49 protein-coding genes (2 of these 49 cut by a window edge) are annotated in these 57,671 nt (G+C 61.0%); 19 read left to right on the forward strand and 30 right to left on the reverse strand.

The window, feature by feature from the left end:
- From ACA060_RS01875 to ACA060_RS01885, 3 genes are all read right to left on the reverse strand, one after another.
- Positions 1–344, reverse strand: the beginning of a protein-coding gene (locus ACA060_RS01875; RefSeq protein ID WP_109627561.1) for an SPOR domain-containing protein. It extends 361 nt beyond the left edge of the window; only the first 344 of its 705 coding nucleotides appear in the window; the start codon lies at positions 342–344; its stop codon lies off the left edge, out of view.
- A gap of 1 nt (position 345) precedes the next feature.
- Entirely contained in the window at positions 346–2,082 is a 1,737-nt protein-coding gene (gene argS / locus ACA060_RS01880; protein WP_497315061.1) for an arginine--tRNA ligase, read from the reverse strand.
- Between the two features lie 237 nt (positions 2,083–2,319).
- Positions 2,320–4,539 carry a primosomal protein N' gene (locus tag ACA060_RS01885; RefSeq protein WP_497315063.1) on the reverse strand — a complete coding sequence of 740 codons (2,220 nt, stop codon included), beginning with the start codon at positions 4,537–4,539 and terminating at the stop codon, positions 2,320–2,322.
- Between the two features lie 360 nt (positions 4,540–4,899).
- Here ACA060_RS01885 and rpmE point away from each other — a divergent pair, with 360 nt between their 5' ends.
- The 3 genes from rpmE (at position 4,900) to ACA060_RS01900 (ending at position 7,396) form a co-directional block, all read left to right on the forward strand.
- Positions 4,900–5,130: a 50S ribosomal protein L31 gene (gene rpmE, locus ACA060_RS01890; RefSeq protein ID WP_077747612.1), complete on the forward strand. Its 231-nt coding sequence runs from the start codon at positions 4,900–4,902 to the stop codon at positions 5,128–5,130.
- A gap of 14 nt (positions 5,131–5,144) precedes the next feature.
- On the forward strand, positions 5,145–5,945 hold the full coding sequence (locus ACA060_RS01895) for a thermonuclease family protein (RefSeq protein ID WP_497315065.1): 801 nt from the start codon (positions 5,145–5,147) through the stop codon (positions 5,943–5,945).
- A 182-nt stretch (positions 5,946–6,127) separates the two neighbouring features.
- Positions 6,128–7,396 (forward strand): malic enzyme-like NAD(P)-binding protein, encoded by a 1,269-nt coding sequence (locus ACA060_RS01900; protein WP_010464435.1) that lies wholly within the window; start codon positions 6,128–6,130, stop codon positions 7,394–7,396.
- A gap of 268 nt (positions 7,397–7,664) precedes the next feature.
- Here the strand turns inward: ACA060_RS01900 and ACA060_RS01905 are convergent, their stop codons facing one another.
- The gene (locus ACA060_RS01905; protein WP_497318161.1) at positions 7,665–10,109 is read right to left on the reverse strand and encodes a penicillin-binding protein 1A; all 2,445 of its coding nucleotides are present in this window, start codon (positions 10,107–10,109) and stop codon (positions 7,665–7,667) included.
- Positions 10,110–10,326: 217 nt separating this feature from the next.
- On the opposite strand from ACA060_RS01905, the gene ACA060_RS01910 reads away from it, so the two are divergent.
- The 11 genes from ACA060_RS01910 to hemE all read left to right on the forward strand — a co-directional run bounded on the left by ACA060_RS01910 (position 10,327) and on the right by hemE (position 26,143).
- A complete protein-coding gene (locus ACA060_RS01910; protein WP_109627569.1) occupies positions 10,327–11,391 on the forward strand; it encodes a pilus assembly protein PilM in 1,065 nt (354 codons plus the stop codon).
- The gene (locus ACA060_RS01915) at positions 11,391–11,957 is read left to right on the forward strand and encodes a PilN domain-containing protein (RefSeq protein ID WP_109627570.1); all 567 of its coding nucleotides are present in this window, start codon (positions 11,391–11,393) and stop codon (positions 11,955–11,957) included. Before ACA060_RS01910 ends, ACA060_RS01915 begins: the two co-directional genes overlap by 1 nt.
- Complete coding sequence (gene pilO / locus ACA060_RS01920) at positions 11,954–12,577, forward strand: type 4a pilus biogenesis protein PilO (protein WP_497315067.1); 624 nt, start codon at positions 11,954–11,956, stop codon at positions 12,575–12,577. Before ACA060_RS01915 ends, pilO begins: the two co-directional genes overlap by 4 nt.
- Positions 12,574–13,101 carry a pilus assembly protein PilP gene (locus tag ACA060_RS01925; protein WP_497315069.1) on the forward strand — a complete coding sequence of 176 codons (528 nt, stop codon included), beginning with the start codon at positions 12,574–12,576 and terminating at the stop codon, positions 13,099–13,101. The genes pilO and ACA060_RS01925 overlap by 4 nt, the downstream gene beginning before the upstream one ends.
- 13 nt (positions 13,102–13,114) lie before the next feature.
- Entirely contained in the window at positions 13,115–15,190 is a 2,076-nt protein-coding gene (locus tag ACA060_RS01930; RefSeq protein ID WP_497315071.1) for a type IV pilus secretin PilQ, read from the forward strand.
- A gap of 4 nt (positions 15,191–15,194) precedes the next feature.
- Positions 15,195–15,713, forward strand: a complete 519-nt coding sequence (aroK, locus tag ACA060_RS01935; protein ID WP_010464421.1) for a shikimate kinase AroK — start codon at positions 15,195–15,197, stop codon at positions 15,711–15,713.
- A gap of 151 nt (positions 15,714–15,864) precedes the next feature.
- Positions 15,865–16,965, forward strand: a complete 1,101-nt coding sequence (gene aroB / locus ACA060_RS01940) for a 3-dehydroquinate synthase (protein ID WP_102593630.1) — start codon at positions 15,865–15,867, stop codon at positions 16,963–16,965.
- A 10-nt stretch (positions 16,966–16,975) separates the two neighbouring features.
- Positions 16,976–18,574 carry an AAA family ATPase gene (locus ACA060_RS01945; RefSeq protein ID WP_109627578.1) on the forward strand — a complete coding sequence of 533 codons (1,599 nt, stop codon included), beginning with the start codon at positions 16,976–16,978 and terminating at the stop codon, positions 18,572–18,574.
- 350 nt (positions 18,575–18,924) lie between these two features.
- Positions 18,925–23,370 (forward strand): glutamate synthase large subunit, encoded by a 4,446-nt coding sequence (gene gltB / locus ACA060_RS01950; RefSeq protein ID WP_497315073.1) that lies wholly within the window; start codon positions 18,925–18,927, stop codon positions 23,368–23,370.
- Between the two features lie 33 nt (positions 23,371–23,403).
- Positions 23,404–24,822 carry an FAD-dependent oxidoreductase gene (locus ACA060_RS01955; RefSeq protein ID WP_497315075.1) on the forward strand — a complete coding sequence of 473 codons (1,419 nt, stop codon included), beginning with the start codon at positions 23,404–23,406 and terminating at the stop codon, positions 24,820–24,822.
- Between the two features lie 253 nt (positions 24,823–25,075).
- Positions 25,076–26,143, forward strand: coding sequence for a uroporphyrinogen decarboxylase (hemE, locus tag ACA060_RS01960; protein WP_109627584.1), 1,068 nt, complete (start codon positions 25,076–25,078; stop codon positions 26,141–26,143).
- A 172-nt stretch (positions 26,144–26,315) separates the two neighbouring features.
- Here hemE and ACA060_RS01965 read toward each other — a convergent pair whose 3' ends face one another.
- Positions 26,316–27,542 carry an MFS transporter gene (locus tag ACA060_RS01965; protein WP_497318163.1) on the reverse strand — a complete coding sequence of 409 codons (1,227 nt, stop codon included), beginning with the start codon at positions 27,540–27,542 and terminating at the stop codon, positions 26,316–26,318.
- A gap of 166 nt (positions 27,543–27,708) precedes the next feature.
- Here ACA060_RS01965 and ACA060_RS01970 point away from each other — a divergent pair, with 166 nt between their 5' ends.
- Together ACA060_RS01970 and ACA060_RS01975 are read left to right on the forward strand one after the other, a co-directional pair.
- The gene (locus ACA060_RS01970; RefSeq protein ID WP_497315077.1) at positions 27,709–28,605 is read left to right on the forward strand and encodes a LysR family transcriptional regulator; all 897 of its coding nucleotides are present in this window, start codon (positions 27,709–27,711) and stop codon (positions 28,603–28,605) included.
- Positions 28,606–28,691: 86 nt separating this feature from the next.
- Positions 28,692–29,075 carry a type II toxin-antitoxin system PemK/MazF family toxin gene (locus ACA060_RS01975; RefSeq protein WP_497315079.1) on the forward strand — a complete coding sequence of 128 codons (384 nt, stop codon included), beginning with the start codon at positions 28,692–28,694 and terminating at the stop codon, positions 29,073–29,075.
- A 208-nt stretch (positions 29,076–29,283) separates the two neighbouring features.
- Here the strand turns inward: ACA060_RS01975 and ACA060_RS01980 are convergent, their stop codons facing one another.
- From ACA060_RS01980 to ACA060_RS02075, 20 genes are all read right to left on the reverse strand, one after another.
- Positions 29,284–29,730 carry an excinuclease gene (locus ACA060_RS01980; protein ID WP_497315081.1) on the reverse strand — a complete coding sequence of 149 codons (447 nt, stop codon included), beginning with the start codon at positions 29,728–29,730 and terminating at the stop codon, positions 29,284–29,286.
- A gap of 29 nt (positions 29,731–29,759) precedes the next feature.
- Positions 29,760–30,986 (reverse strand): beta-ketoacyl-ACP synthase, encoded by a 1,227-nt coding sequence (locus tag ACA060_RS01985; protein ID WP_109627602.1) that lies wholly within the window; start codon positions 30,984–30,986, stop codon positions 29,760–29,762.
- Positions 30,986–31,714 (reverse strand): 3-oxoacyl-ACP reductase FabG, encoded by a 729-nt coding sequence (gene fabG, locus ACA060_RS01990; protein ID WP_497315082.1) that lies wholly within the window; start codon positions 31,712–31,714, stop codon positions 30,986–30,988. Before fabG ends, ACA060_RS01985 begins: the two co-directional genes overlap by 1 nt.
- Entirely contained in the window at positions 31,714–32,172 is a 459-nt protein-coding gene (locus ACA060_RS01995) for a hotdog family protein (protein WP_109627606.1), read from the reverse strand. Before ACA060_RS01995 ends, fabG begins: the two co-directional genes overlap by 1 nt.
- The gene (locus ACA060_RS02000) at positions 32,169–33,365 is read right to left on the reverse strand and encodes a beta-ketoacyl-[acyl-carrier-protein] synthase family protein (protein WP_497315084.1); all 1,197 of its coding nucleotides are present in this window, start codon (positions 33,363–33,365) and stop codon (positions 32,169–32,171) included. The genes ACA060_RS01995 and ACA060_RS02000 overlap by 4 nt, the downstream gene beginning before the upstream one ends.
- On the reverse strand, positions 33,362–33,844 hold the full coding sequence (locus ACA060_RS02005) for a hypothetical protein (RefSeq protein ID WP_497315086.1): 483 nt from the start codon (positions 33,842–33,844) through the stop codon (positions 33,362–33,364). The genes ACA060_RS02000 and ACA060_RS02005 overlap by 4 nt, the downstream gene beginning before the upstream one ends.
- Positions 33,841–35,088 (reverse strand): NAD(P)/FAD-dependent oxidoreductase, encoded by a 1,248-nt coding sequence (locus ACA060_RS02010; protein WP_497315088.1) that lies wholly within the window; start codon positions 35,086–35,088, stop codon positions 33,841–33,843. The genes ACA060_RS02005 and ACA060_RS02010 overlap by 4 nt, the downstream gene beginning before the upstream one ends.
- Positions 35,075–36,235, reverse strand: coding sequence for a sodium:proton antiporter (locus ACA060_RS02015; RefSeq protein ID WP_497315090.1), 1,161 nt, complete (start codon positions 36,233–36,235; stop codon positions 35,075–35,077). The genes ACA060_RS02010 and ACA060_RS02015 overlap by 14 nt, the downstream gene beginning before the upstream one ends.
- Positions 36,232–38,571, reverse strand: a complete 2,340-nt coding sequence (locus tag ACA060_RS02020; RefSeq protein ID WP_497315092.1) for an MMPL family transporter — start codon at positions 38,569–38,571, stop codon at positions 36,232–36,234. The genes ACA060_RS02015 and ACA060_RS02020 overlap by 4 nt, the downstream gene beginning before the upstream one ends.
- Positions 38,555–39,295, reverse strand: a complete 741-nt coding sequence (locus ACA060_RS02025) for an outer membrane lipoprotein carrier protein LolA (protein ID WP_497315094.1) — start codon at positions 39,293–39,295, stop codon at positions 38,555–38,557. The genes ACA060_RS02020 and ACA060_RS02025 overlap by 17 nt, the downstream gene beginning before the upstream one ends.
- Positions 39,292–39,717 (reverse strand): acyl-CoA thioesterase, encoded by a 426-nt coding sequence (locus ACA060_RS02030; RefSeq protein WP_109627619.1) that lies wholly within the window; start codon positions 39,715–39,717, stop codon positions 39,292–39,294. The genes ACA060_RS02025 and ACA060_RS02030 overlap by 4 nt, the downstream gene beginning before the upstream one ends.
- Complete coding sequence (locus ACA060_RS02035; protein ID WP_109627621.1) at positions 39,710–41,254, reverse strand: HAL/PAL/TAL family ammonia-lyase; 1,545 nt, start codon at positions 41,252–41,254, stop codon at positions 39,710–39,712. The genes ACA060_RS02030 and ACA060_RS02035 overlap by 8 nt, the downstream gene beginning before the upstream one ends.
- Positions 41,235–42,182 (reverse strand): lysophospholipid acyltransferase family protein, encoded by a 948-nt coding sequence (locus ACA060_RS02040; protein ID WP_109627623.1) that lies wholly within the window; start codon positions 42,180–42,182, stop codon positions 41,235–41,237. The genes ACA060_RS02035 and ACA060_RS02040 overlap by 20 nt, the downstream gene beginning before the upstream one ends.
- Positions 42,179–42,913 (reverse strand): glycosyltransferase family 2 protein, encoded by a 735-nt coding sequence (locus tag ACA060_RS02045; protein ID WP_497315096.1) that lies wholly within the window; start codon positions 42,911–42,913, stop codon positions 42,179–42,181. Before ACA060_RS02045 ends, ACA060_RS02040 begins: the two co-directional genes overlap by 4 nt.
- Before the next feature lie 155 nt (positions 42,914–43,068).
- Positions 43,069–44,751, reverse strand: coding sequence for an ApeI family dehydratase (locus tag ACA060_RS02050; RefSeq protein WP_497315098.1), 1,683 nt, complete (start codon positions 44,749–44,751; stop codon positions 43,069–43,071).
- Positions 44,748–45,293: a COG4648 family protein gene (locus ACA060_RS02055; protein ID WP_497315100.1), complete on the reverse strand. Its 546-nt coding sequence runs from the start codon at positions 45,291–45,293 to the stop codon at positions 44,748–44,750. Before ACA060_RS02055 ends, ACA060_RS02050 begins: the two co-directional genes overlap by 4 nt.
- Positions 45,290–45,544 (reverse strand): acyl carrier protein, encoded by a 255-nt coding sequence (locus ACA060_RS02060; RefSeq protein ID WP_007992314.1) that lies wholly within the window; start codon positions 45,542–45,544, stop codon positions 45,290–45,292. Before ACA060_RS02060 ends, ACA060_RS02055 begins: the two co-directional genes overlap by 4 nt.
- A gap of 9 nt (positions 45,545–45,553) precedes the next feature.
- Positions 45,554–45,814, reverse strand: coding sequence for a phosphopantetheine-binding protein (locus ACA060_RS02065; RefSeq protein ID WP_008149626.1), 261 nt, complete (start codon positions 45,812–45,814; stop codon positions 45,554–45,556).
- A complete protein-coding gene (locus ACA060_RS02070) occupies positions 45,795–46,604 on the reverse strand; it encodes a lysophospholipid acyltransferase family protein (protein ID WP_109627629.1) in 810 nt (269 codons plus the stop codon). The genes ACA060_RS02065 and ACA060_RS02070 overlap by 20 nt, the downstream gene beginning before the upstream one ends.
- Entirely contained in the window at positions 46,580–47,299 is a 720-nt protein-coding gene (locus ACA060_RS02075) for a beta-ketoacyl synthase chain length factor (RefSeq protein WP_497315102.1), read from the reverse strand. Before ACA060_RS02075 ends, ACA060_RS02070 begins: the two co-directional genes overlap by 25 nt.
- Before the next feature lie 361 nt (positions 47,300–47,660).
- Here ACA060_RS02075 and ACA060_RS02080 point away from each other — a divergent pair, with 361 nt between their 5' ends.
- The gene (locus ACA060_RS02080; protein WP_403103163.1) at positions 47,661–48,431 is read left to right on the forward strand and encodes a ParA family protein; all 771 of its coding nucleotides are present in this window, start codon (positions 47,661–47,663) and stop codon (positions 48,429–48,431) included.
- Between the two features lie 130 nt (positions 48,432–48,561).
- Here ACA060_RS02080 and trxC read toward each other — a convergent pair whose 3' ends face one another.
- Positions 48,562–48,996: a thioredoxin TrxC gene (trxC, locus tag ACA060_RS02085; protein ID WP_497315104.1), complete on the reverse strand. Its 435-nt coding sequence runs from the start codon at positions 48,994–48,996 to the stop codon at positions 48,562–48,564.
- A 272-nt stretch (positions 48,997–49,268) separates the two neighbouring features.
- Between trxC and mazE the strand changes: the two genes are divergently transcribed.
- Both mazE and mazF read left to right on the forward strand, forming a co-directional pair.
- Positions 49,269–49,538 (forward strand): type II toxin-antitoxin system antitoxin MazE, encoded by a 270-nt coding sequence (mazE, locus tag ACA060_RS02090; RefSeq protein WP_109627633.1) that lies wholly within the window; start codon positions 49,269–49,271, stop codon positions 49,536–49,538.
- Positions 49,538–49,900, forward strand: coding sequence for a type II toxin-antitoxin system toxin MazF (gene mazF / locus ACA060_RS02095; RefSeq protein ID WP_109627634.1), 363 nt, complete (start codon positions 49,538–49,540; stop codon positions 49,898–49,900). The genes mazE and mazF overlap by 1 nt, the downstream gene beginning before the upstream one ends.
- 6 nt (positions 49,901–49,906) lie before the next feature.
- Here the strand turns inward: mazF and selO are convergent, their stop codons facing one another.
- From selO to ACA060_RS02115, 4 genes are all read right to left on the reverse strand, one after another.
- Positions 49,907–51,370: a protein adenylyltransferase SelO gene (selO, locus tag ACA060_RS02100; RefSeq protein ID WP_497315106.1), complete on the reverse strand. Its 1,464-nt coding sequence runs from the start codon at positions 51,368–51,370 to the stop codon at positions 49,907–49,909.
- A 48-nt stretch (positions 51,371–51,418) separates the two neighbouring features.
- The gene (gene mscK, locus ACA060_RS02105; RefSeq protein ID WP_497315108.1) at positions 51,419–54,769 is read right to left on the reverse strand and encodes a mechanosensitive channel MscK; all 3,351 of its coding nucleotides are present in this window, start codon (positions 54,767–54,769) and stop codon (positions 51,419–51,421) included.
- 34 nt (positions 54,770–54,803) lie between these two features.
- Entirely contained in the window at positions 54,804–56,546 is a 1,743-nt protein-coding gene (locus ACA060_RS02110; RefSeq protein WP_109627637.1) for a potassium/proton antiporter, read from the reverse strand.
- Positions 56,547–56,841: 295 nt separating this feature from the next.
- A protein-coding gene (locus tag ACA060_RS02115) for a methyl-accepting chemotaxis protein (RefSeq protein ID WP_497307309.1) crosses the window boundary here: on the reverse strand, positions 56,842–57,671 show its 3' portion. Its footprint extends 796 nt past the window's final position; only the last 830 of its 1,626 coding nucleotides appear in the window; the start codon falls outside the window, past its right edge; the stop codon is at positions 56,842–56,844.

Raw genomic sequence — 57,671 nt, forward strand, 5'->3', positions numbered from 1 at the left:
GCCGGCACTTGTGGCGTCGGCAGGGTTTTCTCCGGTACGGCATCCGGTGGCACGATGACTTCCGATTCCGGCAGCAACGTGTAGAAGTCGTACTTCGGCTTCACCGGTTGCGTCGGGCTCGGCGGGGTCTTGTTGGCCTCGGCGATCTTGGCTTTCTGCTGCTCGATCTTCTCGCGCTTGACGCTCTCGCTGCCCTTGCCCGGTTCCAGTTTCATCAGGAACACAATGAACGCGCCGACCGTCAGGCCGATGGCCATCCACAGCCAGCCCGGGATCGGTTGCTTTGCAGGAGCTTGGTAACGGCTGGCGCCACGCTTGGGTGCAGGTTTTTTCTTGGCAGCCAACTTACATACGCTCCAGAGTTTCCAGACCCAAGAGTTCCAGGCCTTGCTTGAGAGTGCGGCCGGTCAGCGCGGCGAGGCGCAGACGGCTCTGCATTTGCGCCGGGGTGTCGGCGCTGAGGATCGGGCAGTTCTCGTAGAAACTGGAGAACAGGCCGGCGACATCGTACAGGTAGGTGCACAGGATGTGCGGTGTGCCTTTTTCGCACACGTTGTTCAGCACTTCACCGAACTGCGCCAGCTTGGCTGCCAATTCGTGTTCGTGCGCGGCTTCGAGGACGATCTGGCCTTCGACTTCGCTGAAATCCTTGCCTAGTTTGCGGAACACGCCGGCCACGCGGGTGTAGGCGTACAGCAGGTACGGCGCAGTGTTGCCTTCGAAGTTCAGCATCTGGTCGAAGTTGAAGCTGTAGTCGCTGGTGCGGTGCTTGGACAGGTCGGCGTACTTCACCGCGCCAATGCCCACGACTTTGGCGATGTTGCGCAATTCGTCTTCGGCAAGCGTGGGGTTCTTGTCTTTCACCAGGGTGTAGGCGCGTTCCTGGGCTTCGGTCAGCAGGTCGATCAGCTTCACGGTGCCGCCATCACGGGTCTTGAACGGACGGCCATCGGCGCCGTTCATGGTGCCGAAGCCCATGTGTTCCATTTCCATCGGGTGCGTCACGAAGCCAGCCTTGCGGGCGACCGCGAACACTTGCTGGAAGTGCAGCGCCTGACGCTGGTCGACGAAGTACAACGCACGGTCAGCCTTGAGCTTGCCGCTGCGATAACGCACGGCCGCCAGGTCGGTGGTGGCGTAGAGGTAGCCGCCGTCGGCCTTGACGATGATCACCGGCAGCGGGTCGCCGTCGGCGTTCTTGAATTCGTCGAGGAACACGCACTGCGCGCCATTACTCTCGACCAGCATGCCCGCGGCCTTGAGGTCGTTGACCACATTGATCAGGTCGTCGTTGTAGGCACTTTCGCCCATCACGTCGGCCATGGTCAGTTTGACGTTCAGCAGCTCGTAGATTTTCTGGCAGTGCGACAGCGAGATGTCTTTGAACTTGGTCCACAGGGCCAGGCAGTCCGGGTCGCCGGCTTGCAGCTTGACCACAAGGCCTCGGGCGCGATCGGCGAACTCTTCGGATTCGTCGAAGCGTTTTTTCGCCGCGCGGTAGAAATTTTCCAGGTCGGACAGCTCGTCGCTGGTGATCGGGTTTTCTTGCAGATAGGCCATCAGCATGCCGAACTGGGTGCCCCAGTCGCCGACGTGGTTCTGACGGACGACGTCGTCGCCGAGGAACTCCAGAACGCGCGCCACGCCGTCGCCGATGATGGTCGAGCGCAAGTGGCCGACGTGCATCTCTTTGGCCAGGTTCGGCGCCGACAGGTCAACCACGGTGCGCTGTGCCGGGCCAGCCTTGCGCACACCGATATGTTCATCGGCCAGGGCGGCGTCCAGGCGAGTGGCCAGGGCATCAGTGTTCTGGAAGAAATTCAGGAAGCCCGGGCCGGCGATTTCGGTCTTGCTGACGTTTTCGTCAGCCGGCAGCGCGGCGATGATTTTCTCTGCCAGATCACGCGGCTTCATGCCCGCAGGCTTGGCCAGCATCATGGCGATGTTGCTGGCGAAGTCGCCGTTCTTCTTGTCGCGGGAGTTTTCCACCTGGATCGCCGGCGACAGGCCTTCAGGCAACACACCTTCGTTGACGAGTTGGGTGATGGCTTGTTGGATCAGCTGGCGAATGGTGTCTTTCATGGTGTTCTCTTTCGACCGCAAGCGCGGCGGCGCTTCGATGCGCTAGTGGAAAAACTGGGCATTATCCGTGGCCCAGACGTGCTTGCCAACTATAGCGGGCAGGTTATGGATATGTGGTGACTATTAGGGCCTCTTCGCGAGCAAGCCCGCTCCCACAGTGAATCTGCGGTGTTCATACATTATGTGTCTGTCACAACCCCTGTGGGAGCGGGCTTGCTCGCGAAGGCGATTTCTAAATCAATACAAATCCACCGGATCGACATCCAGCGACCAACGCACCGCCCGGCCACTCGGCATCTGTTCCAGCACCAGCAACCAATTGGCGAGCAACCGATGCAACGGCGCCCGGGCCGTGGCCTGCAACAACAACTGCGCACGATACCGCCCCGCGCGACGCTCCATCGGCGCCGGCACCGGGCCGAGAAGCTCAATCCCGGTCAGATTCTGCTCAGCCAGCAAACGTTCGGCCTCGCTGCACGCCTCATCGAGAAAACCTTCGGCCTGCCCAGGCTTGTGCGCTTCGGCCCGTAGCAACGCCAAATGCGCAAACGGCGGCAATCCTGCAGAACGACGCTCACTCAAGGCCTGTTCGGCAAAGGCGAAATAGCCCTGTTCGGTCAGTTGCACCAACAGCGGATGATCGGCCAGGTGCGTCTGGATAATCACTTTGCCCGGCTCTTCGGCGCGCCCCGCACGGCCCGCAACCTGAACGATCAGCTGCGCCATGCGCTCGCTGGCGCGGAAGTCGCCGGAGAACAGCCCGCCGTCGGCATCGAGTATCGACACCAGCGTCACCCGTGGAAAGTGGTGCCCTTTGGCGAGCATTTGCGTGCCGACCAGAATGCATGGATGGCCTTTCTGGATGGTCGCGAACAGCTGATTCATCGCATCCTTGCGCGAGGTGCTGTCGCGGTCGACCCGCAGCACCGGAAAGTCCGGGAACAGGATCGCCAAGCGTTCTTCTGCGCGCTCGGTGCCGGCGCCCACCGGTCGCAAATCGACCTTGCCGCACTTCGGGCAGTGTCGAGGCACGCGCTCGACGTAGCCGCAATGGTGGCAGCGCAGTTCACCGGAGCGCTGGTGCACGGTCATTCGCGCATCGCAGCGCTGACACTCGGACATCCAGCCGCAGTCGTGACACAGCAGCGTCGGCGCAAAGCCGCGACGATTGAGAAACACCAACACCTGCTGGCCGGCCGCCAGCGTCTGACCGATGGCTTGCTGCATCGGCCCGGAAATGCCGCTGTCCAGTGGACGACTTTTGACATCGAGACGCAGGAATCGCGGCTGCTTTGCGCCGCCAGCACGCTCGTTCAGCCGTAGGAGGCCATACCGACCGGTGTAGGCGTTGTGCAGGCTTTCCAGCGAAGGCGTCGCGGAGCCGAGCACGATGGGGATGTTTTCCTGCCGCGCGCGCACCAACGCCAGATCGCGGGCGTGATAGCGCAAGCCTTCCTGCTGTTTATAAGAGCCGTCGTGCTCTTCGTCGATGATGATCAGGCCGGGATTTTTCATTGGCGTGAACAGCGCCGAACGGGTGCCGATGATGATGTCGGCGTCACCGTCCCGGGCGGCGAGCCAGGCTTCGAGGCGCTCGCGGTCGTTGACCGCTGAGTGAATCAGGGCGATGCGCGCATTAAAACGCTGCTCGAAGCGCGCCAGGGTTTGCGGGCCGAGGTTGATCTCCGGGATCAACACCAACGCTTGCTTGCCGGCTTCAAGGGTTTCGCGGATCAGTTGCAAATAGACTTCGGTCTTGCCGCTGCCGGTGACGCCGGCCAGCAGGAACGCGTGATAACTGTCGAACCCGGCGCGAATCGCCTCATAGGCGGCGCGCTGCTCCGGATTGAGCGGCAACTCCGGTTGCGCCAGCCAGTGTTCGTGGCGGGCGCCGGGGGCGTGCTTGCGGATTTCCACCTGCACCAGATCCTTGGCCAGCAACAGATCAAGACTGTCCTTGCTCAGCATCAGTTTGCTCAGCAATTGATGGGCGACGCCGTGAGGGTGTTGGGCGAGGGTCGCCAGGGCTTCACGCTGGCGGGGCGCGCGGGCGATGCGCGGATCGTCAAGGCTGGCGCCCGGCGCGGCGGACCAGAAGCGTTCCTGGCGCGCCTCGGCCAGTTCACCCTGACGCAGCAACACCGGCAGCGCCCAGCTCAAGGTATCGCCGAGGCTGTGCTGGTAATACTGCGAGGTCCACAGGCACAGCTTGAACAGCGCGGGCGGTAACGGCGGCGTGGCGTCGAGCAGGTCCAGGGCCGGCTTGAGCTTTTCCACCGGGACTTCGCTGGTGTCGGTGACCTCCACCAGAATCCCGATCATCTCCCGCCGGCCGAACGGCACCCGCAGGCGCATGCCCGGTTGCAACTGGGCGCGCAGGACGCCGGCCGGGGCACGGTAATCGAACAGACGGCGCAGCGGCGAAGGCAGGGCGAGGCGCAAAATGGCGTCGGGCACGCGGGGGATTCTCGTTGGACGGGGCAGTAAATGAAAGGCTGAACACGTAACCTGTGGTAGCGACCTGTGGCGAGGGGATTTATCCCCGTTCGGCTGCGAAGCAGTCGCAAATTCAATGAATACGGTTTTTCTGAGACACCGTAATCACCGCTTCAGAGCCGCTCCGAGACCCAACGGGGATAAATCCCCTCACCACAGGTCACTCCCGCAGGGACGCTGCTTTGGACCGGGAGCCTAGCAGACGGTCGGTAGAAGCGACAGCTTGCGCGATTGTCAATGTCTGATAGAATCCGCGGCCTAATTACGTGCGGTATTCAACAATAGTGTTGGGTGGCGGCACGCTAGCCCGAGGAAGACACCATGAAAGCTGATATCCATCCAGATTATCCAGTCATTGCTGTTACTTGCAGCTGTGGCAACAAGTTCGAAACCCGTTCGACCTTCGGCAAAGCTCTGCCGATCGACGTTTGCAACGAATGCCACCCGTTCTACACCGGTAAGCAGAAGACTCTGGATACCGGCGGCCGTGTGCAGCGCTTCGCAGACCGTTTCGGTGCTTTCGGCAAGAAAGCCCCTGCTGCTGCAGAGTAAGGTTCGAAAGCCTCATGGGCTTTACCTTGCTAATGAAAAAGGCGTCCCTAGCGGGCGCCTTTTTTGTGTCCGCGATTTGGCTGTCCGGCGCCCAGGCTTTCTGCCCGGTGCCGAGCGGCCTTACACCCGTCGCGGTGCAGCGGGTGGTGGATGGCGACACCTTGCGCCTGAACGATGGCCGCAGTGTGCGCATGATCGGCTTGAACACGCCTGAGCTGGGCAAGCAGGGCCGTTCAGACGAGCCGTTTGCCGTGGTTGCGCGCAAACGCCTGGAAGCGCTGGTTGCAGCCAGCGACGGACGCGTGAGTTTGCTGCCTGGTAAAGAGAGCCAAGATCATTACGGCCGCACGCTGGCCCATGTCTATGGTGCCAATGGCGCCAACCTCGAAGCGCAGATGCTCGCCGAAGGTCTTGGATTTCAAGTGGCGGTCGCGCCGAATGTCGATTTGGTCGGCTGCCAGCAAGCCGCCGAACGCAGTGCCCGTCAGGCCGGTCTTGGGCTGTGGCGGCAATCCCCTGTACTGAAAGCAGAGCAGATCAACGCTTCCGGTTTCGCCGTGCTCAGCGGTCGTGTGAGCAAGGTTCAGCGCAATCGCGGCGGGGTTTGGATTGAGTTGCAGGACGCGGTTGTATTGCGCGTTGCACCCAATTTGCTCGGGCAGTTCGATGTAGCGTCGCTTGAGCGGCTGAAGGGCAAGCAGATCGAGGCGCGTGGCTGGGTAGTGGATCGATCGCGCCGGGGCGGTTTGAAATCTGGGCAGGCGCGCTGGCTTCTGTCGCTCACCGATCCGTCGATGCTGCACGCGGCGCCCTGAGAAAAAGTTGTAGACATTTTTTCTGTTGATTGTGAACAGTCTATCCCTTGTGTTCCGTGGCTCTTGGCCCAAAGTCTTAGGGCAGGGCGCTTGACAGGGGTGACTGGTCAGTCTTGTGGGGACTTTGCGACACGCGTATCCTCGGCGGTCCGTCTGTCCAACAGTAAAAGCGGAATGCCCACATGTCTGATTTGAAAACTGCCGCTCTCGAATATCACGCCCATCCTCGTCCAGGGAAGCTGAGTGTCGAGCTCACCAAGGCCACCGCTACCGCCCGCGACCTGTCGCTGGCCTACAGCCCCGGCGTAGCCGAACCAGTACGCGAAATCGCCCGCGATCCTGAACTGGCCTACAAATACACCGGCAAAGGCAACCTGGTTGCAGTCATTTCCGATGGCACCGCGATTCTCGGCCTGGGTAACCTCGGCCCATTGGCTTCCAAGCCAGTCATGGAAGGTAAAGGCGTGCTGTTCAAGCGTTTCGCCGGCATCGACGTTTTCGACATCGAAGTCGACTCCGAAAGCCCGCAAGCCTTCATCGACACCGTCAAGCGTATCTCCATCACCTTCGGTGGCATCAACCTGGAAGACATCAAGGCACCTGAGTGCTTTGAGATCGAACGCGCTCTGATCGAGCAGTGCGACATTCCGGTATTCCACGATGACCAGCACGGCACCGCGATCGTTACCGCCGCCGGCATGATCAACGCCCTGGAAATCGCTGGCAAAACCCTTGCCGACGCCAAGATCGTCTGCCTGGGCGCCGGTGCGGCCGCCATCTCCTGCATGAAATTGCTGGTGAGCATGGGCGCCAACATCGAAAACATCTTCATGGTTGATCGTACCGGCGTGATCCACTCCGGCCGTGACGACCTGAACCAGTACAAGGCTGTCTTCGCTCACGCGACCGACAAGCGCACCCTGGCTGACGCCCTGACCGGTGCCGACGTGTTCGTTGGCCTGTCCGGCCCGAACCTGTTGAGCGCTGAAGGCCTGAAATCCATGGCGGCCAACCCGATCGTGTTCGCCTGCTCCAACCCGGATCCGGAAATCGCCCCGGAACTGGCGCACGCCACCCGTGACGACGTGATCATGGCGACCGGCCGTTCGGACTACCCGAACCAGGTCAACAACGTGCTGGGCTTCCCGTTCATCTTCCGTGGTGCCCTGGACGTTCGCGCCAAGCGCATCAACGAAGAAATGAAAGTGGCCGCGGCCAACGCCCTGCGCGAACTGGCCAAGCTGCCGGTTCCTCAGGAAGTGTGCGACGCCTACGGTGGCATCAAGCTGGAATTCGGTCGTGAGTACATCATTCCGAAGCCAATGGATGCCCGCCTGATCACCGTGATCTCCGATGCCGTGGCCAAGGCCGCCATCGAGACCGGCGTAGCGACCCTGCCGTATCCGAAGAACTACCCGCTGAAAAGCGTGGATGACGTGTTCAACGGCTAAGTCGTTTAGCGCTTCAACCGAAAGCCCCGATTCGTATGAGTCGGGGCTTTTTTTGTCTGTGTTTTTTGTGGTGTCTGTGAGGGCCTCTTCGCGGGCAAGCCCGCTCCCACAGTGGATTATCGGTGTGCATGCGATCTGGTACGCAACAGAGATCCCTGTGGGAGCGGGCTTGCCCGCGAAGGGGCCTTCCAGGACAACACAAAACCTGCAGGCAATAAAAAGCCCCGCACTTCTCTCGAAGGCGGGGCTTTTGCATTGCGCTACGCGATCAGAACAAATCGATCGGCGCCGCCTCATCTGCCGGCAGCGGGCTACCCGGCGCGTTGCCGTTGCCCAGCTCATTCACCGACGGTGGCGTGTCTTCGGCCTTGAACAGCTCGAAGTACGCGCCTGGCGTGCCCGGGGTGGCCGCACGACCGCTGACCGGGTCAACCCGCAGGCTGAGGAGGCCTTCCGGCTCTGCCTGGGTGTGAGGCGGCTTGTCCTTGAGGGCGGCAGCCATGTAGTTCATCCAGATCGGCAGCGCGACGGTGCCGCCGAACTCACGTTTGCCCAGGCTTTCAGGCTGATCGAAGCCGGTCCAGACGGTGGTCACGTAATCGGCGTTGTAGCCGGAGAACCAGGCGTCCTTGGATTCGTTGGTGGTACCGGTCTTGCCCGCAATGTCACTGCGGCCCAAGGCCAGAGCGCGGCGGCCGGTGCCGAGCTTGATTACGTCCTCGAGCATGCTGTTGAGGATGTAGGTGGTGCGACCATCGACGATGCGTTCAGCCACGGCTGGCGTCTGCGGTGCAGCGCCGGGTGCGGCCGGAGCCTCGCCTGGCGTCGCATTGATCGTGAACGCCTGGGCCTCGCTCGGTGCGGCGATGCCGTTGGTTGCTACATCGCTCTGAGGAACGCTCGGCGGGTTGGCGACGAACAGCGTGTCGCCATTGCGGCTTTCGATCTTGTCGATGATGTACGGGGTGATTTTGTAGCCGCCGTTGGCGAAAGTGCTCCAGCCGGTGGCGATTTCCATTGGCGTCAGGGTCGCGGTGCCCAGGGCCAGGGACAGGTTGCGCGGCAGGTCCTGCTTGTTGAAGCCGAACTTGCTGATGTAGTCGATGGTGCGATCGACGCCCAGCGCCTGCAGCAGTCGGATCGACACCAGGTTGCGCGACTTGTACAACCCTTCACGCAGGCGGATCGGGCCCAGGAAGGTGTTGGTGTCGTTCTTCGGACGCCAGACCTTGTCCAGGTATTCGTCGACAAACACTATCGGTGCATCGTTCACCAGGCTGGCGGCGGTGTAGCCGTTGTCCAGCGCAGCGCTGTACACGAAGGGCTTGAAGCTCGAACCCGGCTGACGCTTGGCCTGCATGGCGCGGTTGTAGTTGCTCTGCTCGAAGGCAAAACCACCGACCAGCGAGCGGATGGCGCCGTTCTGTGGATCAAGGGACACTAGCGCACCTTGCGCTTGCGGGATCTGGCTGAACTTCAGCGAATTGTCCGGTTGGCGTTGCACGCGAATCAGGTCACCGACCTGTGCCACGTCAGATGGCTGCTTCGGATTGGCGCCCATGCTGTTGGTGTTCAGGAATGGACGTGCCCATTTCATGGTGTCCCAGGCGACGTGTTCTTCACCGGTGCGGGTAATCACTTGCAGGCCGTTCTTGTCGACCTGAGTGACGATGGCCGGCTCAAGGCTGCTGATGGTCCGCTGTTTGGTCAGCTCGGTGGCCCAGGCCTCGCGAGTCTTGCCCGGCAGGCGCGATTCAGGGCCGCGATAGCCGTGACGCTGATCGTAGGTCATCAAGCCTTCGTGGACGGCGGTGTTGGCCATTTCCTGAAGATTGCTCGGCACCGTCGTGGTGACGCGGAAACCTTCGGTGTACGCATCGCTGCCATAACGGCCGACCATTTCGGCGCGGGCCATTTCGGCGATGTACGGCGCGTTCACTTCCGGCGTCGGCACGTGGTAGCTGGCGTTCAGCGGCTCGTTGATTGCGGTGGTGTAGTCGGCTTCGGTGATCTTGCCGAGCTTGTACATGCGCCCAAGGATCCAGTCGCGACGTTCCTTGCTGCGGGCCGGGTTGGCCAGTGGGTTGAAGCGCGAAGGAGCTTTTGGCAGGCCGGCGATCATCGCCATCTGCGCCAGGCTGACATCACGAATCGACTTGCCGTAGTAAACCTGCGCGGCGGCTTCGATGCCGTAGGCGCGGTTACCCAGGTAGATTTTGTTGACGTACAGCTCGAGGATCTCGTCCTTGGTCAGCTGCCGTTCGATCTGCAGGGCCAGGAGAATTTCGGTGGTTTTGCGCGAGAAGCTGCGTTCGCTGGTCAGGAAGAAGTTCTTCGCCACCTGCATGGTGATGGTGCTGCCGCCGGACTGGATGTGTCCGCTTTTTACCAGTTGGGTCGCAGCGCGCATCAGGCTGCTGGGATCGACGCCATAGTGGTTGGCGAAATTGTCGTCTTCAGCGCTTAGTAACGCATTGATGAAATTGGGGGGAATGTCGGCGAAACGGATCGGCGTGCGGCGCATTTCGCCAAATTCTGCGATCAACTTGTTGTCGCTGCTGTACACCCGCAATGGAATCTGCAACTGGATGCTTCTCAGAGCCTCCACAGATGGCAATCCCGGACTAAGGTAAAGAAACGCGCCGCTCAGACCAAGGAGCAGTCCGCAGAAAACGGCGACGATGGACCAACCGAAAAATTTCAGCAGACGAATCAAGGCTTTGGGATATCCAGGGCAAAGAATGAATTGGGCAACAGGGTTCAGATAACAGGGAACGACCCGCGCTTGCAGTAAAAACCGGAAAAAAACGCTGGGCATTATAAGCATTTTTCCGTCGAGGGCGTCATTTGCGCTGCTGTCAAGACGGGTGGTTTGAACGCAATGGGTATTACAGAGTCCGTAAGACACGGATAGTCATAGGGAATTGGTAGTGCTAGGACTCTTCAATAAAAAAGCCAACACGCTTCTGGGGATCGACATCAGCTCCACGTCGGTGAAGCTGCTTGAGCTAAGTCGCCAGGGCGAGCGTTATCGGGTCGAGGCCTATGCGGTTGAGCCCTTGCCCGCCAACGCGGTGGTCGAAAAAAATATCGCCGAGCTCGAAGGCGTGGGTCAGGCACTCTCTCGCGTGTTGCTCAAGGCCAAAACCAATCTCAGAAATGTCGCCGTAGCTGTCGCCGGATCGGCAGTCATCACCAAAACCATCGAGATGGACGCAGGTCTTTCCGACGACGAAATGGAAAACCAGCTGAAGATCGAGGCCGATCAGTACATCCCCTATCCGTTGGATGAAGTCGCCATCGACTTCGAAGTCCAGGGCGCGTCGGCGCGTAACCCCGAGCGGGTCAATGTGCTGCTGGCGGCCTGTCGCAAGGAAAACGTCGAAGTGCGTGAAGCCGCCCTGGCGCTGGCCGGCCTGACGGCGCGCGTGGTGGACGTCGAGGCTTATGCGCTGGAGCGATCGTTCTCGTTACTGGCCGGGCAACTGGCGGTTTCGCAGGAGGGGCTGACCGTGGCGGTGGTCGACATCGGCGCGACCATGACCACCCTGAGCGTGCTGTACAACGGGCGGATCATCTACACCCGCGAACAATTGTTCGGCGGTCGGCAGCTGACGGAGGAAATCCAGCGTCGTTATGGCCTGACCATCGAGCAGGCGGGGCTGGCGAAGAAGCAGGGCGGGTTGCCGGACGATTACGTCAGCGAAGTCTTGCAGCCGTTTCGCGATGCGCTGGTGCAGCAGGTTTCCCGGTCGTTGCAGTTCTTCTTCGCCTCCGGTCAGTACAACGCGGTCGATCACATCCTGCTGGCAGGCGGTACCGCGTCAGTGCCGGGGCTTGATCGCCTGATCGAACAGCGGCTGGGCACGCCGACCCAAGTGGCTAACCCGTTCTCCGACATGGCGTTGAGCAGCAAGGTCAACGCCGGCGCCCTGGCAAGCGATGCGCCGGCACTGATGATCGCCTGCGGACTTGCCCTCAGGAGTTTCGACTGATGGCGCGGATCAACCTTTTACCCTGGCGCGAAGAGTTGCGTGAGGAGCGCCGCAAACGTTTTTTGCTGGCGCTGGTCGGCGTTTTGGTGTGCTCGGTGGGCGCGATTTTTATCGCAGACCAAGTCATCAACGCCGCCATTGACCGACAAGTGGCCCGGAACGATTACATCGGCAAACAGATTGCCGTGGTCGACGAGCGCATCAAGCAGATCAGCGAGCTGAAGTCCCGTCGCCAGCAGCTCGTCGAGCGCATGCGCATCATTCAGGACCTGCAAGGCAACCGTCCGATCAGCGGGAGGATTTTCGACCAGTTGGCGCGTACCCTGCCGGACGGGGTGTATTTCACCGAAGTGAAGATGGCCGGTAAAACCCTGTCCATTACCGGCGCGGCGGAATCGAACAATCGTGTTTCCGACCTGATGCGCAATCTGGATGCGTCCGACTGGTTCGATGCGCCGAGTCTCACCGAAGTCAAAGCCACCACCGCCGGGCAACTGGATCAGGCCAACGTCTTTCAGTTGACCGTCCGTCAGACCCAGCCCGCTGTCGTGGAGGCTGGCAAATGAGCCCCTCGGAATGGTTTGAAGGCCTGCGCAAGATCGACATCAACGATCTGGACACCAACAACATGGGGTCCTGGCCGCCAGCGATCAAAGCCCTGGCGGGTGTCTTGCTGATGGTGCTGGTGCTGGCCCTCGGGTACACCTTTTACATCAGTGATCAGGAAGATCACCTCGAACTCCAACGTGAGCAGGAGTCGACCCTCAAGGAGCAATTCGCGACCAAGGCGCACATGGCGGCGAACCTGGAGCTGTACACCCAGCAAATGAAAGAGATGGAAAACTCTTTCGGGGTGCTGCTGCGGCAATTGCCCAGCGACACCGAAGTGCCGGGGCTGCTGGAAGACATCACTCGCACCGGCCTCGGAAGCGGGCTGGAGTTCGAAGAGATCAAGCTGCTGCCGGAGGTTACCCAGCAGTTCTACATCGAGCTGCCGATCCAGATCACCGTGACCGGCGCCTACCACGACCTGGCGACGTTCGTCAGTGGCGTGGCCGGATTGCCGCGGATCGTTACGCTGCATGATTTCGACCTCGCGCCGGCTGACCCCGAAGGCGGTCCGAAACTGCGCATGAGTATCCTGGCCAAGACCTACCGCTATAACGACAAGGGGCTGCAGAAATGACCCCGATTCGTTGCTTATTGATGGTGATGTTGTTCGCCGGCCTGGCCGGATGCGGCAGCGGCAATGACGTCGGTGACCTCGACGCCTACATGAACGAAGTGCGCCTGCGGCCACCCGGCAAGATTGAACCAACGCCGACATTCCGGTCTTACCCAACGTTCACCTACAACGCTGCCAACCTGCGCAGTCCGTTTTCCCGGCAGGTCAGGGTCGACCTGGCGGGGCAGCAGCGCGGCTCGCGCAACGTCAAACCCGACCCCAACCGGGCCAAGCAATACCTCGAAGGTTTCAACATCGAGCAGTTTGAAATGGTCGGCACGATCTCCAATGCCACCGGCTCCTTTGCGCTGTTGCGCGGGGCAGGCGGGGTGCATCGGCTGAAAGTCGGCGATTACCTGGGGCGTAACGATGGACGGATCGTCGCCATCAGCGGCTCACAAGTCGATGTGGTCGAAATCGTTCCTGACGGCGAAGGCGCCTGGCTGGAACGGCCGCGGACCATCCCTTTGAAAGAGCACTCATAGTGGAACTCGAATAATGAACAGGATTTTCTCAACCCTCGGTATCTCGCTATGGATAGCGTTGCTGTCGCCGATGGTACAAGCGGCCAACCTCAAGACGCTGGATGTTGCGGCGCTGCCGGGTGATCGTGTCGAGTTGAAGTTGTCTTTCGATGGCCCGCCCCCGCAACCCCACGGTTACACGACCGAGTCGCCCGCACGCATTGCGCTGGATCTGCCCGGCGTTGTCAGTCAGCTCAAAAGCAAAAATCGTGAACTGGGCGGCGGAAATGCCCGTAGCGCCACTGTGGTGGAAGCCAAGGACCGTACGCGACTTATCATCAATCTGACTCAATTAACCCCGTACAGCGCACGGGTTGAGGGCAACAATCTGATCGTGGTGGTCGGGCAAGGCGCCACCAACAAAGCGTCTCGCCCGCCCGCCAGCGCTCCACGCGCCGCGACTGCAACGCCAGCCCCGACGAAAGCCTACGCACCCGTGGGCAAGGCCATCCGTGGTGTGGATTTCCAGCGCGGCACGCAGGGTGAAGGCAATGTAGTGATCGATCTGTCGGATCCGTCCATCGCTCCTGACATCCAGGAGCGCGACGGCAAGATCATCCTCGGTTTCGCCAGAACCCAATTGCCAGAGCCATTGCGTGTGCGCCTGGACGTCAAGGATTTCGCCACCCCGGTGCAGTTCGTCAATGCCAGCGCCACCGGCGACCGGGCGACGATCAGCATCGAGCCCAGCGGCGCTTTCGATTATTCGACTTACCAGACCGACAACAAGCTGACGGTCAGCATCCGGCCGATGACCGTCGACGACCTGCAAAAGCGCAACGCTGAGCGTTTTGCCTATACCGGTGAAAAGCTCTCGCTGAATTTCCAGGACATCGATGTGCGTTCGGTGCTGCAACTGATCGCCGATTTCACCAACCTCAATCTGGTGGCCAGCGACACGGTGCAGGGCGGTATCACCTTGCGTTTGCAGAATGTGCCGTGGGACCAGGCGCTGGACCTGGTGCTGAAAACCAAAGGCCTGGACAAGCGCAAGATCGGCAACGTCCTGCTTGTGGCGCCGGCTGATGAAATTGCGGCTCGCGAGCGTCAGGAACTGGAATCGCAAAAGCAGATCTCCGAACTCGCGCCCCTGCGTCGAGAGCTGTTGCAGGTCAACTACGCCAAGGCTGCCGACATCGCCAAACTGTTCACCTCGGTAACCAGTGCCGAAGCGAAAATCGACGAGCGGGGGTCGATCACGGTCGATGAGCGCACCAACAACATCATTGCTTACCAGACCCAGGACCGGCTGGACGAACTTCGTCGAATCGTCGCGCAGCTGGATATCCCGGTGCGCCAGGTGATGATCGAGGCGCGAATCGTCGAGGCCAACGTCGACTACGACAAAAGCCTCGGCGTGCGCTGGGGTGGTTCGGTGCAGAAGGGCAACTGGAACACGTCTGGGGTCAACGGCTCTTCGACCACCATTGGTACGCCGGGCAGCACCAGTACCAATTCGCCGTTCGTCGACCTGGGGACCTCTGCCAATACTTCGGGGATCGGCATCGCTTTCATTACCGACAATGTGCTGCTGGACCTTGAGCTTTCGGCCATGGAGAAAACCGGCAACGGGGAAATCGTTTCGCAGCCCAAGGTGGTCACGTCCGACAAGGAGACCGCGAAAATCCTCAAGGGCACCGAGATTCCCTATCAGGAGGCCAGCTCCAGCGGTGCCACGTCGGTGTCGTTCAAGGAGGCGTCGCTGTCCCTTGAGGTCACGCCACAGATCACCCCGGACAACCGCATCATCATGGAGGTCAAGGTCACCAAGGACGAACCGGACTATCTGAACAAGGTCCAGGATGTGCCGCCGATCAAGAAAAACGAGGTCAATGCCAAGGTCCTGGTCAATGATGGCGAGACCATCGTCATTGGCGGGGTTTTCTCAAATACTCAGAGCAAGGTTGTAGATAAGGTGCCATTTCTCGGTGATGTGCCGTATCTTGGCCGCCTTTTCCGGCGTGACGTGGTTTCGGAGAAAAAATCCGAGCTGCTGGTATTTCTCACTCCGCGTATCATGAATAACCAGGCGATTGCTGTGAGTCATTGATTCTGTGCGAAATTTGATTCTTGTTGGACCGATGGGGGCTGGAAAAAGCACCATCGGCCGGTTGCTGGCCAAAGAGCTGCGCCTGCCGTTCAAAGATTCCGATAAGGAAATTGAATTGCGCACGGGCGCCAATATCCCGTGGATTTTCGATAAAGAAGGCGAGCCGGGCTTTCGTGACCGTGAGCAGGCGATGATCGCCGAGCTGTGCGGCTGCGACGGCGTGGTGCTGGCGACCGGTGGGGGCGCGGTGATGCGCGAAGCCAATCGTCGGGCGTTGCACGCCGGCGGTCGGGTGGTCTATCTGCATGCCTCAGTCGAGCAGCAGGTCGGCCGCACGTCTCGCGATCGTAATCGTCCGTTGTTGCGCACCGCCGATCCGGCCAAGACCCTGCGGGATCTGCTGGCGATCCGCGATCCGCTGTATCGGGAAATCGCCGACCTGGTGGTTGAAACCGATGAGCGGCCACCACGAATGGTGGTGCTCGATATTCTCGAACGCTTGCAGCAACTACCTCCCCGTTAAAGCGAGGCGCGAAATGCGCTATCCTCGGCGTCCTGTCACCACCGCTCAAGGTTGTGGCGGATGGCTACCGAACGGCGTCACACCAGCAGACGCCTTGGACATTCGTTAACTCATGGCAGGACGCCTGATTCCATCTTCACTGTGGGGACACATGCAGACACTCAAGGTCGATCTAGGCGAGCGCAGCTACCCGATTCATATTGGCGAAGGTTTGTTGGATCAGCCTGAGCTGCTGGCCCCGCACATCCGCGGACGGCAAGTGGCGATCATCTCCAACGAGACCGTTGCGCCGCTCTATCTCGAACGTCTGACCCGTAGCCTCGCGCAGTTCTCGGTGATTTCCGTGGTGCTGCCCGACGGCGAAGCTTTCAAAACCTGGGAAACCCTGCAGCTGATTTTCGACGGCCTGCTGACCGCACGCCATGACCGCCGCACCACAGTAATCGCCCTCGGCGGCGGTGTGATTGGTGACATGGCCGGTTTTGCGGCGGCCTGCTACCAGCGTGGTGTCGATTTCATCCAGGTCCCGACCACGTTGCTGTCGCAAGTCGACTCCTCGGTGGGCGGCAAGACAGGAATCAACCATCCGCTGGGCAAGAATATGGTCGGCGCCTTCTATCAGCCAAACGTGGTGCTGATCGATACCGCGACCCTCAATACCCTGCCGGCCCGGGAACTCTCTGCCGGGCTGGCGGAAGTCATCAAGTACGGGCTGATCTGCGACGAGCCGTTCCTGACCTGGCTCGAAGAAAACGTTGATCGCCTGCGTGCCCTGGATCAGGTCGCCCTGACGTACGCCATCGAGCGTTCCTGCGCCGCCAAGGCTGAGGTGGTCGGCGCCGACGAGAAGGAAACCGGTGTTCGTGCCACGTTGAACCTGGGCCACACCTTCGGACACGCTATCGAAACCCATATGGGCTATGGTGTCTGGCTTCACGGTGAAGCCGTCGCTGCTGGCACCGTAATGGCTTTGGAAATGTCCGCGCGACTGGGCTGGATCAGCGAGCAAGAGCGCGATCGCGGCATTCGCCTGTTTCAGCGTGCCGGCCTGCCAGTCATCCCGCCTGAAGAGATGACCGAAGCCGATTTTCTCGAACACATGGCAATTGACAAGAAAGTGATCGACGGTCGTTTACGCCTGGTGCTGCTGCGCCACATGGGCGAAGCGGTGGTGACCGACGATTATCCGAAAGAAGTTTTACAGGCCACGCTGGGAGCGGATTACCGCGCCCTGGCTCAGCTTAAAGGTTAATAAGATCCCGATGACTAGTTTGCATGCCGACGAGGCTTTCCTCGGCCATTACCAGTTGAGTCATGACCCGTTTGCTCCACGGGTGCCTGGCTTCAAATTCTTCCCGGCCCAGCGCAAACCGGTGCTGGGGCAACTGCATCACCTGGCACGCTATAGCCAGTTGCTGCTGGTGGTCACGGGCCCGCAAGGCAGTGGCAAGACCCTGTTGCGCCAGGCCCTGGTGGCCAGCACCAACAAGCAATCAGTGCAAAGCGTGGTGGTTTCCGCCCGTGGCGCCGGCGATGCGGCCGGCGTGCTGCGTCAGGTGGCTCAGGCGCTGAACGTCGCCCAGGCGGAGGTCAACGCGATTCTGTCGCAGGTCGTGCAACTGGCGCTGACCGGGCAGGAAGTCTATTTGCTGGTGGATGACGCCGAGCAGCTCGACGAATCCGCGCTGGAGGCCTTGCTGGCCCTGGCCGCCGGTGCGCCGGAAGGTCGTCCGCATGTGTTCCTGTTCGGTGAGTCCTCGCTGATTGCTCAACTCGACGCGCTGAGCCTCGAGGAAGAGCGTTTCCACGTCATCGAGTTGCAGCCTTACACCGAAGAAGAAACCCGCGAATATCTGGACCAGCGGCTCGAAGGCGCCGGCCGGGGTATCGAACTTTTTACCGCAGATCAGATCTCTGATATTCACGAAAGCTCCGACGGCTGGCCTGGCACCATCAACCAGGTTGCCCGCGATGCAATGATCGAAGCCATGATTGCCAGCCGCTCAGCGGTCAAGCGTCCAAGTATGGGGTTCAACATGCCGAAGAAACACGTATTGGCGATTTCCGCCGTCGTCGTGGTCGCGGTAGCCGCCGCCTGGTTGATGCCGGGTCGCAGCAAAGCACCGACAACCGGCGCGCCAGCCAACGAGCAGGCGCAATTGCCGCTCGGCCAGGGCACGCCACAACCTAACAGCGACGGTGCGCCTTCCGTCGAATTCGCCGGTAATTCGCAACCGATGCCATTGCCGCTGGTCGGCAACTCGCAACCGGTCATGCGCGGTCCGTTGGCCGAAGCGGCCGGTGGTATCACCGAAGGCGACGACGGCGTGCCGGTCGAGGGTTCCAGCGCAACACCGCCAACCGTGACCACCACTGCACCGCCTGCCGGCATCCAGCCTGGCCCTGCGCCGACACCTGCCGCTAAACCGGCTCCAGCGCCGACTCAGGTCGCGACCGCCAAGCCAGCCCCGGCTGCGCCTGCCGTGAAGCCGGCTCCGGCGCCAGCCAAGCCAGCCGCCGTGGCCACCGCCAAGCCTGCCGAGAAACCGGCCGCCGCTCCTGCGAAAGGCGCAGGCGGTACTTGGTACGCCGGTCAGCCGACCAGTAACTACGTGGTGCAGATCCTCGGCACCAGCTCCGAAGCGACTGCGCAAAACTTCGTGAAAGAGCAGGGCGGCGAGTACCGTTATTTCAAGAAAGTGCTCAACGGCAAGCCGCTTTACGTGATCACCTACGGTAACTTCGCCAACCGCGATGCAGCCCTTACCGCCATCAAGGCCTTGCCAGCGAAGGTTCAGGCTGGTAAACCTTGGCCTCGCACTGTCGCCAGCGTCCAACAGGAACTGGCAACAACTCGCTGAAGATTCGGCGGCCTTACCCAGGCCGCCTCTCCAAGCACCTCAAAATTTCTACAAGCGCATGCCGTCTCTCAAGACCGCGTGCCTTGTGGTGTCTGCGTTACAGTAGTCTTTGAGTCGTTGCGGTCAAAATTAAAAAAGTTTTGACTAGCACAGCAGATCGCTTTAAACCTTTCACAAATGCGACATGGATTTGCGACAGTTCGTCGTCAAATTTGTGAGCCTCTGTGTCGCTGTGTACAATGACCACCCTTTTGCCCCCGCTAAGCCGGCGTACGTTCGGCGCGGATTGCAAGTGGTTGAATTGAAAAGAAATTTGCCTCGAAAAGAGGCAGCCTGGTGAGAAAGTGTCTATGAAAGCAGGTCTGTACCAACCAGATGAATTCAAGGATAACTGCGGTTTCGGCCTGATTGCCCATATGCAGGGCGAGCCCAGTCATACCCTTTTGCAAACGGCCATTGAGGCCCTGACCTGCATGACCCACCGCGGTGGGATCAACGCCGACGGCAAGACCGGTGACGGTTGCGGTCTGCTGATTCAAAAACCGGACGTGTTCCTGCGAGCCATCGCCCAGGAAACATTCGGTGTCGAACTGCCCAAGCAATATGCCGTGGGCATGGTCTTCTTCAACCAGGACCCGGTCAAAGCCGAAGCCGCTCGCGAGAACATGAACCGCGAGATCCTGGCCGCCGGCCTGCAACTCGTCGGCTGGCGCAAAGTGCCGATCGACACCAGCGTCCTCGGCCGCCTGGCCCTGGAGCGCCTGCCGCAGATCGAGCAGGTGTACATCGGCGGTGAAGGCCTGAGCGACCAGGACATGGCGATCAAGCTGTTCACCTCCCGCCGTCGCTCGTCCGTGGCCAATGCCGCCGACACCGACCACTACATCTGCAGCTTTTCGCACAAGACCATCATTTATAAAGGCCTGATGATGCCGGCGGATCTGTCCGCCTTCTATCCAGACCTCAGCGACCAGCGCCTGCAAACCTCGATTTGCGTGTTCCACCAGCGCTTCTCCACCAACACCCTGCCGAAATGGCCGCTGGCTCAACCGTTCCGCTTCCTGGCGCACAACGGCGAGATCAACACCATCACGGGCAATCGTAACTGGGCCGTGGCCCGTCGCACCAAGTTCACCAACGACCTGATGGACCTTGAAGAACTCGGCCCGCTGGTCAACCGCGTCGGTTCCGACTCCTCCAGCATGGACAACATGCTCGAGCTGATGGTCACCGGCGGCATCGACCTGTTCCGTGGCGTGCGGATGATCATTCCGCCTGCGTGGCAGAACGTAGAAACCATGGACCCGGACCTGCGTGCGTTCTACGAATACAACTCCATGCACATGGAACCGTGGGACGGCCCGGCGGGCGTGGTAATGACCGACGGTCGCTACGCGGTGTGCCTGCTCGACCGTAACGGTCTGCGCCCGGCGCGTTGGGTCACCACCAAGAACGGCTTCATCACCCTGGCCTCGGAAATCGGTGTCTGGAACTACCAGCCTGAAGACGTGATCGCCAAGGGCCGCGTCGGTCCGGGCCAGATCTTTGCCGTGGACACCGAAACCGGTCAGATCCTCGACACCGATGCGATCGACAACCGCCTGAAGTCCCGTCATCCGTACAAGCAATGGCTGCGCAAGAATGCCCTGCGCATCCAGGCGACCATGGAAGACAACGACCACGGTTCGGCTTTCTACGACGTCGATCAGCTCAAGCAGTACATGAAGATGTACCAGGTCACGTTCGAAGAGCGCGATCAGGTGCTGCGTCCGCTCGGCGAGCAAGGCTACGAAGCCGTCGGCTCGATGGGCGACGATACGCCGATGGCCGTGCTGTCCCAGCGCGTGCGCACGCCGTACGACTATTTCCGCCAGCAGTTCGCGCAGGTCACCAACCCGCCAATCGACCCGCTGCGTGAAGCCATCGTCATGTCGCTGGAGATCTGCCTCGGTGCCGAGCGCAACATCTTCCAGGAGTCGCCGGAGCACGCCTCGCGCGTAATCCTCAGCTCGCCGGTCATTTCTCCGGCCAAGTGGCGCTCGCTGATGAACCTCGATCGTCCGGGCTTCGAGCGCGCGATCATCGACCTCAACTACGACGAAAGCGTCGGCCTCGAAGCGGCCATCCGCAACGTTGCCGATCAGGCTGAAGAAGCCGTGCGCTCCGGTCGCACCCAGGTCGTGTTGAGTGACCGTCACATTGCCCCGGGCAAGTTGCCGATCCACGCCTCCCTGGCCACCGGCGCGGTACACCACCGCCTGACCGAAAAAGGCCTGCGCTGCGACTCCAACATCCTCGTGGAAACCGCCACCGCTCGCGACCCGCACCACTTTGCGGTGTTGATCGGTTTCGGCGCCTCGGCGGTCTATCCGTTTCTGGCCTACGAAGTGCTGGGCGACCTGATCCGCACCGGTGAAGTCTTGGGCGACCTCTATGAGGTGTTCAAGAACTACCGCAAAGGCATCACCAAAGGCCTGCTGAAGATCCTGTCGAAGATGGGCATCTCGACCATCACCTCGTACCGCGGTGCGCAGCTGTTCGAAGCCATCGGCCTGTCCGAAGAAGTTTGCGAGCTGAGCTTCCGTGGCGTGCCAAGCCGCATCAAGGGTGCGCGTTTCGTCGACATCGAAGCCGAGCAGAAAGCTCTGGCCGCCGAAGCCTGGAGCCCGCGCAAGCCGATCCAGCAGGGCGGTCTGCTGAAGTTCGTCCACGGTGGCGAATATCACGCGTACAACCCGGACGTGGTCAACACCCTGCAAGCCGCAGTGCAGCAGGGCGACTACAGCAAGTTCAAGGAATACACGGCGCTGGTCGACAACCGTCCGGTGTCGATGATCCGCGACTTGTTCAAGGTCAAGACCCTGGACACGCCGCTGGACATCAGCGAGATCGAACCGCTGGAATCGGTGCTCAAGCGCTTCGACTCCGCCGGCATCTCGTTGGGCGCCTTGTCGCCTGAGGCTCACGAAGCCCTGGCCGAAGCCATGAACCGCCTCGGTGCGCGTTCCAACTCCGGCGAAGGCGGCGAAGACCCGGCGCGCTACGGCACCATCAAGAGCTCGAAAATCAAGCAAGTCGCGACGGGCCGTTTCGGTGTAACCCCGGAATACCTGGTCAACGCTGAAGTGCTGCAGATCAAGGTCGCCCAAGGCGCCAAGCCCGGCGAAGGCGGTCAACTGCCAGGTGGCAAGGTCAACGGCCTGATCGCCAAGCTGCGTTACGCAGTGCCAGGCGTGACCCTGATTTCGCCGCCGCCGCACCACGACATCTATTCGATCGAAGACTTGTCGCAGCTGATTTTCGACCTGAAACAAGTCAATCCGAAGGCCCTGGTCTCGGTGAAGTTGGTGGCAGAAGCGGGCGTCGGCACCATCGCTGCCGGTGTGGCCAAGGCCTATGCGGACTTGATCACCATCTCCGGCTACGACGGCGGCACCGGTGCATCGCCGCTGACCTCGATCAAATACGCGGGCGCTCCGTGGGAACTCGGCCTGGCCGAAACCCACCAGACCCTGCGCGGCAACGACCTGCGCGGCAAAGTCCGGGTGCAGACCGACGGCGGTCTGAAAACCGGCCTCGACGTGATCAAGGCTGCGATCCTCGGCGCTGAAAGCTTCGGCTTCGGCACCGCGCCAATGATCGCCTTGGGCTGCAAATACCTGCGTATTTGCCACCTGAACAACTGCGCCACCGGCGTCGCGACTCAGAACGAGAAGCTGCGCAAGGATCACTACATCGGGACCGTCGACATGGTGGTGAATTTCTTCACTTATGTCGCCGAAGAAACCCGTGAGTGGCTGGCCAAGCTGGGCGTGCGCTCCCTCGAAGAGCTGATCGGTCGTACCGATCTGCTGGACATCCTCGAAGGCCAGACCGCCAAGCAGAACCACCTGGACCTGACCCCGTTGCTCGGTAGCGATCACATCCCGGCAGACAAGCCTCAGTTCTGCCAGGTGGACCGCAACCCGCCGTTCGACAAAGGCTTGCTGGCCGAGAAAATGGTCGACATGGCCACCTCGGCCATCAACGACATGAGTGGCGCCGATTTCGCCCTGGATATCTGCAACTGCGACCGTTCGATCGGCGCGCGGATCTCCGGTGAAATCGCGCGCAAGCACGGCAACCAAGGCATGGCGAGCGCGCCGATCACCTTCCGCTTCAAAGGGACGGCCGGTCAGAGCTTCGGTGTGTGGAACGCCGGTGGCCTGAACATGTACCTGGAAGGCGACGCCAACGACTACGTCGGCAAGGGCATGACCGGCGGCAAGCTGGTCATCGTTCCGCCGAAGGGCAGCGTCTACAAGACTCAGGACAGTGCCATTATCGGCAACACCTGCCTGTACGGCGCCACGGGCGGCAAGCTGTTCGCCGCCGGCACCGCGGGCGAGCGCTTTGCCGTGCGTAACTCCGGTGCCCACACGGTTGTGGAAGGCACGGGTGATCACTGCTGCGAGTACATGACTGGTGGTTTCGTCTGCGTCCTGGGCAAGACCGGTTACAACTTCGGTTCAGGCATGACCGGCGGTTTCGCCTACGTGCTCGACCAGGACAACAGCTTCGTTGACCGGGTCAACCACGAACTGGTGGAAATCCAGCGGATCAGCGGTGAGGCGATGGAAGCCTATCGCAGCCACTTGCAACGCGTGCTGAACGAATACGTCGAGGAAACCGACAGCGAATGGGGCCGTAACCTCGCTGAAAACCTTGATGACTATCTGCGTCGTTTCTGGCTGGTCAAGCCCAAGGCTGCCAACCTGAAATCGTTGCTTTCCAGCACCCGTGCCAACCCGCAGTGATATGCGCCTGAAGAGTTTGATGAGGTTTTAACAATGGCTGAACGTCTGAATAACGACTTCCAGTTCATCGACGTCGGGCGCAAAGATCCGAAGAAGAAACTGTTGCGTCAACGCAAGAAAGAGTTCGTGGAGATCTACGAACCCTTCAAACCCCAGCATTCGGCCGATCAGGCCCACCGCTGCCTGGGTTGCGGTAACCCGTATTGCGAGTGGAAGTGCCCGGTGCACAACTTCATTCCGAACTGGCTGAAACTGGTGGCCGAGGGCAACATCCTCCAGGCCGCCGAGCTGTCGCACCAGACCAACACCCTGCCGGAAGTGTGCGGCCGGGTTTGCCCGCAGGATCGTCTGTGCGAGGGTGCTTGCACCCTCAACGACGGCTTCGGCGCGGTGACCATCGGTTCGGTCGAGAAGTACATCACCGACACCGCGTTCGCCATGGGCTGGCGTCCGGACATGTCCAAGGTCATACCGACCGGCAAGCGTGTGGCGATCATCGGTGCAGGCCCGGCCGGCCTCGGTTGTGCCGACGTGCTGGTACGCGGCGGCGTGACCCCGGTGGTGTTCGACAAGAACCCGGAAATCGGCGGTTTGCTGACCTTCGGCATCCCCGAGTTCAAGCTGGAAAAGACTGTGCTGAGCAATCGCCGCGAAGTCTTCACCGGCATGGGCATCGAGTTCCGCCTGAACACCGAGGTGGGCAAGGACGTGACCGTCGAGCAACTGCTCGAAGAATACGATGCCGTGTTCATGGGCATGGGCACCTACACCTACATGAAGGGCGGCTTTGCCGGTGAGGACCTGCCGGGCGTGCATGACGCGCTCGACTTCCTGATCGCCAACGTCAACCGCAACCTGGGCTTTGAAAAGTCGCCGGAAGATTTCGTCGACATGAAAGGCAAGAAGGTGGTGGTACTGGGCGGCGGCGACACGGCGATGGACTGCAACCGTACGTCGATTCGCCAGGGCGCCAAGTCGGTGACCTGCGCCTATCGTCGTGACGAAGCGAACATGCCGGGCTCGCGCAAAGAGGTGAAGAACGCCAAGGAAGAAGGCGTGAAGTTCCTCTACAACCGCCAGCCGATCGCCATCGTTGGCGAAGACAAGGTCGAAGGCGTGAAGGTGGTCGAGACCCGTCTCGGCGAACCCGACGCCCGTGGCCGCCGCAGCCCCGAGCCGATCCCGGGCTCCGAAGAGATCATCCCGGCTGATGCCGTGGTCATCGCTTTCGGTTTCCGTCCAAGCCCGGCGCCGTGGTTCGAGCAGTTCAGCATCCAGACCGACAGCCAGGGCCGCGTTGTGGCGCCGGAACAAGGTCAGTTCAAGCACCAGACCAGCAACCCGAAAATTTTCGCCGGTGGCGACATGGTTCGCGGCTCTGACCTGGTGGTGACGGCGATCTTCGAAGGCCGCAACGCCGCCGAAGGCATCCTGGATTACCTGGGCGTCTAAATCCCCGATCCAGAACTGACATGCAATAACCCTGTGGGAGCTGGCCTGCCAGCGATAGCATCACCTCGGACTGACTGACACACCGAGGTGTCCGCATCGCTGGCAGGCCAGCTCCCACATTGGTTTCCGGGTGTTGCTGAAATCTGCGTGTTTATTGCGACAAATTGACCCGATAGACAAAAGGCTGACCTGCAACCGTGCCTTTTGCGTCGCGCTCTGAGAAAATGCCCGCACTTTTTTTCCGGATGCCGACATGACTGCCCTGAAGAACGACCGTTTCCTTCGTGCCCTGCTCAAGCAACCCGTAGACGTCACCCCCGTGTGGATGATGCGTCAGGCCGGTCGCTACCTGCCGGAATACCGCGCCAGCCGCGCCAAGGCCGGTGACTTCATGAGCCTGTGCATGAACCCGGAGTTCGCTTGCGAAGTCACGATGCAGCCGCTCGACCGCTATCCGCAACTGGACGCGGCGATCCTGTTCTCCGACATCCTGACCATCCCGGATGCCATGGGCCAGGGCCTGTACTTCGAAACCGGTGAAGGCCCACGCTTCAAGAAAGTCGTCAGCACCCTGGCCGACATAGAAGCCCTGCCGATTCCTGATCCGCACAAAGACCTCGGCTACGTCATGGATGCGGTCAGCACCATCCGCCGTGAACTGAATGGCCGCGTGCCGCTGATCGGCTTCTCCGGCAGCCCATGGACCCTGGCCACCTACATGGTCGAAGGCGGCTCGTCGAAAGACTTCCGCAAGACCAAGGCCATGCTCTACGACAACCCGCAAGCCATGCACCTGCTGCTGGACAAGCTCGCACAGTCGGTCACCAGCTACCTCAACGGCCAGATCATGGCTGGCGCGCAAGCGGTGCAGATCTTCGACACCTGGGGCGGCAACCTCTCGGCGGCGGCGTACCAGGAATTCTCCCTGGCCTACATGCGCAAAATCGTCAGCGGCCTGATCCGCGAACACGAAGGCCGCAAAGTACCGGTCATCCTGTTCACCAAGAACGGCGGCCTGTGGCTGGAAAGCATCGCCGATGCCGGTGCTGACGCCTTGGGCCTGGACTGGACCTGCGACATCGGCGAAGCCCGCCAGCGTGTCGGCAACAAAGTTGCCCTGCAAGGCAACATGGACCCGACCGTGCTGTACGCCAAGCCAGAAGCCATTCGCACCGAAGTTGGCCGCATCCTCGCCAGCTATGGCAAGGGCAGTGGTCACGTGTTCAACCTCGGCCATGGCATCACCCCGGAAGTTGATCCGGAACATGCGGGTGCGTTCATGCGCGCGGTGCATGAGCTGTCGGCGCAATATCACGAGTGATCGTCGGCCAATAAAAAACGCCCGGCATATGCCGGGCGTTTTTGTGTGAGATATCAGATCGTACACGGTCAATGTGGGAGCGGGCTTGCCCGCGATAGCAGTAGTTGATCCAGCACATCTGTTGTATGTGATGACGCCATCGCGGGCAAGCCCGCTCCCACAGGGATTTGCATCAGGCTTTTAAATCGCCTAATGGTGGCAACTTCGCCAGCTTCAACGCCACCAACAGCGCAATCACCAGCAGCGCACCAATAAACAACCCGATCCCGTTCCACCCGCCCAGGTGCCAGAACACTCCGCCCGCCGTCCCCGCAATACTCGACCCGGCGTAATAGCTGAACAGGTACAACGACGACGCCTGTCCCTTGGCCTTGACCGCCCGACGCCCGATCCAGCTACTCGCCACCGAGTGCGCGCCAAAGAAGCCGAAGGTGAAGATCAGCATGCCGATAATCACCACCGGCAGCGGCGTGAACATCGTCAGTGCTAGACCGGCGAGCATCAGCACAATCGTCGCCCAAAGCACTTTGCGCCGGCCCAGCTGGTCAGCCAGCGAACCGATTTTCGCCGAGCTGTAGATGCCAGACAGGTACACCACCGACAGCAGCCCAACGAACACCTGGTCCATGTGATACGGCGCGGCCAGCAAGCGATAACCGATGTAGTTGAACAGCGTGACGAACGCGCCCATCAGCACAAAAGCCTCAAGGAACAGCAACGGCAACCCGGCGTCGCGAAAATGCATGGTGAAGCCATCGACCAGACTGCGCGGGTGCAGCGAGCGAGCGCGGAAGTTGCGTGATTCGGGGAGGATTTTCCAGAACACCGTCGCCGCGATCAGCGCCAGACCGCCGATCACCAGCATCGCCGTGTGCCAGCTGACAAAGTCGATCAATACGCCGGTGATCAAGCGGCCACTCATTCCGCCAATCGCATTACCAGCGATGTACAACCCCATCGCGAGGCCGATGTGCTGTGGGTGGATCTCTTCGCTCAGGTAGGTCATGGCGACCGCCGCCAGGCCGCTCAACGACAACCCGATCAACGCACGCATCACCAGCACGCCTTGCCAGCTCGGCATCATCGCGCTGGCCATGGTGCACAACGCCGCGGCGAACAGCGCCGCGACCATCACCGGTTTGCGTCCGACACGGTCGGAGATCGGGCCGGTGATCAGCAAGCCAATGGCGAGCATGCCAGTGGCCACCGACAGGATCAGGCTGCTTTGCGCCGCGTTGATCGAATACTCGTGGGACAGCAGAGGCATCATCGGCTGTACGCAGTAGAGCAGGGCGAAGGTCGCGAAGCCGCCGGAGAACAGCGCCAACACCGTGCGCATGAACATCGGTGTGCCTTTCTCGATGTAGATCTCTTTCAATTCGGCGACAACATCGTCCACCGCATCGGGCGGGACTTCATGGGCAAGGGGGGCGACAGCAGTTTTCACTTCGGACCTCGGAGGGCGCAGCCGGTCAGGCAATGAAAAAAGCATATAGCTGCCTAATGATTCAATCCAATATATTGTTCGACCTGTTTGATAGGTTTAACGACCTAATGGAGTTTTCATGGAATTGCGTCACCTGCGCTACTTCATCGCCGTCGCCGAAGAACTGCACTTCGGCCGCGCCGCTCAGGCATTGGGCATCTCGCAACCGCCCCTGAGCCAGCAGATTCAGGCACTGGAACAAGAGGTGGGTGCCCGACTGTTTGAGCGAACCAATCGTCGGGTCGAGCTCAGCGAGGCCGGTCGACTGTTTCTGGAAGAAGCGCGGTTGGTGCTGGCCCAGGTCGACAAAGCGGCCGATGTGGCACGGCGTGCGCAGCTCGGCGAGTTGGGCGAACTGAAGATCGGCTTCACCTCGTCGGCGCCGTTCAACTCGACCATTCCTCAGGCGATTTTTTCGTTTCGCCAGCGTTTCCCCGCGGTGCATTTGAATCTGCGGGAGATGAGCAGCACCCAAGTGGCCGATGCGCTGGTGGATGAGTCGATCGAAGTCGGCATCATGCGACCACTCGGGCTGCCGGATTCCCTCAGCGTCGTGGAACTGATGCGTGAGCCGCTGGTGGCGGTGCTCAGTTCCAAGCATCCGCTGGTCAGCGGCAGTGAAGAAGGGTTGTTCCTGTCGGCATTGGCCCTCGAACCGTTCGTGTTTTTCCCGCGCAGTTATGGCAGCGGCCTGTATGCACAGTTGCTCAGCCTGGCCCGCGATGCCGGTTTCAGCCCGCACTTCGCACAAGAGGCGGGGGAGGCGATGACGATTATCGGGTTGGTGGCGGCGGGGCTGGGTGTGTCGGTGCTGCCGGCGTCTTATCAGCGGATGCGCATCGACGGTGTGGTGTATCGACCGTTGCTCGATCCGGAAGCGGTGTCGGCGGTGTGGCTGGTGCAGCGCAAGGACCAGAAGTCGCCGATGGCCAAGGCGTTTGTGGATTTGTTGACGAGGAAGGTTGAGGGGGCTTGAGCGAAGGGACACTTAAAGTAACGGATCTGGTTTAGTGATTTCCTCGGATGTTGAGCAAAATCGATTTCTTTCGATGAGTGCCATGGATGCCACTTCTATATCAACCGAAGGAAGGCAGCGTGCTGATTTGTGATTTCAGGGGGTATGAAGTTCCTGAAATGATCAAAGTCAGGCCTGTTGTCGTGATACGCAAACACAAAACCAACAGCTTACTCGTGACAGTTGTGCCTCTGAGCACCACTGCTCCGGATCGTGTACTTGATCATCATCTGGAGCTTCAAAGTCATCTCCAGGGTGCCACTCCAGTCTGCTGGGCGAAATGCGATATGGTTGCGACAGTGAGCCTCTCCAGACTGGACCGGATCAAAAGTCGAGACCGCCAGGGGAAGCGTGTTTATGTTATTTCACAACTTGAAACAGATGAGTTTTACGCAATAAAAGTCGCGGTGCGCAATGCTCTTGGCTTGTGATGGCATTGGAAGTGGCGCAGTCAGGCGAATGGCCAGTGGTTGCCCCTGTTTCCGTTTCACGCAATACTCCTCCCGTTCCCGAAAGGGGCTTGTGAGACTCTGAGGATCCTGGGCAACCAGCCATCGCAGAGCCAGACAGGTACAGGGCGATGACAAGCCGACCTGTTTGTGAAAGGGCGCCGAAAGGCGCCCTTTGTCGTTTCCAGTGTTACTGAACCTTCGCCAAATCCCCTTTCAACGCAACGCCCGCCAGGATCGCCCCGGCGTGGCATTCATAGTTCTTGGCGTCTTTACGCTCATTGCTCTTGTAGAAGCTGACAATGTTGGTCACCGCATTAGCCCCGGCGCTCTTGGCCGCCTGGAACAAGCTGATGATTGCCGATTGCGCGACCCATTCGCAGGCCACTTCGTCAGACTTGTTGAAGGCGTTGGTTTTCTTGTTGGTCACGGCCCCCGCGCTGAGTACGCTGACGTTGCCAGTCGGTGTATTGCCGGCCAGGTAGAACTTCACGCTGCCATCGATTTTGCCGGTGCGGGTGGCTTCGGCGACGGCTTTGTCGAAGGGCAGGTACACCGGGGTGTCGCGGGCCTGGCTGACGGCCGGGAGGGCGCAGATCAACAGGGTGGCGGCGGCAGCGAGTTTCTTGAAGTGCATGGAGGTCTCCTTGACCCGGATTAGTTCGGTTACGACCAGCGACGGAAAATCAACGAGGTGTTGACGCCACCAAACGCAAAATTGTTGTTCATTACGTACTCGTTGCTCATCTGGCGGAACTCACCGCGCAGGTAATCGAGCTTGCCGCAGTGCGGATCGACCTCGTCGAGGTTGAACGTGTGGACGTACAGGTCGCGGTTCATCATTTCGATGCTGAACCAGGACTCCAGCGCACCGCAGGCGCCGAGGGTGTGACCGAGGAAGCTCTTTTGCGAACTGATCGGCATGTGTTCGCCGAACAAGGCGCTGGTGGCCAGTGTTTCGGCAATGTCGCCCTGTTCTGTCGCCGTGCCGTGACCGTTGACGTAGCCGATGTCTGACGGCTGCAACCCGGCGTCTTCCAGCGCCAGTTCCATGGCCCGGCGCATGGTGGCCTGCTCTGGACGCGTGGTGTGCTGGCCATCGGCGTTGCTGCCGAAACCGACGAGTTCGGCATGGATGTGCGCGCCGCGTGCCAGCGCATGTTCGAGCTCTTCGAGCACCAGCATGCCGCCGCCTTCGCCGATCACCAGGCCATCGCGGTCTTTGTCGTAGGGGCGCGGGCTGGTTTGCGGGGCATCGTTTTTCAGGCTGGTGGCGTAGAGCGCGTCGAAGACCATGGCTTCGGTCGGGCAGAGTTCTTCGGCGCCACCGGCAAGCATCAGCGGCAGACGGCCGAATTTGATCGATTCGTAGGCGTAGCCGATGCCCTGGCTGCCGCTGGTGCAGGCGCTGGAGGTCGGGATCAGCCGGCCGGTGAGGCCAAAGAAGATGCTGATATTCGCCGCGGTCGTGTGCGGCATCATTCGCACGTAGGAGTTGGCGTTCAGGCCCTCGGCCACCGAGTTGAGCAGCATGTTGCCGAACGCCTTGATCTCGTCGGTGCTGCCGGTGGACGAGCCGCAGGCGACGCCCATGCGCCCGTCCTTGATGATCGGGTTGCCCAACAGTCCGGCGTCGGCCAGCGCCTGTTCAGACGCACCGACGGCCAGGCGCGAGACCCGGCCCATGCTGCGCAGCTGCTTGCGGGTCCAGTGGCTCGGGACCTTGAAGTCGTCGATGGGCCCGGCCAGGCGCGTGTTGAGTTCCGTGAACCGATCCCATTCGTCCATCCGCCGAATGCCGCTGCGGTTGGCCGCGAAGTGGCCGGCGATGGTGTCCCAGTCGCTGCCCAGTGAAGTGATGCCGGCCATGCCGGTGACGACGACGCGCTTCATCAACACAGGCCTCCGTTGACGGCCAGAACCTGCCGGGTGATGTACGACGCTTCCGCCGACATCAGGAAATTCACCGCGCTGGCCACCTCTTCCGGGGTGCCCATGCGCTGTGCGGGAATCATTTTCATCAGTTCTTCCACCGGCACGTTTTCGTCGAGCATGGCTGTGTCGATCAGGCCGGGTGCGACACAGTTGACGGTGATTTTGCGCTTGCCCAGTTCGATCGCCAACGCTTTCGCCGCACCGATCAAACCAGCCTTGGACGCGCTGTAGTTGACCTGGCCACGGTTGCCGATCAACCCGGAAACCGAGGTGATGCAAACGATTCGCCCGGCCGCGCGACGACGAATCATCGGCATCATCACCGGGTGCAGCACGTTATAGAAACCGTCGAGGTTGGTGCGCATCACCACATCCCAATCATCCTCGCTCAGCGCCGGAAAAGCACCGTCGCGCGTCAGGCCGGCGTTCAGCACCACGCCGTAATAGGCGCCATGCGTTTCAACGTCGGCTTCGAGAATGGCTTTGCAGCTGGCGCGGTCGGAGACATCGAATTGCAGGACGCGTGCCTGGCGTCCCAACGCCTGGATTTCGCCCTGGACGGCGATGGCGTCGGTCAGGCCGCTGCGGCAATGCAACACGATGTCGTGCCCGGCCTGGGCCAGACGCAATGCGATAGCGCGGCCGATGCCACGGCTGGAACCGGTGACCAGTACGGACTCAGTCATCACTGGGCTCCTTGGGATTCATGAAGGTATTGAGCGGCCTGAGGCGGGCGGAACACGTTCAGGCGGGCGGTGGCGTGAATGCCGGGGGCGTTGATGTGGCATTCGAACACGCCCATGCCGTTGTCGTCTTCCAGCGAGCGTATGCCGTGGATAGTCAGCTCGGTGCCCGCGGGGAAGTGCTCCACGTTGCATTCGAATTTACGGGTGCCGAGCAGGAAGCCCAGCGCCACCGCATCACCGCGCTGGCGCGCATGGCAACCGGCGTAGGCCGCGACACTCTGGGCCATCAGTTCAATGCCGACCCACGCCGGCAGGCTGCCGTCAGGACGGTTGAACAGGCCATCGGGCTTGACGGTGAGGCGGGTGTGGATCTGCTCGTCATCGAACGCCAGGATCTGATCGATGAGGATCATGTCGCCAGCGTGCGGCAGCAGTTCGGCGAGCGGCCAGTCAATCATGGGGCATCTCCGATAATCAGGCTGACGTTATTGCCACCGAAAGCAAAGGAATTGCTCATCAGGTAGCGAGGTGCAATGGACGTCAGGCGATCGGCCGGGGTCACCCATTGCAAGACCGGCAACTCTGGGTCGGGCTGACCGTCCCAGACGTGGGGCGGCACGAGGTTTTCCCGGTTGTCCGTGCTCAGGCTCAACCAGCAGAACGCCGCTTCCAGGGCGCCGGCAGCGCCGAGCGTATGTCCGGTCATCGGCTTGGTCGAAGAGCAAGGCACGCCATGCGGGAACAGGGCCGAGACTGCCAGGCTTTCCATTGCGTCGTTGTGTTGGGTCGCGGTGCCGTGCAGGTTCAGGTAGCCGATTTGTTCGGGCTGCACATTTGCGCGGCTCAGGGCTTTGCTCATCGCTTGCAGGGCGCCACGGCCGGTTGGTTCCGGCGCCGAGATGTGGTGCGCATCGGAACTGGCGCCGCTGCCGAGCAGGGCAATCGGTTGGCTGTCGCCGGCCTTTTTGCTCATCAGAAACAGCACGGCGGCTTCGCCGATATTGATGCCGTTGCGGTTGACCGAAAACGGGTTGCAGCGCTGCTCAGACACCGCTTCCAGCGCCGAAAAGCCGTTGAGGGTCAGCTTGCACAGACTGTCGACACCGCCACACAAGACCGCGTCGCAGAGCCCCAGGTCCAACAGGCGCTGGGCACTCATCAACGCCCGGGCGCTGGAGGTGCAAGCGGTGGAGATCACATACGCCGGACCGCTCAATTGCAGCCAGTCGGCGAGGAAGTTGGCCGGCGCGCCGAGTTCCTGCTGCTGATAATCGTAGTCAGCGGGGAATTCATGTTCGCGGATGTAATGGGCCAGGCCACGGCTGGCCTCATCGATGCCCGAGGTGCTGGTGCCCAGAATCACGCCGATACGGTCACGGCCGTAAGTCTGGATCGCTTGATCAATCTCGTCGCGAATTTGCAGCGCGGCTTCCAGCAGCAGTTGATTGTTGCGGCTGCTTTGCTCGGCCAGTTCCGGTGGAATTGGCGCCAGTTCGCCACGCACCGCCGCCACCGGCAACGACCGCTCCGGCACCCAGCCGGACTCGCTGCGCATGCCGGAGCAATCGCCGGCAAACAGGTTGCGGGCGACTTCCCGTTTGTCGCGACCCAGGGCGCAGATCACCCCGAGGGCATTCAGGTAGGCAGTCATGGCATTTCACCGCTCAGAGGCGTGACCAGGTACTTCGGACCTTTAGGCAGGTTCAACTCAAATCTCAGTGGTTGCGAGTAATGTACGTCCCAACGCGCGGGCAGGGAACGTTGCGATCCATGTTGCCAGGCGTCGGGGTAGTTGCCCTGCAACTCGCCTTGCGGGGTCAGCGCGAACAGCAACGCGGCGAACAATTCCCGTGCTTCCGGATTCGGCGGCAGCAGGCCGTCGGCTTGCCACTGGCCATCGATCAGTTTCTGGCGTGCCTGCGGAATGCCCAGCAAGTCCATCATCGACCAGCGAATGCCAGGGCCTTCGCGGGCAATCACCAGCACCCAGTCCTGACGCTGATCATCCAGCAAACGCTGAATATGCAATTGCTGCGGCAACGGCAGCTTTTCCGTTTGCCCGGGCAGCGGCGCCTGGCTGGCGCAAGCGCTCAGCAGCAGGAGGCAACCCAGAAGCAGGTAACGAATCATGAGACATCTCTTGCGCAGAGTTCCGACAACACGCGCAGCCGACGCTTGGGTTCGCTGACGAACGGATTGCGCTCGTCCCAGGCATAACCGGCGAGGATCGCACTGATCATGCGGCGAATATCCGCTGAGCTGCCCGGATGGTAAATCACATCCTGGAAGGTCCCGGCGTACCAGCCTTCGACGTAGCAGCGGAAGGTGTCGACGCCACGCTTGAGCGGCGCGGCAAACTCGGTCTGCCAGTCGACGCTTTCACCTTGCAGTTGCCGATGCAAAACGCCGGCGGCCATGCTCGCCGAGCGCATGGCGATGGTCACGCCGGAAGAGAACACCGGGTCGAGGAATTCTGCGGCGTTACCGAGCAGCGCGAAGCCTGGGCCGTGCAAGGTTTTGACGTTGGCCGAGTAGCCGCCGATGGTACGCGCCGGCGTGTCCCACACCGCGTTTTTCAGGACGCCTTGCAGGCTTGGGGTTTCAGCGATAAAGCCACGCAGGCAATCGTCCAGATTTTCCATGCGCCCTTCGAAATGCTCGGCGGCCGCGACCACGCCCACCGAGCACCGGCCGTTGCTGAACGGGATGGTCCAGAACCAGATGTCGCGATGGATCGGATGGGTGGTGATGAGGATTTTTTCCCGCTCGAAGGTCGGGCTGTCGATATGGTCTTCGATGTGGGTGAACACGGCTTGGCGCACCGGGAAGTTCGACGGCGCCTCAAGGTCCAGCAGGCGTGGCAGCACGCGACCGTAGCCGCTGGCATCGAGCACAAAATCCGCTTCGACGCGGTACTGGCTGCCATCCTCGCGCAGCACATCAAGCTGTGGTTTCGGCAAGTCGAAATCGGCGCTGACGATGGCTTCTCCATAACGAACGTCGACGCCTTGCAACGCGGCCTGATCGGCCAGCAGTTTGTCGAAATCGGCGCGTTGCACCTGGAAAGTCGTCGGCTTGCCGTTGCTGAAGGTGTCGCCGAAATCAAAGGCGCTGTAGTGCTCGCCCCAGGCGAACGCGGCGCCGTTTTTCATCTGGAACCCGGCGGCGTTCACGGCCTCGAGCATGCCGGCTTCTTCGACGAAATCCAGGCAGTGCGACAACAGGCTTTCACCGATGGAAAACCGTGGGAAGTGCTGGCGTTCGATCATCAGCACGTCGTGGCCTTTGCGCTTGAGCAGCGCGGCGGCAATGGCGCCCGAAGGACCCGCGCCAATGACAACAACCTGGCGACGTTCCATTTCAACTGTTGGCACGGGGGCTCCTTGCCGGGGCGGCGAGATTCAAAGGGGTTTGATGCATGCCGGCGAGTGCCGGCAGCAGTGTAGCGATCAGGCCCATCACCATCAGCGCGAAATACAGCGCCGGGGTGATGAGTTGTTGTTGCAGCAGCAGGTTGAGAAAGACGATCTCGCTCAACCCGCGAATATTGAGCAGCAGGCTTTCGCGCCAGCGACTGGCGCCTTCAAACGAAGCACCGGCCCAGCCGAGGCCGAGCCAGTTGCCCAGGAGTTTGCTGGCAATCGGCAACAGCAGCAGCGCCGCCAGCTGCACCCAGCCGAGGCTGGCCATGGCGGCGTGGACATTGATCTGCACGATGCCGAACGTGAGGATCAGCGGGATGGCGATCCAGGTTTGCAAACGGATCATCCAGATCGCCGGCAACGGCAACCCCAGCGGCACTTTCAGTGCGGCCATGCACAGCAGATAACCGATGCCGAAAATCAGGGCATTGAGCTTGAAGTGTTCGGCGACCACCAGCAGCGCGAAGAAGCAGCCGCTGTGCAGCAACGGTTGGCGCAAACCCAGCAAACGCAGGAGCAACGGCAGGCAAGCGCCGACCAGCGGCAGCAGCAGACTGCTCAGGTGCAGGCTGCCTTGGGCAAAGCCGAACAGCGTCCAGCACGTCAGGTCGATGAGGATCGCGGTTTGCACCAGGCGACGGGTCGCAGCGGGCGGGTAGTTGATGTGTCGCAGGTACAAAAACAACACCGGAATGGCGGTGATGGCGAACACCAGGCCGACCGCCAGCGAACTGATCCACGGTTGTGGCGGCAGCAGCCACACCGAAGTGACAAGCCCGCAGGCAAACGGAATGCAAAAACTCGGCAGGGCTATTTTCAGGCTCTGGCGATCCAGCCGCAGGTCGATCACGTCGCTGAGGATGTTGCCCAGCAACAAGGCGAATCCGAGGCTGTAGAGGTTCTTCAGCCACACCGGCGAGATCAGCTCGGCGCCGCTGAGTTGCCAGCCCGGCTCGATCCAGAAGTACATCAGCAGCGGCAGGCCGAAAGTCGCCAACAGCAATTGGCTGACGATCGGGATCAGACCGAAGTGCCGACCCACGCGGGTGGCGACGGCAAACATTGCCAGGGCCATCAGCCAAAACAGGACGATCATCATGCTGCTGGCTCGACGACAGTGGCGGCATGCACTTGGCGTCCGGCCCACGGCGCCAGGATGAAACTGAAGGCCAGGCCGAGGCTCACCGACAGACCGAAGTTGCTCACCGCCGGCGTGCTGGACACCGCCAGCAAACCGAACGACAGCCACGTGGTCACCGCGGCCAGCAAGGTGCCCAGCAGGCTCACGGCGGCGCCGCCGACCTGTTCGCGCATGAGGATCGCGTAATCGACGCTGATCGCCGTCACCAGCAACAGACCGAACAGGCTGAACAGAGTCAGCGGTTGGCCCATCCAGCCGAGGCTGGCGAGGCTGCACAGGGCGGCGAGCAACGGTAGCGAGACGATGCGCAACGCACCACCGAAGCCGAAGGGCAGGATCAGCACCAGCACGATCAACACGCAGGAGGCGAGTTTCAGCTCTGCTGCGCTGATCTGTGTCGCGGCGAAAACGCTATTCAATTCACCGAGGCGGTCGACCAGTTCGACGCCCGGCAAGTCCAGAGCCTGAATGCGCAACAGCGAAGGGTTATTCAGACCTTGCAGGCTGACCATCGCCGCCACGCCGTCATCGGTCGGCCCCAGCCACAGAGTGCGATAAGGTTCCGCCAGCGGCCCGACCAGCGATGCGTCGATGTCTTCGACGGGCAGCGCCTGCAACGTTGCAAGCTCGGCCTGCAGTGCTTCTGCCGGCACGCCGAGGTCGAGCAAGGGCTGCCAGAACTGCGGCAACTTGCTCAATGCGTCGCGCACTTTGCGCTGATCGCTCGGCCGGCTGACCAGTTGATTCAGCGACAGGTAGCCCTGGAGTTTTTCCAGGTTGACCAACTGATCCAGCCGCTCGCTCAGCGCGGTTTGACGCTCGAGCAATTCCTGCTGATTGCCCGCGCGCACCAGGAAGAACTGGCTGGTCGGTTGAAAGCCAGTGATGCGCGCAATGGCCTGGGCTTCGTCAGTCAATTGCTGGGGCGCGCCGATCCATTGGCGGATATCGTTTTTGCTCTCGAGCTGCAACAAACCGCCGGCGCAGAAAGCAATCAGCAGCGCCAATAACACCGGCGTACTGATGTGCTTGAGCAGCGCTTCACGCAGGTTCAGCAAACACTCGCAGACACGCAACGGCCAACGCGCCGGCCGCAGGTTCACGCCCTTGAGCAGCGCTGGCAGCAGGCACACCGCTGACAGGTAGGCGCCGAGCAGGCCGGCGGCGGAGAACACGGCAATCTGGGTCAGGGCCGGGAACGGCGTCCAGGCCAGGGCCAGGTAGCCGATGCAGCTGGTGATCAGGCTCAGCGTCAGGCCCGGCAGGGTCAGGCGTAACGCTGGCCAACTATTCCAGGGTTTCAGGCTCCAGCTTTTCGACAGGTAATGCAGCGGGTAATCGACGGCCACGCCGATCAGGCTCGAACCCAGCACCAACGTCATCACATGCATGTGACCGAACAGCGCCACGCACGCCACCGCACCAAACAGCATGCCCACCAGCACCGGAACGAAAGCGAGCAAGACACGCCAGCGCCGGAAGGCCAGTAACAGCAGCAACAGAATGCCGACGGTGGCGCCGCCACCGACCCACGTCATCTCGCGGGTGGCTTGTCGCTGACCGTTGGCCGCATACAGCAAACCGCTGGCAGCGAGCAGTTGCACGTCGGCCTGGGCGGCTTCTCCGCGGCTATGTTCGAGCAAGTCCGCCACTTGCAGCGGCAGGCTCATGTCGAAGGCGTTGCCCGTGGTTTTTGCCCGCAGCAATACCCAACTCTTGCCGTCGGCATCGGCCACCAGCGCTCCGCTGCCGATGTCCAGTTGCACGGCGCCGTGTTGCGGCTGGCTGTTCTGGATGCGCCCGGTCAGGCCCAGCCAGTCCTCCTGGCTCGGTACCAGGCTGAAACCGGTGAACGGGTCGAACAGCGCTTGCACGCGCTGTTGGATAAAGGCGTCGGGATGGTCGATCAGTTGCTGGCGGTCCATCGCCGAGAGCATCGCCAGTCGGCCTTGCAGCAGTTGCGTGCGCAGTGCCGGCAAGTCGGCTTGCAGGTTCCACTGGACCTTCTCGAACAAACCGCTGGCCTGCCACTGTTCGCCGAGCTTCTGCGCCATGGCGATGGCTTGCGGGCGATCTTTATGGCCGACCAGCACCAGCATTTCGCGGTTCAGCGGTTCTTGCATGCGTTGTTCGGCGCGCAATTCCAGCGCGTCCGGCGCGGTGCCCGGCACCAGTTCCATCAAATTGGCCGACAGTGGTGCACCGTCACGCCATTGCCAACCGGCGAGCGCGAGCACCGCCAGCAGCAGGATCAGAAACAGCCACGGAAGCTTGCGTTCACTCGGCAAAGTCATGCTGCTCCGCGTCGCTCAACGGTTGTGTGCTGGTGCTGTCTTGCATGCGCAAAAGCGTGCTGTCGCCCTGGGTTTCCAACAGTTCGATGCTGTGCACCAATTCGCTGCCGGTGATGTTGATCTGGTTGAACACCTGCTTGAGCAGCAATGAGCGCGGGATCAGCGTCAGTTTCCAGCTCTGCGCGTCGCCGCTCAGGGACAGTTCGAAGTCCCGTTGCAATCCGCTGCTGTCACCTTGCAGCACGGCGAGGAACAAGCGGTTCTGCTCGGCGCCGGCGCTCTTGCTCGGCAGCGTCTGCCAACCGTTGGCGTCACGTCGGGCAATGCCTTTGCCGGTGATGCGGTAATCCTGTTGCAGCGGCGTTTTCAGCAGCCAGAGCAAGCCGTGGTTTTTTGCGAGGACAAAAGTGCCCTTGCTGGTCAGCGGCTTGGGCAATGCGCGCAGGTGTTTTTCCTGGATGAAATTGCCGTGGATCACATCGGGTTTGGCCAGTTGATCGCTCAGTTGTTGCAAATCAAACGCCTGCGCCAGCGAAGAAAAACCCAGCGCTAATACCAGCGCCACCACAATCCTGTAGCAGCTGGCGAAGCCTGCGTTCGGCTGCGCAGCAGTCGCCCTGCGGTTTTTCTGCTGTACCGCATGTACAGGTTTTGCAACGGCTTCGCCGCCGAACGCAGCCTCGCGGGCGCGGCAGCTGCTACAGAGGGTTTTCAGCAGGTTCATGCCAGCATCCTTTCAACGGCATCGGTGAAGATCTTCGGCGAGGCCAACTGCATTTCGCGGCTGCTCATGTCGACGGCCACCTGCACGGAACTGGCGCGGGTCAACCGCTCACCGGTTTGCAGATCGCTGATCAGGTAATTGATCTTCAGACGGTTCTCCCACTCCACCAGATTGGCCCGCACGTTCAGCTTTTGACCGAACACGGCGCCACGCACATAGCGCAGTTGCAGGTCGATCACCGGCCAGGCGTAACCCGACTCAACCATGGCGGTGTAGTTGTGGCCGATCTTGTCCAGCAGCGCACAACGGGCGATTTCCAGGTATTTGACGTAGTGGCCGTGCCAGACCACGTTCATGGTGTCGACGTCAAAGAACGGCACGAGGATTTCCGTATCGGTGTGAAGCACTCCCTTGCTACGCATGCAGCCTCCAGTGTTGCTCGGCGATACGTTTCAGGCACAGGCGCAATTCGCCTTCCAGCGCACGGTCTTCGATGACCGGCGGGAAGTCCTTGGCCAGCTCTTCGTGCATGGCCGCCAGTGCGGGTGGCAACGGGCGCGCGTCCTCGGCCTTGCTGCGCAGCCACACGCCCTGGTTGGCGGCCAGCAGGGTGGCGGCGGCGACCTGTTCGGTCAGCTCCAGCACACGGATCGCATCGCGAGCAGCGATGGTGCCCATGCTGACCTTGTCCTGGTTGTGGCATTCGGTGGAGCGCGAGAACACGCTGGCCGGCATGGTGTTTTTCAGCGCCTCGGCGGTCCAGGCGCTGGTGCCGATCTGCACAGCCTTGAAGCCGTGATTGAGCATCGCGCGGTCAGCCGTGGCGCCAGACAAGTTGCTCGGCAGGCCATGGTTGTAACGCTCATCCACCAGCAGCGCGAGTTGCCGGTCCAGCAGATCGGCAACGTTGGCCACCAGGTTTTTCAGGCTGTCCATGGCGAACGCAATGTGGCCGCCGTAGAAGTGCCCACCGTGCAACACGCGTTCGGCTTCAGCGTCGATGATCGGGTTGTCGTTGGCGCTGTTGAGCTCGATCTCAATGAACGAACGCAGCCAGTTCAGACTGTCGGCCAGAACGCCGAGGACATGCGGCGCGCAACGCAGGGAGTAACGGTCTTGCAGGCGATGCAGCGGTGCGGTCGGCGCGTCAATTGCCAGATCCTTGCGCAGCCACGCGGCGACTTGCATCTGCCCCGGGTGCGGTTTGGCGGCGAACAGACGTTCGTCGAAGTGCTCGGGATTGCCTTGCAGCGCGACCACATTCAGCGCGGTGATGCGCGTGGCCAGTTGCAGCAGGTAATCGGCGCGGGCATAGGCCAGGCAGGCGAGGCCGGTCATCACGGCGGTGCCATTCATCAGCGCCAAAGCTTCTTTCGGGCGCAGTACCAGCGGCGTCCAGCCGAGTTCACGATGCACGTCGCCGGCTTGGCGGCGTTCGCCCCGGAACATCACCTCGCGCTCGCCGGACAAGGTTGCAGCGACGTAGGACAGCGGCGTCAGATCACCGCTGGCGCCCACCGAGCCTTCTTCGGGGATCAGCGGCAGGATGTCGTGTTCGAGGAACGCCTGAAGGCGCTCCAGCAGTTCCACGCGCACCCCGGACACGCCGTGGCACAGCGACTGCAAACGCGCCGCCAGCACAGCGCGCGTGGCTTGCGCGTCGAGCAGTTTGCCCAGGCCGCAACCGTGGAACGTGTACAGATGACGAGGCAACGCCTCGACGTGATGCAGCGGTACAGCGACCACGCACGAGTCGCCGTAACCGGTGGTCACGCCATAGATCACGCCTTCCTTGTCCAGCAGGGAATCGAGGAATCGCGCGCCCTTGGCGATGCGCTCGCGGTACGCAGGGTCGCTTTGCAACTGCGTCGGCACCTGACGGTTGGCCGCAGCCAGCACGTCTTCGATGCGCAAAGGGAGTTCGCCGAAGGTTACCGGCTCAAGCGTTGGCGTCGTCATCGGTCTTCCAGAAAGGGTAAAAGTTGAACCATTGTCGGGGCGCTTCGAGGCAATAGTGACCCAGGCGTTCGGCGTAGCGGGACGCCCACTGATGAATGACCTGTTCGCGGTCGCTGCGTTTCCACACCACGGCCTCGGTAAACGGTTCGAGGGTGACTTGATATTGGCCTGTCGGTTTCTTCAGGCACATCAGCAGATGGATCGGGCATTTCAGCAAGCCGGCCAGCAGCCACGGCCCTTGCGGAAACGCGGCCTGATGACCGAGGAAGTCCACGGTCACGCTGCGCCCGCCATGCAGCGGCACGCGGTCGCCGGCAATCGCCAGCCACTCGCCGCGCTCCAGGCGTTCATGCAGTTGCAGCATGATCACCGGGTCCAGCTCACTGACCTGAATCAGCCGCAGATTGGTCGCGCCGGCTTCGCCGAGCAAACGGTTGAACTGCTCGGCGTGCTTGGTGTGGACCAGCACGTTCATGGTGACTTTCTCACCGATTTCCGCCAGTGCGCGACAGACTTCGAGATTGCCCAAATGCGCACCCACCAGCATCTGCCCGCGCGTGCCGCGCAGTTGAGTGCGCAGGAGCGCCGGGTCAACGATTTCGATGTGCTCGATGCTCAGCTTGCCGTTCCACACGTCGAGCTTGTCGAGCATCGAATCGGCGAAGGCCATGAACTGGCTGAACACTCGCCAGTGGGTCGGGCGCAATTCAGGGCGAGCGCTCCAGTCTGCGAGGCGCTGCTGGTATTGCCAAGCGCTGCGGCGGGCGCTGCGACCGAACAGGAAAAAGTACAACACGATGCCGTACAGCAGCGGACTCAACAGCCGTCGGCCCAGCACTTTGGCGCCGAACGCGGTGAGTTTCATCAGCCAGAAACTGCCACGCTCCTGACGGTCGGCCCAGTGTTCTTTGTCTGTGTTGATGCTCATGCTCGCCACCGTCGCCAGAGGATCACCGGTGCCCGCAGCAACATGCCGAAGAACAGCCGGGTGTGCATGCTCGAAATCAGCACATTGTCGTGGAACATCCGGAAATGCGAGACACCGTCCAGCGGGTAATGGACCTTGGTCGGCAGCCACTGCATCGGCTGATTGCGCCAGGCCAGGCGCACGAGGATGTCCGAGTCGAAGTCCATGCGCTTGCCGATCTTCGCCGAGTCGATCAGCGCCAGGGTCGGAGGCAAGGGGTAGACGCGGAAACCGCACATCGAGTCGCGGATCTGCAATGACAGCGTGTTGATCCAGACCATCACGTGGGTCAGGTAACGGGCGTACAAGCGGCCTTTCGGCACGCTGGCGTCGTATTGCGGATAGCCGCAGATCACCGCGTTGGGATGAGCGCGTGATTGTGCGATGAAGGTCGCGACATCCTGCAGATCGTGCTGGCCGTCGGCGTCCACCTGCAAAGCATGGCTGAAACCCAGGCGCGAAGCTTCGCGCAGCCCGGTCATGACCGCACCGCCCTTGCCTTGGTTGGCGGCGAGGCGGATCAGGTTGACCATTTCACGCTGGGCCAGTTGGTCGAGCACCCTGGCGCAGGGCTGATCGCTGGCATCGTCCACCAGAATGCACGGCAGGCCACTGGCGATCAGCGCGTCGACGACCGTGGTGATCGCGGTTTCGTGGTTGTAGACCGGGATGATTGCGCAGGGGTTATGCATGTTTCGAAACCTCCCCTGAACCACTGTGGCGAGGGAGCTTGCTCCCGCCCGAGTGCGAAGCGCTCGCCATGAAATCTACGCCGGATGGTTTTGGGTCTGCTTCGCAGCCCAGCGGGAGCAAGCTCCCTCGCCACAATGATCTCCATTGCCACAGGTTATGCATCGGGCATTGCCTCCAGCAAAATCCGCCCACTTGAGCAGGTCGCGGTTTCATTGCGGTAGGCGAAATACAGTTTGCTGCGTTCCGGGTCGAAGCGCAGGTGCAACTGGACTTCATCGCCGGGGCGCACCAGTTGCTGGAACTTCAGCACTTCCATGCCGGCAAATTTGCCCGGCAGGTTCATCAATTGCTGGCCGAGGCTCAGCGCCCAATCCACCTGCACCACACCGGGCAGTACCGGCGTTTGCGGGAAGTGTCCGCTGAAGTAGGCCAGGTCCGGCGGCACGGCCAGTTGCAGGCTCCATTCGCCATCGACTTCGACCTGCTCCAGCACTTCCGGTACCTTGGGGCGGGGTGCCAGCAGCAAGGCCTCGACGTCGGCCTGCGGCAGTTTGCCCTGAGCGTTCAGGGGCAATTGCCGCAGCATTCGCCAGCGTCGTGGCAGGGCCAGGGCTTCGCAATGCTGGCTCAGGTGCTGACGCAATTCCTGCGTCAGGGTGCGCCGACCTTGATTGCGCAAGGCATGCAGGCCCGCGTCCGTCAGCACCAGCAGTGCACCCAGTGAGGCGCGGTTTTCCTGGACCACGCCGAGGCGCGCGTCGGCGACCCAGTCATGCTCCATAAGCGCCTTTTCCAGCATCGGCAACGAGATACGTTTTTCTTCCAGTTTGACGATCCGGTCCAGCCGTCCGAGCAGTTCGAATCGGCCGTCGGCAGCGATTCTGGCGGCATCGGCGGTGTGTTCGATATGGCCGGCAGGCAAGTAGGGCGAGGAGATCAGCAGCGCGCCCTCGCTGTCCTGACTCAGCTCAACCTCAGCAAACGGTTGCCAGAGATCGTGACCCTGACGCCAGGCGATGCCGCCGGTTTCCGAGCTGCCGAGGATTTCCGTCGGCCATTGTTGCAGGCGCTCGTGAAGACTTTGCGCAGCCTCGGCCGGTAGCGCGCCACCGGAAGAAAACACTCGGCAAACCGCACTCAAGGCCGGCCAGTCGAGGTTGTCGCCCATGCGCTTGAGCAGCGCCGGGCTGGCGACCCAGGCAAACGTCGGGTGTTCGCGACTGGCGCGCTGCAAGTCTTCCGGAAAGGCCAGTTGCTTGCGCACGAACGGGCGCCCGGCGCACAGCGGCCACAGCACCCGAAACAGCAAACCGTAGATGTGCTGGGTGGCGACACTGCCGATGATGCACGCCTGGCCCAGGTCGGCGCCCCAGAGCTGCTCCAGCGCCTGAACTTCATTGGCGAGCTGGCGCAGAGTCTTGTCGATACGCTTGGGTTCGCCGCTGGAACCGGAAGTACACAGGCTCAGCTGGCAGGTGTCCAGATCCAGTTTGGCGGGGGACAGGGGCGCCTGTCGATAATCGATAAGGTGCGCATCATCGGCCTGATCGGTCAGCCACAGATCGACTTCGCTCGACCAGCGTTGGCGAGTCTGTGGTTGCAGGTCGGCAGGCAGCAGCACGCTGACCCCGGCACGCCAGGCGCCGAGCAGGGCAATCGCCAGGTCAGCGGCGTCTTCAAGGTGCACGGCGATGCGCTGCACGCCTTGGGATTGCAGGCCGGCCGCCAGGCTTAGCGCCTGTTCGCACAGCTGTGCGTGATTCAACGCCGGTTCGGCCGTCACGGCACGCTCCGGCTGAGCCTTGAGCAACAGCTGCTCAAGTGTTATCCAATTCATGGGTGGCCTCGTACCCGTTGTCGTATGAGCCATTCAATGGCAAACAGCAGGCCCATCAATCCATAGGAAATCAGGCCGGTGTACAACATCCACCAACTCAGCGGCGCCCACAGGGTCAGGGCGGCGGCGAGCAAACCGTTACAGAGGAAAAACACACACCAGACGATGGTCACCTGGCGGGTGTAGACAATCGCCTTGGCCGGCAAGTGCGGTTCCCGCAGGCGCGCCAGGCGTTCCACCATCGGCGGCCCGACTTTCAGGCTCAGGCCAAACAGGCCAAGCATGAAAGCGCTGATCAGCACCGGGTACCAACGCAGCAACAGCGGACTGTCGAACAACGCCAGCAACAGGCAAAAGCCAATCGCGGTGATCGCCATCCACAGGTTGCCGGGGCGACGCGCACCCAGCAGCGCCCGCGCCAGCCACAGGCTGCCCAGCAGCAGACCGAACTGCCACGGAGCAAAGTGTTCCATGCCGAAATACACCGCGAAGGGGTACAACAGGCCCGCCAGCAGCAGGCCAAGGCCGATCAGTCGACTCATGCGGCCGGTTGAACCAGACGGTAGACCGCCTCGACCACGTCGCTGACGGTACGCACCGATTTGAATTCTTCGGCGGCGATTTTCTTGCCGGTCTGACGCTTGATGTGATCAATCAGGTCGACGGCGTCGATGCTGTCGATTTCCAGGTCCTGATACAGATTGGATTCGAGGCTCACGCGCTCAGGGTCCAGCTCGAAGAGTTCGACCAAGGCATCGCGCAGGGTGTTGAAAATGTCATCACGAGTTTGCATGGTCCGGTCTCAAGCTGCCTGTTTTGCGGTGACGAACGCCGCAAGGCTCGCCACGTTACTAAAGTGATTACGGGTGTCTTTGGCGTCGGCGTCGATTTTGATGCCGTACTTTTTCTGGATCGCCAGGCCGAGTTCCAGGGCGTCTACCGAGTCCAGGCCCAGGCCTTCGCCGAACAGCGTCTGGTCATCGCCGATGTCTTGTGCGCTGATGTCTTCGAGGCCGAGGGCGTCGATGATCAGTTCTTTGATTTCACGGTGTAGATCGCTCATCTTCGGCGAGCTCCTTAATAAAGTAAGAATGCAAATAATCGTTGAGCTTGCGCGAAGCCTGAGGCGCAGGGCCACACGCGGCAAAGGCTTGTGGGTCTATATCGGCTCCCACACGAAAACTGAAGTGCACGCGACGTTTCGGGATGCGATACCAGGGTTCGGCCTTGGTCAATGTGGTCGGGCTGACCTTGATGATCACCGGGGTCAGGATTTTCGCACCCCGCAGGGCAATCGATGCACCCCCCCGATGAAAGGCCGGCGGTTCGCCTGGCTGGGTGCGAGTACCTTCGGGAAAGATGATCAGCGTCTGACCGCTTTTCAGTGCGTCGGCCGCAGCGTCGAGCATGTCCATGCTGCCGTCGTTGCTGATGTAATCGGTGCGGCGTAGCGGGCCGCGGGTGAACGGGTTCTCCCAGAGGCTTTTCTTGACCACGCAGTTGCTGTGACGCACCAGTCCGATCAGAAACACCACATCGATCAGCGACGGGTGATTGGCCATGATCATCTGGCCCGGGCGACCAAGCTTCTCCGCGCCCTGGATGTCGTAGGTCAGCACGCCGGTACGGGCCATGAACCGGACAAAAAACCAAAAGCAGCGACTGACGGTTCTACGTGCCCGCAGCCGATGAGTCTGGGCATCGCCGGGCAGGCAACTCAGCAACGGGAAAACCACCAGGCGCAGGCACAGCCCGCCTAACCCGAACAGAGTGAAGCTCGCAGCGGTCGCCAGCAAACGCCAGTAATAGGCGTCGCGGTTTTTTTCGCTTACAGGTTGCGTTGCCAGGTCCATACACGATTTTTCCAGGCATGTTGGCAGGTGGTCTGCTGGCCGAGCAGGGTACGCAATAGATTCAGGGCATGGGGCCAGTGGGCTTTGGACAACGCATCCGAAGTGCTGTTCAGGGACAGCTGCCAGTCGGTACCCGGTGTCAGCAACAGACCGACGGCATACGGGAACGGCACGTCGTCGATCCAGGCCGAGTAGGCCTGGGGCGGTTTTTCTTCAGTGACGATCAGCAGTACCGCAGGCGCGCCTTCGGCAAGCAGCGCCGCGGCCTCTAGCATGCCGTGTTCAAGGCCGTCTCCGGCGGCGGCAAGGGCAGTCATCTCACTGGTTTCGCCACGCATGATCGACCACAGGCCAATCACCGCGTTGTGCACCGACAAGCTGAATTGCGTCGGTGACAACGGTTGTTCGGCTGCCAGATCGCGCAGGATGTCGAAGGTGCGGGGCGTTTCGCCATGACGGGAAATAAAGACCAACGGTAGGTCCTGGCGACCATCGGCCAGGGGCCAACCGACGCTGAATGCCATCCGCGCCAGACGGCTGAGCCGCCGGCGCTGCATGGCCGGCAAAAAAGACACGTCGGGGGCGGCATCGCTGCTCTGAAGCACGACCGGTTGTCGGCTCCAGGCCTGCCAATCGTCCACGCTTTCGAGCCCAGGGGCCCACGCGCGCCATTGGGCGATGTTGAAATTGATCACAGGCTTTCATCCCGCCCCTGCGGGCTATTCTGACGCGGCGAGTCGCAGAAAAACGCGACGACCTTACGTGGCGCTTGGCGCCGAGTGGCGCGCATTATCCCGTTGCGACGGGCGTGTAGCAAATGATGGTTACGTTTTGCGCAGTCAAATGAACTGATTAGTCCGCGAAAAGCTGTCGTTTGGCCATTATCCACATCGTGCTGAGCAAGTCCGTCGGCTCTGTCGGCGATCGATGGCAGAGTTGGCGGTTTTTTTATTGGGAGATTGCCGCTGACTGTGTAGTCCCCGTGCCGACGAGGTAGCTAAGCAGCGCCATGGACTACTACACTCGATCATTCTTTGATACACGGAGGTTTTTCACATGCGGCGCGTGGTGTTCAATCAGAAAGGTGGCGTGGGCAAATCCAGCATTGCCTGCAATCTGGCGGCGGTCAGCGCCAGCGAGGGGTATCGCACCCTGTTGGTGGATCTCGATGCCCAGGCCAACTCCACTCAGTACCTGACGGGACTCACCGGGGATGACATCCCGATGGGCATCGCCGACTTCTTCAAGCAAACCCTGTCCTCAGGACCGTTCTCGAAGAAGAACCAGGTCGATATCTACGAAACGCCGTTCGAAAACCTCCACGTCATCACCGCGACCGCCGAGTTGGCCGATCTGCAGCCCAAGCTTGAGGCTAAACACAAGATCAACAAGCTGCGCAAATTGCTTGAGGAGCTGGGGGAAGATTACGATCGCATCTACCTTGATACCCCGCCTGCGCTGAACTTCTATGCGGTATCGGCATTGATTGCCGCTGACCGGGTGCTGATCCCGTTCGACTGCGACAGCTTCTCGCGCCAGGCACTGTACGGGCTGCTGGCGGAAATCGAAGAATTGAAGGACGACCACAACGAAGGCCTGGAAGTCGAAGGCATCGTGGTCAATCAGTTCCAGGCCCGTGCCAGCCTGCCGCAGCAGATTCTCGACGAGCTGATCGCCGAAGGGTTGCCGGTGCTGCCGGTGTACCTGACCAGTTCGGTGCGGATGCGCGAATCCCATCAGGCCAATACGCCGCTGATTCACCTCGACCCACGGCACAAGCTGACGCAGCAGTTTGTCGAACTGCATAACCTGCTCGAAAACGCCTGAATCTGTCGACGTCGCCTAACCCAATGTGGGAGCGGGCTTGCTCGCGAAGGCGGAGTGTCAGTCAACATTGATATCGACTGACACTCCGCCTTCGCGAGCAAGCCCGCTCCCACATTAAATCGCGGTGGTTTTAGATCCCCTGGCTACGCAACCAGCTCATCAACTGCGGTAACGGAAACGCCCCGCTCTGACGCGCCACTTCCCGGCCGTTCTTGAACAGAATCAGGCTCGGAATCGAGCGAATACCCAACTGCGCCGACAATTGCTGGTTCGCCTCACTGTCCAGTTTCGCCAGCCGACATTTCCCCGACAGTTGCCCCGCTGCCTGCTCGAACACCGGCGTAAACGACTTGCACGGCCCACACCACTCCGCCCACACGTCCACCAGCAACGGCAGATCGCCTTTGATCTGGCTGGCGTAATCGCCTTGTTTCAATTCGAACGGCTTGTTCAGCAAGACCTCGGCCTTGCAGCGACCGCATTTTGGGTGATCGTTGAGGCGTTCGGCGGGGATGCGGTTGAGGCCGTTGCAGTGGGGGCAGGGGATGAGGAGTGGGTCGGTCATGGTCGAGGCTCTGAATGTTTGGGCAGTCTAAAGCTGATTTGGAGTCGCAAGCTTCATTTATCAAGCCAGCAAAAGACGGGGGCAGGCGCAGTGATTGTCGTAAATGCTCACATACTCGGGAGTTTCGGGGCGGGATCGGTGGCTACGCTGGAAGCAACTTCACCGTTTTCTAATCTCTTTATGAGGAGTTCGCTTTGCCTTTAAGCTCGTGCTACTTTTGTTGCACTTATCGAGAAGTCGATATCTCTCAATTGTCGGATAGGAGTTATCCCGTGTCCGTGACTTCCAAAATCCGCCGTCAAGGTGGCGCTGCAGTGATTACTCTCCCGCCAACGCTGCTGAAGCTCCTGCACCTGGAAGTAGGAGCACAACTGGAACTGAATGTGGTCGATGGTGAGTTGATTGCCCGCCCGGTTGTACGGCCTTCTCGCAAGCGCTATAGCCTTGCAGAGTTGCTTGAAGGTTCCGAAGAAGTAGCCGAGTTGAATGCGCAGACGGCGTTTGCACGTGAAGGCGATCCAGTTGGCCGGGAGTTGGGTTGATGGTTCGGCGTCAGGCCCCACAGCGGGGGGATGTTTACTGGATTGATCCGAACCCGGTTGCGGGACGCGAAATGATGAATCGGCATCGATTCGTGGTAATTACGCCAAGGGAAATCAACGCCTTGGGTGTCAGCATGACTGTGCCGGTGACCAGTGGCGGCAGCTTCAGTCGAAACACCGGCTTGGCGGTCATCGTCTCCGGCCACGAAACGAATGGTGTCGCAGTTTGTAATCAGGTTCGTAGTTTTGATATAGAGCAGCGTGTGCGCGACGGCTCAGCCAAGTTCATTGAGCGACTTGATGACGTTACGATGGCAGACATCGTTGCTCGCGTCGTCAGTGCCATTGATCCGCTTGACTGACCAACCTCACGACGAACAACTGATCTCCAAATGCTTGCCCCACTCCGGCGGCCGCTCGGCGTAGCTTTCCATCCCCGCTTGCTCGTCGAATGGATTGCTCAATACCGCATGCAGTCGCCGAACCTCTGAATAATCGCCGCTCTCCGCTGCATCGATCGCCTTCTGCGCCAGGTAGTTGCGCAGGATGTACAGCGGATTGACCACGTGCATCCGCTTGCGCCGCTGTTCCTGATCAACCTCGCCTTCACGGCCAACCCGGGCGACATACAACTCAGCCCAGGCATCGAAGCCCTTGATGTCGACGAAGTCATCGCGCAAACGGGCGACGGCCAATTCGGGTGATTCATCCCCTAAACGGCGGAAGAACAGCGTGTAATCGACGCCGCTGTTCTGCATCAGTTGCAGCAGCTGCTCCAGCAGTTTCTGGTCATCGTCTTCGGCCGTGGTGAGTCCGAGGCGACGGCGCATCAGGTCCAGGTAATGGGCTTGGTACAACGGCAAGTACAGGCCGAGGGTTTCGCGCAGGGCGTCGACGCTGATGAACGGCGTCAGGGCCTGAGCGAGGGCGCTTAGGTTCCACTGGCCGATCGGCACCTGGTTGCTGAAGGAATAGCGGCCTTGGTCATCCGAGTGGTTGCAGATGAAATGGGCGTCGAAGTCGTCGAGGAAGGCGAACGGGCCGAAATCGAAGGTGATGCCGAGGATCGACATGTTGTCGGTGTTCATCACACCATGGCAAAAGCCGTAAGCCTGCCATTTGGCGATCAGCTCGGCATTGCGCTCGACGATTTCGCGGAACATCGCCAGATACGGCTCCGGCTGTTCCAGGCATTCGGGGAAATGCATGGCCAGCACGTGTTCGCCGAGTTCTTTCTGCTTCTCCGGACGTTTGGTGTAGTAGAAATACTCGAAATGCCCGAAGCGCACATGGCTCGGCGCCAAGCGCAGAACCATCGCTGCGCGTTCCTGCTTCTCGCGCCACACCGGGGTGTCGGAGCCGATTACGCACAGAGCGCGGGTGGTCGGGATGTTCAGGGCATTCAGCGCTTCGGAGGCGAGAAACTCGCGGATCGAGGAGCGCAATACCGCGCGTCCATCGCCCATTCGCGAAAAAGGCGTCTGACCGGCGCCTTTGAGGTGCAGGTCCCAGTGTTCGCCGGCCTCGTTGTAGACCTCGCCCAGCAACAGGCCGCGACCATCACCCAGCTGTGGGTTGTAGGAACCGAACTGATGGCCGGAATAGACCATCGCCCGAGGCACTGCGTCGGCCCAGAGCTTGTGGCCGCTGAACAGCTCGGCAAACTCCGGGGTGTCCGCTACTGCGGGATCGAGATCCAGCAGCTCCATGGCCGCAGGGCTGGCCACCACCAGACGCGGGTTGTCGATGGGCTCGGGCAGCACATGGGCGGAAAACGTATCGCCAAGGCGGGCGAAGCGATTATCGAAGGTCAGTTCGTCGAGGGCTTTCAACGGCCATCTCCAGCAGAATGTCCGAGTATTCTGCTAGGGATAAGGCCGTTAGTCGAGCTTGGCGGGCGGTGGCTCAAGGGGCGACTTGCCATCCACCAGCGGCACGATGGTTTTGGTTTCCGGTTCGATCGGCACCATTTTGTATTCCTGGCCGTGAAGGTTCTTGAGATAGACCTCCATCTGCCGGAACGAGATGTTGATGTGCTGCTTCTTGAACTCGCGATTGATGAAGCGGTTGACCTCGTCCAGCACCGGGTTACGGTCACCGAGGTCGCGCACGTGCATGCGCAACTCGTGGTCGAGGGTGCTTTCGCCGAAGTTCAGGAAGTACACGTGGGGTTCCGGGTCTTTCAGGACACGTGGGTTGTCGCGCGCGGCTTTGAGCAGCAGCTCTTTCACCAGGTCCAGGTCCGAACCGTAGTCGACGCCGAGCTTGAGGGTCACCCGGGTGATGGTGTCGGTCAGAGACCAGTTGATCAGTTGCCCGGTGATGAACGTCTTGTTCGGGACAATGATGTCCTTGCGGTCGAAGTCGGTGATGGTCGTGGCGCGGATGCGGATCTTGCTGACCGTGCCCGACAGGTTGCCGATGGTGATGGTGTCGCCGATCCGCACCGGACGCTCGAACAGGATCATGATGCCCGAGATGAAGTTCGCGAAAATCTCCTGCATCCCGAAACCGAGCCCCACCGACAGCGCCGCCACCAGCCATTGCAACTTGTCCCAGCTCACGCCGAGGGTCGACAGGGTCGAGACGAAGCCGATGCCGGCGATCACGTAGGACAGCAACGTGGTCGTGGCATAAGCACTGCCTTGTGCAAGATTCAACTTGGACAGCACCAACACTTCCAGCAAGCCTGGCAAGTTGCGCGCGAGGGCGAAGGTGATACCGATGATGATCAGCGCGCCGAGCATGTCGCCGATGCTGATCGGCACCATGCTCATGTTGGCGCCGGTACCGCTGGTGTATTCGTACAGGGTGATGTTGTCGAGGTACGAGAACACCGAGATCAAATCGGACCAGACCCAGTACAGCGCCGCAATGAAACCGCCAAGCAGTGCCAGGCGGATCAGGCGCAGGGACTGTTCGTTGACCTTCTCGATGTCCAGCGTCGGCTCTTCGATCACCGCTTCGCCGTCGCCAGCCTCCTTGGCGGCCTGACGTTTGGCCAGGGCGCGCTGGTAGGCCAGGCGTCGTGCTGCAACGCTGAGGCCGCGAACGAAAGTGGCTTCAATCACCAGCCAGAACATCAGCAGGTAAAGGGTGTTGATCAGCCGGTCACTGAGTTTCAGCGCGGTGTAGTAGTAGCCGAAGCACACTGCCACAAATAACGCGACGGGCAGGACGGTGAACAGGACCCCGACCGCTTTGCGGAACAGCGACGCGTTCTGGTGCGTCGGGCTGGCGATCAGAAGGCGGCTGAGCAGCCAGGCCATCAAGGCGTAACAGATCAGCACCACGGGCATGCCGAGCACGTCATCCGCCAGCGTCGAGGGTTGCAGTTCGGCAACCGCTACCACGGCAACCAATGCCATCACCACCAAGCCGAGTCGGCGGACCCAGCCCTGCAGGAACTCGACCTGGGGTTTTTCCCAGCGGAAATGCAGTTCAGCGACGCCGCCCGGTGCGAGGATCCGGTAAGCGGTGTAGAACACCAGCCAGGCCTGGGCCATTTGCAGCAGCGCCGCGCCCATGTTGGCGTTCTGCCCGCGGGCGTCGATCTGCAACGCCAGGCCGCACAAGGCCAGGCCCAGCGAGACCGGCATTGCCAACAGAATATTGATCAGGATGGCCTGAGGCGTGTGCCACTGGCTGTCGCGCTTGAAGTGGCCGATGTCCTGGTGAACTTTGCTCAGTCGGGCATACAGACTTTTACGTCGCCACAGCAGGGCACCGATCAGCAACACCAGGGGCAGGAACAGCAGCGGTCGCTGTATCAGGCCATCACTCAATTCGCTCAGGCTGGAAGCCCACGGCAGCGTAGTGACCTGACGTTCCAGACGCTCCGGCACGGCGCGCATCCATTCCAGGTCCAGCGGCTTGTTGCTGGGAATCCAGAACATCTGCTCATCGAGGGTCGCCCGCAGGCTTTGCGCGGTACTGAGCAGCTGTTTCTGATTGAGTTGCAGGGTGATGGATTCGTTGAGCACCGCACTCAGTTCGCGGTTCAGGCGTTCCAGCAGGTCTGCGCGGGTGGTGGCCAGCTCCAGCAGGCTTTTTCGCAGCTGCGGGGTAACTTGCTCCGGCGGCTGGGTGGACAGCAGGTTGTCGACATAGGTCGCGGGGTTGCTGAGCAATTCCCGCTGCTGGCTCACTTCAAACTGGTACAGGCGAATATCGGCGATCTGGTCGGCCAGGTCGCGGTCGAGCTTGAGACGTGGCAGGGCCTGTTTCTGCTTATAGAGAATCTTGGAGAGCAGCAGGCTGCCCTTTAGTACGTTGATTTGTTCGTCCAGTGCCGAATCGCTTTGGGTCACGTTGTCCAGCTGCTGTTTGGTCTGCAGGTTCTGCTGGGTGACCTCATTGAGGCGGTCAGTGCTTTTGAGCAGGTAGTCCGAGAGCTTCAGGTTGGCCGAACTTTCGGTGGCCAGCAGCGCGCTGCCGCCGGATTTCTGCGCTTCGATGGACTGTTGCGTCACCGTCTCCTGGGACTGGGCCAGGCGTTTCTGGTTGATCAGGGTTTGCAGCTCCTGGATTTCCTGATCCAGGCGATCGGATTTTTCGGTCAGCAAGTCGTGCTGGCTGTTACCCAGATCCTGCAACTGGTTGTTGCCGGCCAGTTCCTGGCGACGCAGCGGAATCAGCGCATTCAGTGCCGCGAGTTCGGCATTCAGGAGGTCACGCTGTTCACCGCTCAAAGTCTTGCCGGCGTCCTTGCCGGCTTTGAGTATGTTGTTGATCTGTTGAATACGCGTCTGGCTGGCGGAAATTTCGGCCTGTGCGCGCTCGGGGCGGGTCTGGGCGGTGATCACCAGACTGTTGGCGTCGGCCAGCGCCTTCTGCAGGTCGCTTTGCTGGGTCGAGCGCTCGGTGAGCATTTGCTCGAGCTGCTGGATCGACTGGTTGGCGTAGCGTTGCGGCACCGGCGGCATTCTGGTGGCTTTGAGCTTGGTCAGCTCACGCTGGTTTTCGATGTTCTGCTTGGGCGCGGTGGCGAGCTGCTGCTTGAGAGCGACCAGCTTTTGCTCGTAATCACGCTGGTTGCCGAGCTGGGTCAGCGTGCTTTGCAGGACGGATTGCAGGGCTTTCTGATCCGCTTCCGGCAGTTTGCGATCGGCGATCTTGTCCAGATTCGCCTGCACGGCTTCGCTGGTCGGCGGTTCGGCCGCTTGCAATGTACCGACAGAAAGACTCAAGCCCAGCAGGGCCATGATGAAAAAAGTGCGCAGGGTAGACATAGAGACCGATCGAAAACGAGACGAAGTGTGGAGTTTAGAGGAACAAGCCCGGACCCGGGCGACTTCCTTCGGGGAATCTGACGCCCACTTTGCCGATCTTGTTCCCCTCCATGACCGCGACGGTCCAGATGGTGTTGTTCCACTCCACCTGGTCGCCGACGACGGGAGCACCGCCGACTTTCTGGGCAATGAAACGGCCCAGGGACATGTCCGGATCGATGCCTTCGACTTTCAACCCGTACAGCGCCGCAACCGCTGCCAGCTGGGCGTCTCCTTCGAGTACGAAGTCGCCGAAGAAGCGCAGATCGAGGCCGCGTTGCGGTGCCTGGCTGAAGAGTTTTCCGAGGGCTGGAAGGTTGTGTTCATGGCCGATAACACACAGCAAATCATCGACTTCGAGCACCGTACTACCCGACGGATGGAGCAGTTGTTGGCCACGAAACAGCGCTGCAATACGTGTGCCTTCGGGCATTTTCAGCTCGCGAAGGGGCGAACCGATGCACCATTTCTCGGCACCGAGGCGATAAACGAACAGCTCCCACTCGCTGGTGACATGCACCTCAAGGGCTGCGCGCGAGATCGGCGCCGGTTCCGGCGGAACGGTCACTTTCAAAAGCTTCGCCACCCAGGGCAGGCTTGTGCCCTGCACCAGCAGTGACACCAGCACGATAAAGAAGGCGAGGTTGAAGTAGAGCTGGGCATTCGGCAGGCCGGCCATCAGCGGGAACACCGCCAGAATGATCGGGACCGCGCCGCGTAATCCGACCCAGGAGATAAACGCCTTTTCGCGGCCGTGGAACGCTTTGAACGGCAGCAGACCGACCAGCACCGACAGCGGCCGAGCGAACAGAATCATCCACAGCGCCAGGCCCAGAGCGGGCAGGGCGATCGGCAGCAGATCATGCGGCGTGACCAGCAGCCCCAGCACCAGGAACATGCCGATCTGCGCAAGCCAGGCCATGCCGTCGAGCATGTGCAGAATGCCGTGGCGGCTGCGCACCGGGCGGTTGCCGATCACCAGGCCGCACAGGTAAACCGCCAGGAAGCCGCTACCATGCAGGGCGTTGGTCAGGGCGAACACGACCAGGCCGCCGGCAATCACCAGAATCGGATAGAGGCCGTTGGCCAGGTGGATCCGGTTGACCAATTGCAGCATGACCCAGCCACCGCCAAGGCCGATGACGGCACCGATGCCGAACTCACGCACGAAGTGGGCGAGCAGGCTCCAATGGAGGCCGGTCTGGCCGCTGGCGAGCATGTCGATCAGGGTGACGGTGAGGAACACCGCCATCGGGTCGTTGCTGCCGGACTCGATTTCAAGGCTGGCGGTGACCCGTTCGTTCAGTCCTTTGCCGCCGAGCAGCGAGAACACCGCCGCGGCGTCGGTGGAGCCGACGATAGCGCCGATCAGCAGGCCCTGAATCAGGTTCAGATCGAATAGCCACGCGGCGGCCATGCCGGTCATCCCCGTGGTGATCAACACCCCGACCGTCGCGAGCGACAGCGCTGGCCATAACGCCACGCGGAAGCTGGAAACCCGGGTGCGCAACCCGCCGTCGAGCAGGATGACTGCCAGCGCGAGGTTGCCGACCAGATAAGCTGTTGGGTAGTTATCGAAAATAATGCCGGCGCCATCGACACCGGCCGACATGCCCACCGCGAGGATGATCACCAGAATCGGGATACCAAGGCGCGATGAAAGGGAACTCACCAGAATGCTTGCACCTACCAGCAACGCGCCGATCAAGAACAGGCTGTTGATGGTCGTCGCATTCAAAGGCAGTACTCCAGAAAGCTGAAAGGCGGGCACAAACTGACCATGCAGTCTGCGTGCCAGCGATTCTAACCTGTTGAAATGTGATGCTGTCAAAAAGCTTTTGCAGCCGCGACAACGTCACCCGGATTGAGCTTGATCCTGTGGCGAGGGGATTTATCCCCGTTGGGCTGCGGAGCGGCCCCTGCGTTCTTTCAGGCACACACCGCAAACAGATCTTGCGACGGCTTCGCCGCCGAACGGGGATAAATCCCCTGACCACAGATAAATCCCTTAGCCACAGAGAAAGTGTCGCTGCTTACAGGCTGAACCGCCCAACCATGTTGTTCAGGTCCAGTGCCAATCGCGACAATTCATTGCTCGCCGCACTTGTCTGATTCGCCCCGGTCGCCGATTGCACCGACAAATCACGGATGTTCACCAGGTTGCGATCGACTTCACGGGCGACCTGCGCCTGTTCTTCAGCCGCGCTGGCGATTACCAGGTTGCGCTCGTTGATCTCGACAATGGCGCTGTTGATGGTGTCCAGCGAAAGACCTGCACCGCGGGCAATGTTCAAGGTCGACTCAGCACGTTCGGTGCTGTTGCGCATCGAGTCCACCGCGTGTTCGGTGCCGCTCTGGATGCTGCCGATCATGCGTTCGATCTCGCTGGTCGACTGCTGAGTGCGATGCGCCAGTGCACGTACCTCATCCGCCACCACCGCGAAGCCACGTCCGGCTTCACCAGCACGCGCGGCTTCAATGGCTGCGTTCAATGCCAGCAAGTTGGTCTGGTCAGCCAGACCGCGAATCACGTCCAGCACTTTACCGATGTCACGGGACTCGTTGGCCAGGTCGCCAATCAGGGTCGCGGTGCTCTGCACATCGGCGCTCATGCGTTCGATGGCGCTGACGGTTTCCTGCACCAGGTCACGACCGTCGCCGGCCGAGGTGGTGGCGTTCTTCGAGGCTTCGGACGTGCTCACGGCGTTGCGTGCGACCTCTTCCACGGCGCTGGTCATTTCATTGACGGCGGTGGCGGCTTGTTCGATTTCGTTGTTCTGCTGGGTCAGGCCACGAGCGCTTTCGTCGGTGACACTGTTGAGTTCTTCAGCGGCGGACGCCAGTTGCGTGGCTGAGCCGGAAA

This window comes from Pseudomonas sp. LBUM1671 (genome assembly GCF_059695685.1).

Coding starts and splice junctions, on each gene's coding strand:
- ACA060_RS01995 (WP_109627606.1), bottom strand. CDS start 32,172: ATGATTGACTGGCCGCTCGCCGAACTGCTGCCGCACGCTGGCGACATG.
- ACA060_RS02015 (WP_497315090.1), bottom strand. CDS start 36,235: ATGATGATCGTCCTGTTTTGGCTGATGGCCCTGGCAATGTTTGCCGTC.
- ACA060_RS01895 (WP_497315065.1), top strand. CDS start 5,145: ATGGGCTTTACCTTGCTAATGAAAAAGGCGTCCCTAGCGGGCGCCTTT.
- fabG (WP_497315082.1), bottom strand. CDS start 31,714: ATGACTGAGTCCGTACTGGTCACCGGTTCCAGCCGTGGCATCGGCCGC.
- ACA060_RS01985 (WP_109627602.1), bottom strand. CDS start 30,986: ATGAAGCGCGTCGTCGTCACCGGCATGGCCGGCATCACTTCACTGGGC.
- gltB (WP_497315073.1), top strand. CDS start 18,925: ATGAAAGCAGGTCTGTACCAACCAGATGAATTCAAGGATAACTGCGGT.
- ACA060_RS02030 (WP_109627619.1), bottom strand. CDS start 39,717: ATGCGTAGCAAGGGAGTGCTTCACACCGATACGGAAATCCTCGTGCCG.
- ACA060_RS01900 (WP_010464435.1), top strand. CDS start 6,128: ATGTCTGATTTGAAAACTGCCGCTCTCGAATATCACGCCCATCCTCGT.
- ACA060_RS02005 (WP_497315086.1), bottom strand. CDS start 33,844: ATGATTCGTTACCTGCTTCTGGGTTGCCTCCTGCTGCTGAGCGCTTGC.
- ACA060_RS02025 (WP_497315094.1), bottom strand. CDS start 39,295: ATGAACCTGCTGAAAACCCTCTGTAGCAGCTGCCGCGCCCGCGAGGCT.
- ACA060_RS02080 (WP_403103163.1), top strand. CDS start 47,661: ATGCGGCGCGTGGTGTTCAATCAGAAAGGTGGCGTGGGCAAATCCAGC.
- ACA060_RS01945 (WP_109627578.1), top strand. CDS start 16,976: ATGACTAGTTTGCATGCCGACGAGGCTTTCCTCGGCCATTACCAGTTG.
- ACA060_RS01955 (WP_497315075.1), top strand. CDS start 23,404: ATGGCTGAACGTCTGAATAACGACTTCCAGTTCATCGACGTCGGGCGC.
- ACA060_RS01925 (WP_497315069.1), top strand. CDS start 12,574: ATGACCCCGATTCGTTGCTTATTGATGGTGATGTTGTTCGCCGGCCTG.
- ACA060_RS01930 (WP_497315071.1), top strand. CDS start 13,115: ATGAACAGGATTTTCTCAACCCTCGGTATCTCGCTATGGATAGCGTTG.
- ACA060_RS02070 (WP_109627629.1), bottom strand. CDS start 46,604: ATGGACCTGGCAACGCAACCTGTAAGCGAAAAAAACCGCGACGCCTAT.
- ACA060_RS01975 (WP_497315079.1), top strand. CDS start 28,692: ATGCCACTTCTATATCAACCGAAGGAAGGCAGCGTGCTGATTTGTGAT.
- hemE (WP_109627584.1), top strand. CDS start 25,076: ATGACTGCCCTGAAGAACGACCGTTTCCTTCGTGCCCTGCTCAAGCAA.
- ACA060_RS02020 (WP_497315092.1), bottom strand. CDS start 38,571: ATGACTTTGCCGAGTGAACGCAAGCTTCCGTGGCTGTTTCTGATCCTG.
- argS (WP_497315061.1), bottom strand. CDS start 2,082: ATGAAAGACACCATTCGCCAGCTGATCCAACAAGCCATCACCCAACTC.
- ACA060_RS02045 (WP_497315096.1), bottom strand. CDS start 42,913: ATGCATAACCCCTGCGCAATCATCCCGGTCTACAACCACGAAACCGCG.
- ACA060_RS02065 (WP_008149626.1), bottom strand. CDS start 45,814: ATGAGCGATCTACACCGTGAAATCAAAGAACTGATCATCGACGCCCTC.
- mscK (WP_497315108.1), bottom strand. CDS start 54,769: ATGTCTACCCTGCGCACTTTTTTCATCATGGCCCTGCTGGGCTTGAGT.
- pilO (WP_497315067.1), top strand. CDS start 11,954: ATGAGCCCCTCGGAATGGTTTGAAGGCCTGCGCAAGATCGACATCAAC.
- ACA060_RS01980 (WP_497315081.1), bottom strand. CDS start 29,730: ATGCACTTCAAGAAACTCGCTGCCGCCGCCACCCTGTTGATCTGCGCC.
- ACA060_RS02055 (WP_497315100.1), bottom strand. CDS start 45,293: ATGAGTCGACTGATCGGCCTTGGCCTGCTGCTGGCGGGCCTGTTGTAC.
- trxC (WP_497315104.1), bottom strand. CDS start 48,996: ATGACCGACCCACTCCTCATCCCCTGCCCCCACTGCAACGGCCTCAAC.
- ACA060_RS02050 (WP_497315098.1), bottom strand. CDS start 44,751: ATGAATTGGATAACACTTGAGCAGCTGTTGCTCAAGGCTCAGCCGGAG.
- mazF (WP_109627634.1), top strand. CDS start 49,538: ATGGTTCGGCGTCAGGCCCCACAGCGGGGGGATGTTTACTGGATTGAT.
- ACA060_RS02060 (WP_007992314.1), bottom strand. CDS start 45,544: ATGCAAACTCGTGATGACATTTTCAACACCCTGCGCGATGCCTTGGTC.
- ACA060_RS02035 (WP_109627621.1), bottom strand. CDS start 41,254: ATGACGACGCCAACGCTTGAGCCGGTAACCTTCGGCGAACTCCCTTTG.
- ACA060_RS01970 (WP_497315077.1), top strand. CDS start 27,709: ATGGAATTGCGTCACCTGCGCTACTTCATCGCCGTCGCCGAAGAACTG.
- rpmE (WP_077747612.1), top strand. CDS start 4,900: ATGAAAGCTGATATCCATCCAGATTATCCAGTCATTGCTGTTACTTGC.
- ACA060_RS02000 (WP_497315084.1), bottom strand. CDS start 33,365: ATGACTGCCTACCTGAATGCCCTCGGGGTGATCTGCGCCCTGGGTCGC.
- ACA060_RS01915 (WP_109627570.1), top strand. CDS start 11,391: ATGGCGCGGATCAACCTTTTACCCTGGCGCGAAGAGTTGCGTGAGGAG.
- ACA060_RS02040 (WP_109627623.1), bottom strand. CDS start 42,182: ATGAGCATCAACACAGACAAAGAACACTGGGCCGACCGTCAGGAGCGT.
- aroB (WP_102593630.1), top strand. CDS start 15,865: ATGCAGACACTCAAGGTCGATCTAGGCGAGCGCAGCTACCCGATTCAT.